52 protein-coding genes and 1 pseudogene (2 of these 53 cut by a window edge) are annotated in these 55,345 nt (G+C 74.1%); 23 read left to right on the forward strand and 30 right to left on the reverse strand.

Features of this window, described 5'->3' with window-relative positions; all coding sequences use genetic code 11:
• Window positions 1–169, reverse strand: partial view of an NADP-dependent oxidoreductase gene (locus AB0910_RS04725; protein ID WP_366743067.1) — the 5' portion only. 851 nt of this gene lie to the left of the window's left edge; 169 of the gene's 1,020 nt are visible here — the first part of the coding sequence; its start codon is at window positions 167–169; its stop codon lies beyond the left edge, outside the window.
• A gap of 116 nt (window positions 170–285) precedes the next feature.
• Here AB0910_RS04725 and AB0910_RS04730 point away from each other — a divergent pair, with 116 nt between their 5' ends.
• Window positions 286–717, forward strand: a complete 432-nt coding sequence (locus AB0910_RS04730; protein WP_366743068.1) for a MarR family transcriptional regulator — start codon at window positions 286–288, stop codon at window positions 715–717.
• 29 nt (window positions 718–746) lie between these two features.
• Here AB0910_RS04730 and AB0910_RS04735 read toward each other — a convergent pair whose 3' ends face one another.
• Entirely contained in the window at window positions 747–1,964 is a 1,218-nt protein-coding gene (locus AB0910_RS04735; protein WP_366743069.1) for a hypothetical protein, read from the reverse strand.
• 111 nt (window positions 1,965–2,075) lie between these two features.
• On the opposite strand from AB0910_RS04735, the gene AB0910_RS04740 reads away from it, so the two are divergent.
• From AB0910_RS04740 to AB0910_RS04750, 3 genes are all read left to right on the forward strand, one after another.
• Window positions 2,076–2,750 carry a hypothetical protein gene (locus tag AB0910_RS04740; protein WP_366743070.1) on the forward strand — a complete coding sequence of 225 codons (675 nt, stop codon included), beginning with the start codon at window positions 2,076–2,078 and terminating at the stop codon, window positions 2,748–2,750.
• A gap of 138 nt (window positions 2,751–2,888) precedes the next feature.
• On the forward strand, window positions 2,889–3,932 hold the full coding sequence (locus AB0910_RS04745; protein WP_366743071.1) for a rod shape-determining protein: 1,044 nt from the start codon (window positions 2,889–2,891) through the stop codon (window positions 3,930–3,932).
• Window positions 3,933–4,065: 133 nt separating this feature from the next.
• A complete protein-coding gene (locus AB0910_RS04750) occupies window positions 4,066–5,565 on the forward strand; it encodes a GAF domain-containing protein (RefSeq protein ID WP_366743072.1) in 1,500 nt (499 codons plus the stop codon).
• Between the two features lie 102 nt (window positions 5,566–5,667).
• Here the strand turns inward: AB0910_RS04750 and AB0910_RS04755 are convergent.
• The 3 genes and pseudogenes from AB0910_RS04755 to AB0910_RS04765 all read right to left on the reverse strand — a co-directional run.
• Window positions 5,668–6,870, reverse strand: a pseudogene (locus AB0910_RS04755) (ThuA domain-containing protein); the annotation flags it as partial.
• Window positions 6,867–9,332 (reverse strand): PQQ-dependent sugar dehydrogenase, encoded by a 2,466-nt coding sequence (locus AB0910_RS04760; protein WP_366743073.1) that lies wholly within the window; start codon window positions 9,330–9,332, stop codon window positions 6,867–6,869. The pseudogene AB0910_RS04755 and the gene AB0910_RS04760, both read right to left, overlap by 4 nt.
• 271 nt (window positions 9,333–9,603) lie before the next feature.
• The gene (locus tag AB0910_RS04765) at window positions 9,604–10,428 is read right to left on the reverse strand and encodes a hypothetical protein (protein ID WP_366743074.1); all 825 of its coding nucleotides are present in this window, start codon (window positions 10,426–10,428) and stop codon (window positions 9,604–9,606) included.
• A gap of 123 nt (window positions 10,429–10,551) precedes the next feature.
• Here AB0910_RS04765 and AB0910_RS04770 point away from each other — a divergent pair, with 123 nt between their 5' ends.
• Both AB0910_RS04770 and AB0910_RS04775 read left to right on the forward strand, forming a co-directional pair.
• On the forward strand, window positions 10,552–11,133 hold the full coding sequence (locus AB0910_RS04770; RefSeq protein WP_366743075.1) for a DUF1906 domain-containing protein: 582 nt from the start codon (window positions 10,552–10,554) through the stop codon (window positions 11,131–11,133).
• 249 nt (window positions 11,134–11,382) lie between these two features.
• The gene (locus AB0910_RS04775) at window positions 11,383–12,282 is read left to right on the forward strand and encodes a glycerophosphodiester phosphodiesterase family protein (RefSeq protein WP_366743076.1); all 900 of its coding nucleotides are present in this window, start codon (window positions 11,383–11,385) and stop codon (window positions 12,280–12,282) included.
• 22 nt (window positions 12,283–12,304) lie between these two features.
• Here AB0910_RS04775 and AB0910_RS04780 read toward each other — a convergent pair whose 3' ends face one another.
• The gene (locus AB0910_RS04780) at window positions 12,305–12,751 is read right to left on the reverse strand and encodes a MarR family transcriptional regulator (protein ID WP_366743077.1); all 447 of its coding nucleotides are present in this window, start codon (window positions 12,749–12,751) and stop codon (window positions 12,305–12,307) included.
• Between the two features lie 110 nt (window positions 12,752–12,861).
• On the opposite strand from AB0910_RS04780, the gene AB0910_RS04785 reads away from it, so the two are divergent.
• On the forward strand, window positions 12,862–13,836 hold the full coding sequence (locus tag AB0910_RS04785; RefSeq protein WP_366743078.1) for a zinc-binding alcohol dehydrogenase family protein: 975 nt from the start codon (window positions 12,862–12,864) through the stop codon (window positions 13,834–13,836).
• A 105-nt stretch (window positions 13,837–13,941) separates the two neighbouring features.
• On the opposite strand, the gene AB0910_RS04790 is transcribed toward AB0910_RS04785, so the two are convergent.
• From AB0910_RS04790 to AB0910_RS04820, 7 genes are all read right to left on the reverse strand, one after another.
• Window positions 13,942–16,743: a discoidin domain-containing protein gene (locus AB0910_RS04790; RefSeq protein WP_366743079.1), complete on the reverse strand. Its 2,802-nt coding sequence runs from the start codon at window positions 16,741–16,743 to the stop codon at window positions 13,942–13,944.
• A gap of 119 nt (window positions 16,744–16,862) precedes the next feature.
• Window positions 16,863–17,774, reverse strand: a complete 912-nt coding sequence (locus AB0910_RS04795; protein ID WP_366743080.1) for a carbohydrate ABC transporter permease — start codon at window positions 17,772–17,774, stop codon at window positions 16,863–16,865.
• Entirely contained in the window at window positions 17,771–18,706 is a 936-nt protein-coding gene (locus tag AB0910_RS04800; RefSeq protein WP_366743081.1) for a sugar ABC transporter permease, read from the reverse strand. The genes AB0910_RS04795 and AB0910_RS04800 overlap by 4 nt, the downstream gene beginning before the upstream one ends.
• Window positions 18,703–20,106, reverse strand: a complete 1,404-nt coding sequence (locus tag AB0910_RS04805; protein ID WP_366743082.1) for an ABC transporter substrate-binding protein — start codon at window positions 20,104–20,106, stop codon at window positions 18,703–18,705. The genes AB0910_RS04800 and AB0910_RS04805 overlap by 4 nt, the downstream gene beginning before the upstream one ends.
• Before the next feature lie 92 nt (window positions 20,107–20,198).
• A complete protein-coding gene (locus AB0910_RS04810) occupies window positions 20,199–21,296 on the reverse strand; it encodes an enolase C-terminal domain-like protein (RefSeq protein WP_366743083.1) in 1,098 nt (365 codons plus the stop codon).
• Between the two features lie 348 nt (window positions 21,297–21,644).
• Window positions 21,645–22,484 carry an FCD domain-containing protein gene (locus tag AB0910_RS04815; RefSeq protein ID WP_366743084.1) on the reverse strand — a complete coding sequence of 280 codons (840 nt, stop codon included), beginning with the start codon at window positions 22,482–22,484 and terminating at the stop codon, window positions 21,645–21,647.
• Between the two features lie 305 nt (window positions 22,485–22,789).
• Entirely contained in the window at window positions 22,790–24,637 is a 1,848-nt protein-coding gene (locus AB0910_RS04820) for a chloride channel protein (RefSeq protein ID WP_366743260.1), read from the reverse strand.
• A 159-nt stretch (window positions 24,638–24,796) separates the two neighbouring features.
• Here AB0910_RS04820 and AB0910_RS04825 point away from each other — a divergent pair, with 159 nt between their 5' ends.
• Window positions 24,797–25,306, forward strand: coding sequence for a MarR family transcriptional regulator (locus AB0910_RS04825; protein WP_366743085.1), 510 nt, complete (start codon window positions 24,797–24,799; stop codon window positions 25,304–25,306).
• 37 nt (window positions 25,307–25,343) lie between these two features.
• Here the strand turns inward: AB0910_RS04825 and AB0910_RS04830 are convergent, their stop codons facing one another.
• Complete coding sequence (locus AB0910_RS04830; RefSeq protein ID WP_366743086.1) at window positions 25,344–26,750, reverse strand: hypothetical protein; 1,407 nt, start codon at window positions 26,748–26,750, stop codon at window positions 25,344–25,346.
• Window positions 26,751–27,115: 365 nt separating this feature from the next.
• Between AB0910_RS04830 and AB0910_RS04835 the strand changes: the two genes are divergently transcribed.
• From AB0910_RS04835 to AB0910_RS04860, 6 genes are all read left to right on the forward strand, one after another.
• Complete coding sequence (locus AB0910_RS04835) at window positions 27,116–28,408, forward strand: molybdopterin-dependent oxidoreductase (protein ID WP_366743087.1); 1,293 nt, start codon at window positions 27,116–27,118, stop codon at window positions 28,406–28,408.
• On the forward strand, window positions 28,405–28,980 hold the full coding sequence (locus AB0910_RS04840; protein WP_366743088.1) for a hypothetical protein: 576 nt from the start codon (window positions 28,405–28,407) through the stop codon (window positions 28,978–28,980). Before AB0910_RS04835 ends, AB0910_RS04840 begins: the two co-directional genes overlap by 4 nt.
• Window position 28,981: 1 nt before the next feature.
• On the forward strand, window positions 28,982–30,049 hold the full coding sequence (locus tag AB0910_RS04845) for an NAD-dependent epimerase/dehydratase family protein (RefSeq protein WP_366743089.1): 1,068 nt from the start codon (window positions 28,982–28,984) through the stop codon (window positions 30,047–30,049).
• Between the two features lie 99 nt (window positions 30,050–30,148).
• Window positions 30,149–30,844 carry a glycosyltransferase family 2 protein gene (locus tag AB0910_RS04850; RefSeq protein ID WP_366743090.1) on the forward strand — a complete coding sequence of 232 codons (696 nt, stop codon included), beginning with the start codon at window positions 30,149–30,151 and terminating at the stop codon, window positions 30,842–30,844.
• Window positions 30,841–31,473, forward strand: a complete 633-nt coding sequence (locus tag AB0910_RS04855) for a DUF2064 domain-containing protein (protein ID WP_366743091.1) — start codon at window positions 30,841–30,843, stop codon at window positions 31,471–31,473. The genes AB0910_RS04850 and AB0910_RS04855 overlap by 4 nt, the downstream gene beginning before the upstream one ends.
• Window positions 31,470–32,213 (forward strand): class I SAM-dependent methyltransferase, encoded by a 744-nt coding sequence (locus AB0910_RS04860; protein WP_366743092.1) that lies wholly within the window; start codon window positions 31,470–31,472, stop codon window positions 32,211–32,213. Before AB0910_RS04855 ends, AB0910_RS04860 begins: the two co-directional genes overlap by 4 nt.
• A gap of 22 nt (window positions 32,214–32,235) precedes the next feature.
• Here the strand turns inward: AB0910_RS04860 and AB0910_RS04865 are convergent, their stop codons facing one another.
• Window positions 32,236–33,309, reverse strand: a complete 1,074-nt coding sequence (locus AB0910_RS04865) for an alkene reductase (RefSeq protein WP_366743093.1) — start codon at window positions 33,307–33,309, stop codon at window positions 32,236–32,238.
• 112 nt (window positions 33,310–33,421) lie between these two features.
• Between AB0910_RS04865 and AB0910_RS04870 the strand changes: the two genes are divergently transcribed.
• A complete protein-coding gene (locus AB0910_RS04870) occupies window positions 33,422–33,805 on the forward strand; it encodes a MerR family transcriptional regulator (RefSeq protein WP_366743094.1) in 384 nt (127 codons plus the stop codon).
• A 258-nt stretch (window positions 33,806–34,063) separates the two neighbouring features.
• Here the strand turns inward: AB0910_RS04870 and AB0910_RS04875 are convergent, their stop codons facing one another.
• Both AB0910_RS04875 and AB0910_RS04880 read right to left on the reverse strand, forming a co-directional pair.
• Complete coding sequence (locus tag AB0910_RS04875) at window positions 34,064–34,468, reverse strand: nitroreductase family deazaflavin-dependent oxidoreductase (protein ID WP_366743095.1); 405 nt, start codon at window positions 34,466–34,468, stop codon at window positions 34,064–34,066.
• Between the two features lie 70 nt (window positions 34,469–34,538).
• Window positions 34,539–35,027, reverse strand: a complete 489-nt coding sequence (locus tag AB0910_RS04880; protein WP_366743096.1) for a hypothetical protein — start codon at window positions 35,025–35,027, stop codon at window positions 34,539–34,541.
• A gap of 293 nt (window positions 35,028–35,320) precedes the next feature.
• Here AB0910_RS04880 and AB0910_RS04885 point away from each other — a divergent pair, with 293 nt between their 5' ends.
• Entirely contained in the window at window positions 35,321–35,956 is a 636-nt protein-coding gene (locus AB0910_RS04885) for a TetR/AcrR family transcriptional regulator (RefSeq protein ID WP_366743097.1), read from the forward strand.
• Between the two features lie 100 nt (window positions 35,957–36,056).
• Here AB0910_RS04885 and AB0910_RS04890 read toward each other — a convergent pair whose 3' ends face one another.
• Window positions 36,057–36,971: an alpha/beta hydrolase gene (locus AB0910_RS04890; RefSeq protein WP_366743098.1), complete on the reverse strand. Its 915-nt coding sequence runs from the start codon at window positions 36,969–36,971 to the stop codon at window positions 36,057–36,059.
• Window positions 36,972–37,120: 149 nt separating this feature from the next.
• Here AB0910_RS04890 and AB0910_RS04895 point away from each other — a divergent pair, with 149 nt between their 5' ends.
• Complete coding sequence (locus tag AB0910_RS04895; RefSeq protein WP_366743099.1) at window positions 37,121–37,768, forward strand: TetR/AcrR family transcriptional regulator; 648 nt, start codon at window positions 37,121–37,123, stop codon at window positions 37,766–37,768.
• Window positions 37,769–37,922: 154 nt separating this feature from the next.
• On the opposite strand, the gene AB0910_RS04900 is transcribed toward AB0910_RS04895, so the two are convergent.
• Window positions 37,923–39,734: a thiamine pyrophosphate-requiring protein gene (locus AB0910_RS04900; protein ID WP_366743261.1), complete on the reverse strand. Its 1,812-nt coding sequence runs from the start codon at window positions 39,732–39,734 to the stop codon at window positions 37,923–37,925.
• A gap of 273 nt (window positions 39,735–40,007) precedes the next feature.
• On the opposite strand from AB0910_RS04900, the gene AB0910_RS04905 reads away from it, so the two are divergent.
• Both AB0910_RS04905 and AB0910_RS04910 read left to right on the forward strand, forming a co-directional pair.
• Complete coding sequence (locus tag AB0910_RS04905; protein WP_366743100.1) at window positions 40,008–40,199, forward strand: hypothetical protein; 192 nt, start codon at window positions 40,008–40,010, stop codon at window positions 40,197–40,199.
• A gap of 100 nt (window positions 40,200–40,299) precedes the next feature.
• Window positions 40,300–41,181 carry an SDR family oxidoreductase gene (locus AB0910_RS04910; RefSeq protein WP_366743101.1) on the forward strand — a complete coding sequence of 294 codons (882 nt, stop codon included), beginning with the start codon at window positions 40,300–40,302 and terminating at the stop codon, window positions 41,179–41,181.
• 129 nt (window positions 41,182–41,310) lie between these two features.
• Here AB0910_RS04910 and AB0910_RS04915 read toward each other — a convergent pair whose 3' ends face one another.
• The 5 genes from AB0910_RS04915 to AB0910_RS04935 form a co-directional block, all read right to left on the reverse strand.
• The gene (locus AB0910_RS04915) at window positions 41,311–42,108 is read right to left on the reverse strand and encodes a SigB/SigF/SigG family RNA polymerase sigma factor (RefSeq protein WP_366743262.1); all 798 of its coding nucleotides are present in this window, start codon (window positions 42,106–42,108) and stop codon (window positions 41,311–41,313) included.
• Window positions 42,109–42,335: 227 nt separating this feature from the next.
• Window positions 42,336–43,571: a PP2C family protein-serine/threonine phosphatase gene (locus AB0910_RS04920; RefSeq protein ID WP_366743102.1), complete on the reverse strand. Its 1,236-nt coding sequence runs from the start codon at window positions 43,569–43,571 to the stop codon at window positions 42,336–42,338.
• A gap of 172 nt (window positions 43,572–43,743) precedes the next feature.
• Window positions 43,744–43,872, reverse strand: a complete 129-nt coding sequence (locus tag AB0910_RS04925; protein ID WP_366743103.1) for an LPFR motif small protein — start codon at window positions 43,870–43,872, stop codon at window positions 43,744–43,746.
• 119 nt (window positions 43,873–43,991) lie between these two features.
• Window positions 43,992–44,432 (reverse strand): DUF2267 domain-containing protein, encoded by a 441-nt coding sequence (locus AB0910_RS04930; protein WP_366743104.1) that lies wholly within the window; start codon window positions 44,430–44,432, stop codon window positions 43,992–43,994.
• Between the two features lie 181 nt (window positions 44,433–44,613).
• Entirely contained in the window at window positions 44,614–45,060 is a 447-nt protein-coding gene (locus AB0910_RS04935) for an Hsp20/alpha crystallin family protein (RefSeq protein WP_366743105.1), read from the reverse strand.
• Window positions 45,061–45,265: 205 nt separating this feature from the next.
• Between AB0910_RS04935 and AB0910_RS04940 the strand changes: the two genes are divergently transcribed.
• The gene (locus tag AB0910_RS04940; RefSeq protein WP_366743106.1) at window positions 45,266–45,958 is read left to right on the forward strand and encodes a type III effector protein; all 693 of its coding nucleotides are present in this window, start codon (window positions 45,266–45,268) and stop codon (window positions 45,956–45,958) included.
• A gap of 33 nt (window positions 45,959–45,991) precedes the next feature.
• Here the strand turns inward: AB0910_RS04940 and AB0910_RS04945 are convergent, their stop codons facing one another.
• From AB0910_RS04945 to AB0910_RS04970, 6 genes are all read right to left on the reverse strand, one after another.
• Complete coding sequence (locus AB0910_RS04945; RefSeq protein ID WP_366743107.1) at window positions 45,992–48,070, reverse strand: iron ABC transporter permease; 2,079 nt, start codon at window positions 48,068–48,070, stop codon at window positions 45,992–45,994.
• Between the two features lie 4 nt (window positions 48,071–48,074).
• Window positions 48,075–49,043 (reverse strand): iron-siderophore ABC transporter substrate-binding protein, encoded by a 969-nt coding sequence (locus AB0910_RS04950; RefSeq protein WP_366743108.1) that lies wholly within the window; start codon window positions 49,041–49,043, stop codon window positions 48,075–48,077.
• Window positions 49,040–49,912 (reverse strand): ABC transporter ATP-binding protein, encoded by an 873-nt coding sequence (locus AB0910_RS04955; RefSeq protein ID WP_366743109.1) that lies wholly within the window; start codon window positions 49,910–49,912, stop codon window positions 49,040–49,042. Before AB0910_RS04955 ends, AB0910_RS04950 begins: the two co-directional genes overlap by 4 nt.
• Before the next feature lie 65 nt (window positions 49,913–49,977).
• Window positions 49,978–50,535, reverse strand: coding sequence for a cysteine hydrolase (locus AB0910_RS04960; protein WP_366743110.1), 558 nt, complete (start codon window positions 50,533–50,535; stop codon window positions 49,978–49,980).
• A 102-nt stretch (window positions 50,536–50,637) separates the two neighbouring features.
• Complete coding sequence (locus tag AB0910_RS04965; RefSeq protein ID WP_366743111.1) at window positions 50,638–52,059, reverse strand: MFS transporter; 1,422 nt, start codon at window positions 52,057–52,059, stop codon at window positions 50,638–50,640.
• Window positions 52,052–52,498: a MarR family transcriptional regulator gene (locus AB0910_RS04970; RefSeq protein WP_366743112.1), complete on the reverse strand. Its 447-nt coding sequence runs from the start codon at window positions 52,496–52,498 to the stop codon at window positions 52,052–52,054. The genes AB0910_RS04965 and AB0910_RS04970 overlap by 8 nt, the downstream gene beginning before the upstream one ends.
• Before the next feature lie 306 nt (window positions 52,499–52,804).
• Between AB0910_RS04970 and AB0910_RS04975 the strand changes: the two genes are divergently transcribed.
• The 3 genes from AB0910_RS04975 to ectB all read left to right on the forward strand — a co-directional run.
• A complete protein-coding gene (locus tag AB0910_RS04975) occupies window positions 52,805–53,563 on the forward strand; it encodes a class I SAM-dependent methyltransferase (protein WP_366743113.1) in 759 nt (252 codons plus the stop codon).
• Window positions 53,564–53,907: 344 nt separating this feature from the next.
• Complete coding sequence (locus AB0910_RS04980) at window positions 53,908–54,627, forward strand: 7-cyano-7-deazaguanine synthase (protein ID WP_366743114.1); 720 nt, start codon at window positions 53,908–53,910, stop codon at window positions 54,625–54,627.
• Window position 54,628: 1 nt separating this feature from the next.
• On the forward strand, window positions 54,629–55,345 hold the 5' portion of the coding sequence (ectB, locus tag AB0910_RS04985) for a diaminobutyrate--2-oxoglutarate transaminase (protein WP_366743115.1). The gene runs 543 nt beyond the window's last position; the window shows 717 of its 1,260 coding nt (coding positions 1–717); it begins with the start codon at window positions 54,629–54,631; its stop codon lies off the right edge, out of view.

Consider the following 55,345-nt stretch of genomic DNA (forward strand, 5'->3'; position numbering starts at 1 on the left):
GGCCGCGCATGTACGGGTCGACCGAGAAGTACAGGTTCCGGACGAGGATGCGGCCCTTGCCCGGCTCTGCGACCGGGATCTCGCGCAGGGCGACGTCGTCCGGCACGGGCCAGCCGTGGGGGCGGGCGGTCAGATGCCAGGCGCGGCCCGACGTGGGAAGTGCGGCCATGGTCCGGATACCTCCGTGGAGCGTGGTGGGCTTGGATCGTGGCGAAAGCTTCACCACATGAAACAACAGTGCATCTGAATATTTCATGTTGTCAAGCAACCGGGTACCCTGTGTCCATGGCCACCTCGCGCACCGACCCGCTCACCCTCGAAGTCGTCGAGCTCATCGGCTCCGTCGTGGCGCGCTACTACGAGGAGTACGAGCAGGCGGCGGCCGAGCACTCACTCACCGGGGCGCAGGCCCGCGTCCTGCGTCTGCTGTCCCTCGAACCGCTGCCCATGCGCAGGATCGCCAGGAAGCTCAAGTGCGAGCCGTCCAATGTGACGGGGATCGTCGACCGGCTGGAGGCGCGCGGCCTGGTCGAGCGGACGCCCGACCCGTCCGACCGGCGGGTCAAGCTCGCCGCGCCCACCCGCAGCGGGCTCGCCACGGCGGCCAGGCTGCGGGACTCGCTCGACTTCGCGCGCGAGCCGCTGGCCGAGCTGTCTGCGCAGGAGCGCCGCACCCTGCGGGACCTGCTGCGCCGCATGGTGGGCGACGACGCCTGAGCGCGGCGCGGCGGCACGGGCCTCCCGCGTCAGGCGCACCACCACAGGATCGGGGTGCACTGGCTCTCGGTGGGGTCGGGGTCGGGCGAGGAGGGCTCGGCCGGCGAGGTGGCGGGCGGGTCGGCAGGCCCGGTCGGGTCGGCAGACGAGGGGGCGCCTTGGCCGGTCGCCGGGCCGGTGGGGGCGGCGGGCCCGGTGGCTCCCGGCGCGCTCGCCGCCGTGCCGGACGGCGTGCCGTGCGCGCTCTCGCCGCCCCCGGGGCTCGCGCTCGCGCCGTCGCCCGACGCGGCGGGGTCGGCGCCCTTCTCCGAGGCCCCGTCCGCGGACCCGTCCGCGCCGGGGTCCTCGCCCGGGGCGCCGGGCACCGCGGGCCTGCCGGAGGCCGAAGGGTCGCCGTCGTAGTCGAGGCCGGTGCCGTCGTCGCTGACCCGGCTGCCGGACCCGGTGCCGGTGCCGGTGCTGCGGGCCGGGTCGAGCGCCAGCTGCGCCAGGCTGAGGACGCCTGAGGCGAGGACGACGCCGAGCACGCCGACCACGATCCTGCGGCCCCGCTTGCTGCGCGCCCTGCGCGGGGCCTGCCTCGGCCTGCGCGCCGCGCGGTGGTGGCTGCGGCCGTGGCCGCCGCCGGGCACGGCGTCCGCGGTGTCCGCCGCCTCGTGGACGTCCGCCTGGTCGGCGGGGGCGGTCTGCTCTTGGCCTGTCGCCGGCTCCCGGCCGCCGGCCCGCGCGAGGCCGTCGGCCTCCGGGGCGCCGCCGGGCACGGATCCGGCCGGTGTCCGCGCGCCATCGGACCCGAACGGCGCCGGTGCCCTGCCGCCCCCGGGCCCGAACGGCGCCGGTGTCCCGCCGCCCTCGGGCTCGAACTGGGCCGGCACCCGTGCCCCCTCTGCCGGGGCCCCTGCCGGCTCCCCGGAGCCGTGCGGACCGGCGTGCGGGAAGGGCGCGGCGCCGTACGGCCCGTACGGCGCCCGCACCCCCGCGTCCTCAGGCGTGAAGGGCGCCGGTATTCGCCCGTCCTCCGGCTCGGGCTGCGCCGGGACCCGCGCCGCGTCGGCCGCGGCGCCGTACGGCGGGTACGGCGGGTATCCGCCCTGGCCCCCGCCCTGCCCGTACGGCCCCTGCGGCGGCGCGGCCGGCTGCTCGGGCGGGGCCTGCGCGTCCCACCGCGCGTCCTCGGCGGGCCTGCCGCATCCGGCGCAGGTCAGCGCGCCGTTGAGGTGGCGTCGGCAGTGGTCGCAGTAGTCCATGGCGCTCGCAGGGTATGCGGCGCGGCAACACCGTTGGCCGCCACGCGTGTGGAGATCCTGTGCAGGGCCGCGTGTCCCGCGCCATGTTGTCCGATTGGCGAAAATGGCGTCATGACCTCAGGCAGCGCACCGGGCGCGTTCGGCCCGCTCTCCTTCCAACTCGTCCTGCTGCGCAGGATGGCCGACCACCAGCCGGACCTCGCCGACGAGGCCAGGCGCGCGCTCGGCGCGTCGCGCGCCGACCTGCGGGAGGCGAACCGGCGCTGGCAGGCGATGGTGCGCTCGCCGCGCGGCAGGGGCGCGAGGGCCAGGTACCTGTCGGTGCTCGGCGAGCCGGAGCGCGCGCTGCGGCGGCAGGTCGGCGAGCTGGAGTGCGAGGCGCTCCAGTGGCCCGTGCCGCTCTGGCCCGACCTGCGCTTCGAGATCATGGTGGCGCCGGGCGGCGCGGTGTGGAACGAGTGGCTGGTACGGGCCGAGGGCGCGCCGGCACCGGTCCTCGCGACGGCGGCCGACCTGCGGCCGTGGGGCTGCACCGTCGACGAGCTGGCGCGCGCCTTCCCGCCCGCGCGACCGCTCGAAGGCACGGCGCCGACCCGCTTCGGCCTGGCGTTCCGCGCGCCCGCAGGCCCGGGGCCCGACGATCCCGAGCGGGACGGCGCCGAGCGGGACGGCTCGCACCCGGGCGGCGGGGACGGCGGCCGCGGCGGGGCGCCGGGCGCCGACGGCCGGTCCGCGTACGTCGCCGAGTTCACCTGGGGGCTGCTCCAGCGGTGGTCGGCCGCCTGAGCGGCGCCCGCACGGACCCGTACACCGACCGGCGCAGCCCAGCGCGCGCCGGGGCCAGGGGGGCCGCAGGATTTCCGTAACGACACCGACCGGCGCCCGCCCCGCCGGTGACCGTCCATGCCGCTCGGGAGATCCGCCGTGACCGTCAGCCTTGAGAACCTGCGCCGCTGCCACATCGCCGTCGACATGGGGGCCGCCAGGACGCGGGTCTTCGTGAAGGGGGCGGGCCTCGTCGTCGACGAGCCGAGCTGCGCCGCCATCAACTCGCGCACCGGATCGCTGATCGCGGTCGGCGCGCTCGCCGAGCAGATGACGGGCCGCACGCCCGACTACATCCGGGTCGTACGGCCCGTCACCGGCGGTACCGTCATCGACGTCGAGATGGCGCAGCGCATGCTGCGGCACCTGATCGGCGACAAGCTCAGGCGTCAGCTGCGGCGCAAGCCCCGGCTGCGGGCCGCGGCCTCCACCCCGCACGACAGCGATCCGCTGGCGCAGCGCGCCGCGGTCGAGACGCTGGTCGGTCTCAGTGCGAGCCGGGTGGAGCTGGTGGACACGGTGCTCGCCGCCGCGGTCGGCTGCGGGCTGCCCGTCGAGGAGGCCACCGCCACGATGATCATCATGTGCGGGGCCGCCACCACCCAGGTCGCGGTGATCTCGCTCGGCTCGATCGTGACGGCGCAGCGCATCCCCGTCGGCGGCAACGCCATCGACCAGGCCGTCATCCAGTACCTGCGCCACCACCACGAGCTGGTGCTGCCGAGCCAGTCCGTGCGGCCGCTGCAGCTGGCGCTGAGCGACAACGGGCTGACGGCGGAGGGCCCCACCTCGATGGAGATCAACGGGCGGGACGTGGCCACCGGCGTGGCGCGCTCCGTGAAGGTGGACACGGCGGCGGTGCGCGAGGCGATCTACACGCCGCTGACGGCCGTCAAGGACGGCATCGGGCGGGTCCTGCGCGAGTGCCCGCCCGACCTGGTGGCCGACCTGGCGGACACCGGCATCAGGATGGTCGGCGGCAGCGCGCTGCTGCCGGGGCTCGACACCATGCTGCGGGAGGCGACGGGCATGCCGGTGGCGATCGCGGAGCGGCCCGACCAGTGCACCATCCTCGGCATGGGCGCGATGATCGAGGGTCAGGTGCAGCCGGTGTCCATGGACCCGCTGGCCGACGCGCACTGACCGCTCCCCCACCGCCGTGCGAGCCGGAGAGGCCGGAGAGGCCGGAGAACCCGCAGAGCCCGGAGAGGCCGCAGAACACGGGGCGCCGGGAGAGGCCGGGGCAGCCGGACCCGGGAGTGCGGGCGCCGGGGTCGTGGGAGGCGGTTCCGAGGGGGGCGCCGCCTACGCCGACCGGCTGCCGGGGCTGCTCGAATCGGTCCTCGGCATCGGCACCGACCTCGAACTCGGTGTCACGCTCCAGCACATCGTGGACACCTCGCTCGTCCTGGTCGGCGCGCGCTACGGCGAACTCGCCGTCGTACAGCCGGAGAGCGCGCCGCTGACCGAGCTGTTCTCGGCGGGCCCCGACCCGGCCGACGCCCAGGGAGCGGACGGCGCCCCGGGCCAGGACGGCGGCGCCTCCGGCACGGACGCCGCACCGGATGCGGCAGACGCCGCCGAGGTGCCCGTGCGGGTCGGCGACGAGGTGTTCGGCAGCCTGCGCGTCACCGGCGGCACCTTCACCGCGCGCGACACCGTCCTGCTGCACACGCTCGCCGCCCAGGCGGGCATCGCCATCGGCAACGCCCGTACGTACGGCACGGCGCGCCAGCGCGAGCGGTGGATCCAGGGCGCGGCCGCGGTCACCACCGCGCTGCTGACGGGCGAGTCGGCCGAGGACGCCCTCAGCACGGTCGCCGAGTCGGCGCGGGTCCTCGCCGACGCGGACGCGGGCGCGGTGCTGCTGCCCACCGCGGACGGCGGCATGAGCATCGTCGCCGCGTCGGCCGCCGACCCCGCGGTCGCGAATGGCATGGTCGGCACGACGATCCTGCCCGGCTCCGCCGTGCTGGACCAACTCCTCGGCGGGGAGCCCGTGTTCCTCGACGACTCGGCGACCGACCCGCGGATGACGACGCCGGTGCGAGACCGGTTCGGACCCAGCATGATGCTGCCGCTCCAGCACGGCGGCCGGCTGATCGGCACGCTGACGGTGCCGAGGACGCGCGGCAGGCGCCCGTACACCGAGGCGGAGCGGCTGCTCGCCTCGCAGTTCGCCTCGCAGGCCGCGCTGGCGCTCGTGCTCGCCGACGTGCAGCACAACAGGGAGCGGCTCGCCGTCTACGAGGACCGCGACCGGATCGCCAGGGACCTCCACGACCTCGTGGTGCAGCGGCTGTTCGCCACGGAGATGATGCTGGAGTCGACGCGGCGCAGGGCCGGCGCCGGCCCGACGGGCGAGCTGCTCGACCGGGCCACCGACGAGCTGGACTCGATCATCCAGGAGGTGCGTACCGCGATCTTCGCGCTCCAGCAGCCGCCCGCGGAGGCCCCGACGAGCCTGCGCGGGCGCGTCCTGCGGGAGACCGACGGCGCGGCCGCGCTGCTCGGCTTCCGGCCCTCGGTGCGCTTCCTCGGCCCGGTGGAGTCCGCGGTGCGCGAACCGGTGGACGCGCAGCTGGTCTCCGCGCTGCGGGGCGCGCTCGCCGCCGCCCACCGCAGGGAGGGCGTGACGGCCGTGGACGTAACGGTGGACGCGCGCGCCCGACTGCCGGACGGGCGCACGGCAGTGCGGCTCACGGTGCGCGACGACGGGGTGCGCGACGACGGCGGCACCGGTACGACGGTGTCCTGGCAGGCCCCCGAGGGATGAACTGCTGCCCCCTCTCCGGCTGTTGACGGCACGGTCCCCGCCGCACGCTGGACGCGCGCGGCGGGGACCGCGGTGTGCTCCCCGGTCCTTCGCCCGCTACGCGAGCGAGAAGGTGTCGATGTCGAACAGCGCTCCCTGGCCTCCGGAGAAGGTGAGGAACAGCGGCCCGCTGCCGTCAGCCGTCAGGCCGGTGGACACCGTGGTGAAGGTGTCCCAGCTGCCGGTGGACGGCACGTCGACCGCGCCGAGCACGGGACCGGTGGGCGAGCCCGCCCTGATCCGCACGGTGCCGCCGGCGCCCGCCGACGCCACCCGCGCGGTGAACGCCGTGGCGCCCGAGGTGTCCACCGACGCGTAGCCCGCCCAGTCGCCGTCCTCGATGAAGCCGAGGGTGCGGCCGCCGCTCGCGCCGCCGTGGTCGGCCGCCTGCACGCCGGAGCCCGAGGTGTACGCCTCGCCCTCGACGGTCGCGGGCCCCGGGCCTCCCCCGCCGTCCGGGGTGCAGTCGGCAGGCGCCTCGCCCGCCGCGTAGGCGACGCCGCCCGCCAGCAGTCGCTGGAAGCCGGGGTCCGCGTACAGCTCGTTCTGGTGGCCGAGCCCGGTGTAGAACGACCGGCCGTCGCCCTGCGGGTGGCACCAGGTGATGGGGTGGTCGGCGCCCATCGTGCCGCCGGTGTAGGTGGATTCGTCCAGGGTCTGCAGGACGTGCACGTCCTGCCGCGGATCGGTGCGGTAGTTGTACAGCTCGTCGGTGACGGTCCAGGTGGGCCCGAACTGCCCGGTGGCCGGGTGGTCCGTGTCCTCGGTGCGCACGGTGGCCTGTTGGATCGCCGGGTGGCTCAGGAACCACGCGCCGACCAGCCGCTGGTAGGCCGGTGTGTCGTACTCGGCGTCGGCCGCCGCGTGGATGCCCATGAAGCCGCCGCCCCCGTCGACGTACGCGAACAGCGCGTCCTGCTGCTCGGTGGTGAGGAAGTCGCCGGTGGTGGAGACGAACACCACGGCGCGGTAACGGGCCAGGCTCTGGGCGCTGATGGCGGTGGCGTCCTCGGTCGCCGTGACCTGGAAGCCGTGTTCCTGCCCGAGCCGGGTGAGCTCGGCGACGGCGGTGGGGATGGAGTCGTGGCGGAACCCGGCGGTCTTGGAGAACACCAGCACCTGGTACGGGTCGGCCGCGTGCGTGCCCGCGGGGGCGGACACGGGGGCGGCGGCTGCGCCGGGGGCGGCGAGGCACGCCGTGCCCAGGGCGAGCGCGGCGGCGGCGAGTGCGAGCCGCCGTGCGGCGGGGCGGGTACGTCCGGTCATCGGGCGCCTCCGGTGGTGAAGGTGAAGGCGTCCAGGTCGAACAGGTTGCCCTGCCCCGTGGCGCCCTTGAAGACGAGGAACAGCTGCGAGCCGGCGCCCGGGCCTGCCGTGAGGCCGGCCGTCACGTCGGTGAAGGTGTCCCAACTCCCGGTGGGCCTGACGGCGACGGTGCCGAGCAGAGTGCCGGTGGCCGAGTCCGCGCGCACTTCGAGGGTGCCGCCGGGTCCCGCGGACGCGACGCGCGCGCTGACCCCGGTGACGTCGTGCAGGTCGTAGGGCGCGAAGGAGATCCAGTCGCCGTCATCGGTGAAGCCGACCGTGGTGCCGCCCTCGGCGCCGCCGTGCCCTGCGGTCTCGATGCCGTTCTGCGCGGTGAAGTGCTCGGCCTGGCGGTGCTTCGGCTGGAGCTTGCTCACACTGTGCGAGGTGAGGCCGCCCTTGTCGGTGTACGAGGCGTCGAATACGCCGAACAGGTTGGCGGCCGCGTCGTGTTCGCCGTCCGTGGGCACGGTGATCTGCCCGCTGCACCCCTTGGCCGAGGTGATCTGGTGCTGGTGGCTGTCGTGGCCGAGGAAGTAGGTGACGGTGACCCGGGAGCAGTCGAGCGGCCCGTCCTCCGGGTCGCTGCCGGTGACGGTGAAGGGCACGGTGTCGCCGAAGGAGAACAGCTGCCCGTCGCCGGGCATGCCGAGCTTCACGGTGGGCGCGGTGTTCCCCACGGTCACCACCAGGCTCGCGGTGCCGGTCAGGCCCTCCGGGTCCTTGACGGTGAGCGTCGGGGAGAAGGTCCCCGTCCTGGTGTACGTATGGGTCGGGTCGGCGGCCGTCGAGGTCGTGCCGTCGCCGAAGTCCCAGGAGTAGGTGAGCGATCCGCCCTCCGGGTCGGAGCTGCCCGCCGAGGAGAAGGAGGCGGTGAGCGGCGCCGGGCCCGAGGTCCTGTCGACGGCTGCGCGGGCGATCGGGCTGCGGTTGCTGCCGCCGAGGTACTCGATGCGGTAGAGGGCCTGGTTGTCGGCGCCGGTGCCGTAGTCGAGCACGTAGAGCGCGCCGTCCGGTCCGAAGGCCATGTCCATCACCTGGGTGCCGGTCCAGGGGAAGTCCTCGATGGCGCCCGGGCTCCCGTCCGCGCCCACGGTGATGGCCTTGATCCACTGGCGGCCGTACTCGCCTGCGAAGAACTTCCCGTCGAGGGACCTGGGGAACTTCACCGCGGAGTCGAGGCCTTCGTCGTAGCGGTAGACGGGCCCGCCCATCGGGGACTCGGAGCCGCCGCCGAACTCGGGCGGGGAGCCGGCGTCGCCGCCGTACCTGATCCAGGCGGCCTTGGGCGCGGGCAGCCTGGCGAGTCCCGTGTTGTGCGGAGAGTCGTTGGTGGGGCCGCCGGCACAGTCGTACGGGGCGCCGGAGGGGCCGCCCGGGAAGGTGTAGTCGTTGTACGACTCGGTGGGCGTGTTGGTGCCGGTGCAGTACGGCCAGCCGTAGTTGCCCGGTGCCGTGATGCGGTTGAACTCGACCTGTCCGCCGGGGCCCCTGTTCGGGTCGGTGACTCCCGCGTCGGGGCCGTAGTCGCCCATGTAGACGGTGCCGGTCGCCTTGTCGACGGAGAGCCTGAAGGGGTTGCGGAAGCCCATCGCGTATATCTCGGGGCGGGTCCTCGCGGTGCCCGGCGCGAAGAGGTTGCCGCCGGGGACGGTGTACGTGCCGTCGGGCTCGGGGTGGATGCGCAGGATCTTGCCGCGCAGGTCGTTGGTGTTGCCCGCGGAGCGCTGGGCGTCGAACTGCGGGTTGCGGCCCGCGGATTCGTCGAGCGGCGCGTAGCCCTGGGACTCGAAGGGGTTGGTGTCGTCGCCCGTCGAGAGGTAGAGGTTGCCCTGCGCGTCGAAGTCGAGGTCGCCGCCGACGTGGCAGCACTGGCCGCGGTCGTTGTCGACCTCGAGCAGGACCTTCTCGCTCGCGGTGTCGAGGGTGCCGTCCGCCTTCAGCGTGAAGCGCGAGAGGTTGAGGTGGCCCTTGAAGCGGTCGAAGTCGGCCTGGCTGCCGTTGACCGGGGCGTCGCCGTCCGGCGTGCCCAGGCGGGGCGAGTAGTAGAGGTACAGGTAGTGGTTGGCGGCGAAGCCCGGGTCGGCCGCGACGCCCTGGAGGCCCTCCTCGTCGTGGGTGTAGACGTCGAGCTTGGCGGCGACCCTGGTGTTGCCCGCGGGGTCGGTGTAGCGGAGTGTGCCGTCGCGTGCGGTGTGCACCACCGCCCGGTCGGGCAGCACGGCCAGCGACATGGCCTCGCCCAGCTCTGCTGCACCTGAGGCGAGTTCTACCTGCTGGTAGTCGGAGGCCGGTATGTCGGCGGGTGCCGCGGCGACGCGCGGCGCGGGGGCGGCGGCAGCGGCCGTGGCCGCGGTGGCGCCGCCGAGCGCGAGCACGAGCGCGGCCCCGAGTCCTGACCACGCGGGTGGACGGAGTGGCATCTGGGTCCTTTCCTGACGTGCGATGGGGGTCTGTCAGGCAAGGCGCGCGCCGTCGCGCTTTGCTGGCCGCGCCCGGCAGGGCCGCGGCGGGGGCGCGGGGACCGGTGGGCGCGGTGGAGCGTTTTTGCATGCTGGCAACGCGAATTTAATTTGTCAATGCTCTGTCAAAAAGCTCGACTGCCTCCAGTCGGCGAGGAGTTGGGGTGGATCATCGCCCGTACGGGAGCGGGGTGCGGGAGAGCGGGGCCACTTGATTACCTGACTGAACAAATCAGCGGCGGGCGGCGGCGCGCAGCGAGGCGGCGAGCCGGGCGGCGAACGCCTCGCGCACGGACGCGGGCACGCGGTCGAGGGAGAGATAGGGGTTGAGGTCCTCCAACTCGACCAGCAGCAGCCGCCCGTCGGGCGCGCGGCAGGCGTCGACCCGCTGGACGCCGTGGCCGAGCGCGTTCCAGTCGACGAACCGGAGCGCGAACGCGGCGTCCGCGGCGTCCGGCGGGTACGGCACGAGCTCCCAGCGGCGCTCGGGGTCGGGGGCGTACAGCGCGTACTGGAGGTCCCGGTCGACGAAGTAGAACGAGACCTCGTAGCGGAACGGGATCCGCGGCTGTACGAGCATCCCCCCGCCCTCCACCGCCGCCTCCGCGAGGTCGGCGCGTGCGACGAAGCGCAGACCGAGGGAGTCGGCGCCGTCGACGGGCTTGACCGCGTACTCCTCGGCGTCCGGCAGCAGGGCGAGCGCGGCGGCGCTGTCGGCGGTCGGGATGACGGGAAGGCCGGCGCGCGTCAGGTCGGCCAGGTAGCGCTTTCCCGCCATGTCCCCGCGCCCCGTCAGCGGGTTGACCACCCGCACCCCTGCGGCGAGCGCCTCGGCGCGGAACTCCTCGTACGCCTCGCGGTAGTAGAGGACGGGGCCGCTGTTGCGCACGAGGACGAGGTCGAAGTCCCCCATCAGGCCCGCGGCGTCGCGGGGGTGGCACAGCGCGGCGGTGAAGCCGTGCCGGCGCAGCCGCCCGGACAGCCAGATGTCCTCGTCGCAGTAGCGGCGGCCCGCCGCCTCGTAGCCGAGGTCGGTGACGTACAGGATGCGAAGCACCGCAGCACACTACGGCACGTGCGCCAAGGCGCCCCCTGGCCGTGTGTTCGGCCGCGCCCGCACCGGGCAGACGACCATCAGTAGCAGATCCAGCACGAAGAGTGAAGGACGGAGGTACCGGCCATGCCGGACACTGCGGGAGTCGACTATGCGTGGGGCCGTCCAGGCGGGGCCGCACTCAAGGCGGCGGGCAAGAAGTTCGCCTGCCGCTACCTGAGCGGGGACGAGGGCAAGAACCTCACGGCGGAGGAGGCGCGCGAGCTGGCCGCGCACGGCGTCTCCTGCGTGGTGGTGTGGGAGAGCAGCGCGCAGCGCGCGCTGTCGGGCAAGAAGGGCGGCGAGGAGGACGCGCGGAAGGCCGAGACGCTCGCCGCGCACGCGGGCATGCCGGGAGACCGGCCGATCTACTTCGCGGTCGACTTCGACGCCACACCCGGCCAGCAGGACGACATCAACGCCTATCTGGACGGCGCCGCCGGGGTGGTGGGGCGTGAGCGCGTCGGCGTCTACGGCGGCTACTACCCGCTCAAGCGGGCCCTCGACGCGAAGAAGGCGGCCTGGGGGTGGCAGACGCCCGCCTGGTCGGGCGGCCAGTGGGACAAGCGCGCCCACATCCGCCAGGGAGCGCAGCAGACCATCGGCGGCACGGCCTGCGACCTGAACACGGCGAAGGCCGAAGACTACGGCCAGTGGACCCCCCACTGAGCGGCGTCCGCCCCCGCCACTGACCGGCGTCCGCCCCGCCGCGCGGGTTCACCCGGCCGCCTCGGCCGTGGCGCACGCGGCGGAGGCGGGCCGCGCCGCTAGCGTGGCGCGCACGCGGGGCGAACCAGGATTTCTCCGCCGATGTACGCGTTTTCCGTGAGGCGGCGCGCCCCCCGGGAAACCCGGTGGGAGCCAGGGCACGCGAGGGGCGCGAGGACGCCGGAGGGATCCGGGGAAGGCAGGGATGGCGTGGGAGTACGCCGCAGATCGGGCCCCGCCCTGGGCGCGGCGGTCCGCGCCGCCGCGGTCGCCGCCGTGGTGGCCGGCACCGGGGCGTGGACGCTCGACGCCGGGCAGGGCGGCATGGGGCAGCCCGGCACCGGGCAGGGCGAGGGCCCCGCGCGGGCGGCTGCGCACCAGGCGGCCCCGGCGCCCGTCTCTTTCGCCGCGCTGCCGCGGCGCGTGCTCGACGCGCACCGGGGCGGCGGCGGCGAGCCGGGCATCAGGGAGAACAGCGTCTCCGGCGCCCAGAAGTCCCTCGCCTCCGGCCGGGTGCAGGTGCTGGACATCGACACCCGCCGCCTCAAGGACGGCACGCCCGTCCTGATGCACGACGCGACCGTCGATCGGACCACCGACCACACGGGGCCGGTGTCCGCCTACACGCCGGCCACCTGGAAGCAGGTCAGGCTCGACACCGGCGGCGGCGCCCCAGAACCCGCGCCGACGCTCGACCAGTACCTCGACGCGCTCGGCGGCCGGGCCGTCGTCACCGTCGAGGCCAAGGACGCGAGCGAGGTGCCGACGCTGGCCTCGATGATCAAGGCGCGCGGCCTGACGTCGTCGGTGCTCGTCAACACCAACGACCCGGCCGTCGCCCGGCGCATCCACGCCGCGGGCCTCCTCACCCACCTGTGGCGCAGCGCCGCGCAGCTGGCGCACGACGACCCCCGCGCGTGGACGGGCTTCGTCGACCTGCTGGACATCGACCACCGGGCCACCGACGCGCAGGTGAGGGCCGCCGTCCACAGCGGCATCCCCCGGGTCTGGGCGCACACCCTCACCACGGCGGCGCAGCGGGACCGGATGCTCGCGCTCGGCGTGCAGGGCATCATCACGGACTACCCGCTCAGCCTCGACCGGCGCTGACGCGCCGTCGGCTCCCCCGCGCTCAGAGCCCGGTGTGCCCGTCCACGAGCTCGCTCGCGACGGACGAGAGCAGGGCGCGCCGCGCGTCGGTCAGGTGCGCGGCGAGCGCGCCGACGCGCCGTCCGGCGTCCTCGGTGAGGCGGCGGGCCACCTCGCGCCCTTCGTCGGTCAGCGACACCCGCACGGAGCGCCCGTCGTGCGGGGCGCGGGTGCGGCGGACCAGGCCGCGGCGCTCGGCGCGGTCCACGAGCCCGGTCATGCTCGACTTGTCGAGGCCCAGATGGCGGGCGAGCTCCTGCATGCCGGGCTCGCGGTCGCGCAGCACGCCGAGCAGCCGCAGCTGGATGACGGAGAGCCCCTGTTCGGCCGCGACCTTGCCCAGCTCCGCCTGCACAAGGAACGACAGCTGGGCGAGGCTGTCCACGATGCCCAGGTCGGCGGGGGCGCGCCGCACGGTGTCTTCGGTCATGCGGCCATCCTAGGGTTGACGTAGTACGTGACACAAACTAATTTGATTCGCGTCACGTACTAATCCTGCGCGGTGGCCGCCGAGGCACCGCGCGCCCTGGAGGTGCCGCCATGCTCGCCGCCGTCGTCCGCTCCTTCGACCGCCCGCCCCGCTACGAGGAGTTCCCCACGCCCGGCCCTGCCGGGGACCGTGTCCTGGTGGACGTGCTCGCCGCGGGACTCCACCCGAGGGTCCGCTCCGGCGCGGACGGAACCCACTACACGAGTAAGGGGCGCCTCCCGATGGTCCCTGGCGTCGACGCCGTGGGCCGCCTGCCCGACGGCCGCCGGGTGTACTTCGTCGCCGACGACGGCGCCCCCGGCACCTTCGCCGGGCAGGCGCTCCTCGACCCGCGCCGCGCCGTCGCGCTGCCCGAAGGCGCCGACCCGGTGGTCGTCGCCGCGGCGATGAACCCCGCCATCTCGTCCTGGGTGGCGCTGCGCCGCAGGATCGACTTCCGGCCGGGGCAGAGCGTCCTCGTGCTCGGCGCGACCGGCAACGCCGGGCAGATGGCCGTGCAGATCGCCCGCCACCTCGGCGCCGGCCGGATCGTCGCCGCGGGCCGCGATCCCGGGCGGCTCGGCCTGCTCACCGGCCTCGGCGCCACCGACGTGGTCTCCCTCGCCGAGGAGCCGGGCAGCCCCGTGAGCGCCGCAGCGGCGGACGAGCGCCTCGGCGCGGCGGCGGCCGACGTCGACGTGGTGATCGACTACACCTGGGGCGCGCCCGCCCAGCGGGCGATCCCCGCGATCGTCACCCGCCGCACCGACCGGGCGAAGCCGCTGCACTGGATCCAGATCGGCTCCACCGCCGGGCCCGAGGTCGCGCTGCCGTCCGCGGTGCTGCGCGCGGCGGACCTGCGGGTGATCGGCAGCGGCCAGGGCTCGGTGACCACCGCCGGCATCGTCGCGGAACTCCCCTCACTGATTGAGCAGTTGACGGCGGAGACGCTCACCGCCGACGCCCGGCCCCGCCCGCTGGCCGAGGTCGAGAAGGCCTGGAACGAGCCGGTGGAGCCGGGCAGCAGGACGGTGTTCGTGCCGTGACCCGTACGGGGCGCGCGACGGTGCGGGGGGCCGTGCGCGGTGGTGCGCGGTGGCCGTGCGCGGTGGCGCGGGGCCGGGGCCCGCACCACCGCGCGCATCCGACCGTCAGCGTCCGGTCAGGCCGTAGACGCCCACCTCACCGACGGCCATCTGACCGCCGGTCTGGCCGCCGCTGTTGGGACGGTCGGCCGTGACGCGGACGTACCGCGCCGCCACCGGGCGGTCGAGCTGCACGCCGGTCACACCGGCCGCGGTGTCGGTGTGCCGCGCCACCGTGTACCAGGTCGCGCCGTCCGCCGAGACGTCCACGTGGAAGTCCGTGGCGAACTTCCCGTCCGGCTGCTGGAGCGTGACGAGGTCGACCGGGCGCGAGCGGCCCAGGTCGACCTGCTGCGCCCAGCGGTACTCCCCGGTCGCCTGCGAGAAGGTCCCCGGGTCGCCGTCGGTCGCGTACGAGGGCAGTGAGTCGGGCTGCATCGCGGCCCGGGTGCCGTCGACGAACAGCGCCTGGGTGGGTGCGTGCAGCGCGAGGTCGGCCGTGCCGCGCCCGGGCGCGTAGGCGCCGATCTCGCTGATCGCCATCTGGTCGCCCCGCTGGCCGGAGTCGTCGGGCTTGTCGGCGACGACCCGCAGGTAGCGCGCGGTCACCGGCGAGGAGAACAGCACCGGGGTGGTGCCCCAGCCACTGGCGTGGGCGGTGCCGGCCGGCCGCCAGTCGGTGCCGTCGGCGGACGCGTCGACATGGAAGTCCGTGGCAAAGTGCTGCCGCGGCATGCCGACGGTCACCGCGCCGAGGCGCTGCGCCTTCTTCAGGTCGACGACGAGCTGCCAGCGGAACCTGCCGCTCGCCTGCACCCAGGTGCCCTGGTCGCCGTCGGTGGCACTGGCCGTGCGGTCGCCCGGCTGGAGGTCGGCGGGGGTGCCGTCCACGTACTGCGCCTGCGCGGGCGCGCCCAGCGCGAGGTTGTGCGGCGCGGTGCCCGCAGGGGCCTGCGTCAGGTGCGCGTACGCGGGTTCGAGCCCGGCGTTCGCGAGGAGCGACGCCGGCACGCCCGAACCGTCCGCGCCCACCTTGGTGTTGTCGAGGGTGAGGTCCTCGGGGTCGCCGCAGGGCCAGTCGGGCGTGGTGTTCTCGACGTAGTTGCCGGTGAAGGAGAAGTGCCCGTAGGCGAGCTGTTCCTCCTTGCAACCGCCCATGGAGAACACGCCGTTGGCGAACATGGCGTTGCCCGTCATGGTGACGTCGGTGCTGCCGCCGTCGGTGTAGACGGCGTGGCCGCCGTCCGCCGAGTTGCCGTTGCGTACGACGTTCCCGCTGATCAGCAGGCCGTCCGCGAGCGAGTCGCCCTCCTGGCCGAGGACGTAGATGCCGCCGCCGTCCGAGCGCAGCTGCATGTGGTCGAAGACCAGGTTGTCGAGGATCCTGTTGCCGCTGGTCGCCGTGTCGGTGTGCCCCCAGCCCCAGTTGGAGCTGATGCCGCTGTACGGCACGTCGTTGACCTGGTTGTGCTCGATGGTGTCGTCGCGGCTGTAGCCCTGGAAGATGCCGACGCCGCCGGTGTACTCCACCGCGATGTGGTGCACCCAGTTGTCCGCGACGGTGTTGTGCGCGGGGAGCACCGAGAGGTCGGCGGGCACCGCGTCGGCGCCGTTGCCGATCTCCAGGCCGTTGCCCGAGATGTCGGTGAAGACGTTGCCCTTGACCGTGGATCCGTGGACGGCGCGGCCGAGTTGCAGCCCGGCGCCGCCGAGGTGCTGGAAGGTGCCGCCGGTGACGCTCAGCCCCTCGGTGTGGTCGAAGACGACGTTGCCCGGCGTCATCGTCCAGTTGCCGTACGGGCAGCTGCCCGGGTCGGTGCTGGAGTAGCGGTCGCAGGAGCCCTGCTTCTCCCAGCCGTCCGGCTCGGTCAGGCGCATGTTGGCCTGCACCTCGGAGAAGCCCGCCGGGCCGTCGGACTCCGTCCAGCCGCCGTACTCGAAGGAGACGCCGCTGAAGGCGAGTCCTGCCAGCGGGTGCGCCGCGGTGCCGGTGCCGGAGACCAGGGTCTGCAGCCGCGGGATCTCCACGTCCGCGTGCGGCAGGTCCTGGCCCGCGCGGGGCTTGTAGTAGAGCGTGTGCGCGTGCTTGTCGAGGTACCACTCGCCGGGGTCGTCGAGCAGTTCCCCGGCGTTCTCGACGCGGTCGGGCCGGTCGGCGTTGACGCCGTACGGCTTCCGCGTCGAGTTGTCGAAGCACGGCTGGTCCATGGTGACCGTGGTGCCCGAGACGGAGGACACGCCGCAGTACATCTCGGTCCAGCCCACGTCGTACACGAACTGGACGTCGGAGATGTTCTTCCAGCCGTCCAGGGCGGTGTCGGAGGTGGTGTAGCCGGTCGCGGTGCGGGTGAACCCGGTGGGCGCCGCGCCCCTCGCGCGGATGCCGCGCACCCCGTCGACGTACAGCTGGCGGGTGTCCGTGCCCGCGGGGACCCGCGCCGACCAGACGCCGTCGGCGCCCTTGTGCCAGCCCTGGACGCGTTCGCCGCCGCTGAGCACGGGATGCGCGCCGGGCGCGGCCTGGTAGGTCACGGTGTGGCCGTGCTGCCCGCCGTCGCCTTTGGCCGCGTCGAGGGCGAAGGTGCCATCGAGCCGGTAGGTGCCGTCCGTGAGGACGACGCGCAGGTCGAAGCGGTGGGACGCGGTGGCGGCGCGCACCTTGTGCTGCGCGGTGGTGAGCGCGCAGGGGCGGCCGGGTGAGCAGGCGTCGCCGTGCCCGTCGGGCGCCACCGTGTACGTGACCTGGGCGGGCGCGGTGTGCGCGGGCGCCGCGGCCGCGGGGCCCGCGGTGAGCAGGCCGGAAAGCAGCGCGACCGCCGTGCCGAGGCTCGCGCGGGCGCCGCGCCGCCATGGTCGGTGTGGAGACATGAGTGAGTCACTCCCGAGACGTCGTTGATGCGAGGTGGTGTGCGGGGACTGCGCGTACCGGGGCGGGCGTGGGGGCATGGCCCGGCCCGGAGTGCGGGTGCAGGGCGGCCCGCGGGGGACTACTCCTTGGTGGCGCCCGCGAGCATGCCGGAGACGAGGGTGCGCTGGGAGAAGAGGAAGAGGACCAGGACGGGCAGGATCGCGACGATGATCGCGAGGGCGAGCTCCGGGATGGTGATGTCGAGCCCGGCGCCGGCGACGGGGTTGAACGACGGTGTGGAGGTGAGCAGTTGGTTCAGGCCCACCTGGAGCGGGAACTCGTCGCTGTTGGGCAGCACCAGGTACGGCAGGAAGAAGTTGTTCCAGTTGCCGACGAAGCTGAAGAACGCGACCAGGCCGATCACCGGTTTGGCGAGCGGGAGCGCGATGCGGCTGAACAGCTGCCACTCGTTGCAGCCGTCCATGCGGGCGGCGGAGAGCAGGTCGCGCGGCAGGCTGGTGGCGAAGTAGATGTACACCAGGTACACGCCGAACGGGTAGAAGGAGAACGGCAGGATCACCGACCACACCGTGCCGATCAGGTGGAACCTGTTCAGTTCGAGGAAGACCGGCAGCACGAGGGTCGCCGACGGCATGATCATGGTGACGAGGGTGATCATCAGCAGGGTCTTCCGGCCGCGGAAGCGCGTCAGCGCCAGGGCGTAACCGGCAGGGACGCTGGTGGCCAGCGTGAGGACGAGCGAACCGCCCGCGTAGATGGCGGAGTTGCGCAGCCAGGTCAGCATGGCGCCGTCCTGGAAGGAGAACAGGTGCCGCCAGGCCGCGCCGATCTGCCCGAACGAGCCGAAGGATAGCGGCGCGTCGTGGACGATCTGCCCGGCCGTCTTCGACGGCGCGAGCAGCACCCAGACCACCGGGAGCACGAAGAACACCAGGAGGACGGCGAGCAGGACGCCGACCACCAGGGCGGAGACGGCGCGGCCGGGTGGGCGGCCGGTTCTGGGCCGTCGCGCGGCCACGTGGACTGTCATTTCTCATCCAACCTGAACATGCTGGAGCGCGAGACGAGGAGGCCGGCGGCGATCAGGCCGACGGCCAGGAGGAACACCGAGATGGCGGCGGCGCCGTTGAAGTCGCCCTGCTGGAAGGCGAAGACGTACGCGAGCTGGTTGGGCGACCAGGTGGGGCTGACGCGGCCGAGGCTGGCCGTCTGGAGGAGCTGCGGCTCGACGAACAGCTGCGTGCCCGAGGCGAACGCCAGGATTGCCATGTAGACGATCCACTGCCGGACCATCGGGATCTGCACGGACCAGGCGGTGCGCCACGGTCCCGCGCCGTCCACCCGCGCGGCCTCGATGACCTCGTCGGGGATGTTGTTGAGCGCGCCGTACATCACCACGATCCAGCCGCCCGCGCCGGTCCAGAACGCGATCAGCATGAAGATCACCGGCAGGTTCCCCGGCGAGAGGACCGCGGCGAAGCTGTCCAGGTGCAGCGCGGTCAGCAGCCAGGACACCGGGCTGACGTCCGGGTCCAGCATGAACAGCCACACCAGCACGCTCGCCACGCCCGCGAGGGCACCGGGGATGTAGTAGAGGAAGCGCAGCACGGCCGAGGTGCGCGGCCCGACGCGGCTGCGCAGCAGCACGGCGGAGAGGACCGTGAGCACGACGAGCACCACGAGCCAGAGCACCAGGTAGGCCAGGATGTGCCCGAAGGCGGGCAGGAAGCGGTAGTCCCGGGCGACCTTGATGAACTGGTTGAGGCCGGTGAACTGGCCCAGGTTGTTGGTGAAGGCCAGGTAGAAGGCGTACACCGTGGGGAACACACCGAAGGCCAGCAGGAACAGGGTGTAGCCGGCGACGAAGAGGTAGCCCGCGCGGCCCCCCGCCGCCCGCCGCCGCGGCGCGCTGCCGCTGCGGCGGGCGGGTGTGGTGACCTGCCGGGCCTCCAGCAGTGTCATTTGCCGACCACCTGGTAGCCGTTGGCCTTGGCCTCGTCGCTGATGGCGCTCTGCCAGGCGGGCAGCGTGGAGGTGAGGGTGTGGCCCGCGGTGAGGGCGGGCAGGACCACGCTCGACCAGGCGGTGGCGTCGGAGAACCTGGTGGTGGCCCAGCCGGTCCACACCGACTGCGCGGCCTGCTCGAACGGCTTGCTCACGTCGTCGGCGAAGTAGTCGCTGTTGGCCGGGTTGTCGAGCCACGCCTTCGCCGCGGGGGCGTACGCCGGGTAGGTCGGCGCGGCCGCCTGGTTCTCGTCCGACGTGGTCAGCCAGGTGGCGAGGCCTGCGGACGCCTTGAGGTCGGCGCTGTGCGCGGAGACCATCCACACACCGCCGCCGACGTTGCCGGTGGCGGGCGCGGTGTCACCTGGCCAGGTCAGCGGGGCGGCGGCCGCCAGCTGCTTGGCCGGGGTCTTGAAGGCGGTCTTGAAGAGGTACTGCCCGTACCAGGAGGGGCCGACCGCCATCAGGACCTTGCTTCCGCTGCTCTTGGCGAAGCCCTGGCTGAAGAAGCCCTGCGTGCTGACGGCCTTGGCGGAGATCAGGCCGTCGAGGAGCGAGGACATCCGGGTGCAGTGCGGGTCCTTCAGGGCGACGCGCAGGGTGCCGGGCTCCGTCTGCTGGAAGGCGGGGCACTGGCTCGACCAGAAGTACGACTCCTGGGAGTTGGTGTCCCCCACGGAGCCCACCAGGTAGCCGGGGTGTTCCTTGGCGACCTTCTTGCCGAGCGCCTCGTACTGCGGCCAGGTGGTGGGGACCGCGTAACCCCACTTGTCCATCAGTGTCTTGTTGTACCAGAGCACGACCTGGGCGATGTCGTTGCGCAGGCAGTAGGTGTGCCCGTTGTACTGGCAGGGGGTGAGGGAGCCCTTGGCGAAGCCGTCGAGGGTGGCCTTGGGGACGAGGTTGTCCTCGTCCACGGGCGCGGCGAACGGTACGGCGCCCGGCTTGGTCGGCCGGGAGGCCCAGGTGGTGTCGTTCGGGGTGCCGAAGACGACGTCGGGCCAGCCCTTGCCGACCCGGTCGAACAGCTGGACCTTGGTCTGGAGGTATGTCGAGCCGTCGGCGCCGCCGTCGTACGTGACGACGTTCATCTTCACGTCGGGGTGGGCCTTCTGGTACTTCTGCACCGAGGGGAGCCGGGTGGAGTCCGTCCAGACGGTGATCTCGGAGCCGGCTTTCTGCGGCACGGGCTCGAACGCCGCCGCCCGGGTGCCGGACGCCGTGGCCGAGCCGCCGGCGGCCGGGGTGGCGCTGGAACAGCCCGCCAGTACGGCCGTGACGGCGCACAGGGCCAGTGCCCCGAGCGTGGTCGTGCGCCGTCGGTGGTGTCCGGTGCGCGGAGATCCGGAAGACCTCATCGTCTTGCCTTTCTGCTGCGTGGTGTGCGTGGGGTGCGCCGGGGACGGGCGCGCGGTGCGGCCTGGCTGCGGGTGCGCCGTCACGGCGGTCCTCAGCCGGCCTGCTCGACGAAGCGCTGGAGTTCGCTGCCGTAGCCGAAGTCCAGCGGCAGGGCGATCCCCGGTCCGGTGGGGGCGCGGACCAGTCCCTGGTCGTCGACGTGGCGTTCGCGTACGACGCGCACCGACGTGACCAGGGACTCGTAGTAGGTGGTGTTGGAGATGGCCATGCACAGGTGGTGGTTGGGGATGTCGGAGCCGTGCACCTCGGCGCGGACCCGGAACGCGTCGGCCAGGTGCGCGGTGCGCATGGCACCGGTGATCCCGCCGCGCAGTGTGGTGCCGGCGCGCACGCCGAAGGTGGCGGCGCCCGCCTTGATGAAGTCGGCCGAGTTCATGTGCGCGCCGTCCGAGGTCTCGGCGACCAGCAGCGGCACGGACACCGACTCGGCGAGCCGCTGGTAGGCGCTGACGCTGAACTCGCGCATCGGCTCCTCGTACCAGAGGTAGTCGGCCTCGGCGAGCGCCTTGCCGAGCAGGATGGCGTCGGGCAGGTCGAAGCCGGCCGAGCCGTCGTACATCAGCGGTACGCCGGGGCCGACATGGGCGCGCAGCGCCTGGCAGAGCTCGGCGTCGCGGCGCGCGTCGCCCCAGGCGTGCAGCTTGATGCCCCGGTAGCCGAGGGCGAGGCACTGGTCGGCCACATCGAGGAACTCCTCGGTGGTGGCGAAGGTGGAGGTCGAGGCGTACGCGGGTATCGCCTCGCGGAAGCCGCCGAGGAGGCGCCACACCGGCTCGCCGTGGACGCGGCCCGCCAGGTCCCACAGCGCGACGTCGATCAATCCCAGGGTCGGCAGCGGGAGTTCGTGGATGCGGTCGAGCTCCCACACCCGGTGCCATAGCCACTCGCGCCTGAACGGGTCGGCGCCGACGAGCTCGTCGCGGAAGACCCGGTCCACCAGGTCATCGAGGGTGGCGGCGGCGCCGGGCCTGGCGAACACCGCCACTCCCTCCGCGCCCTCGTCGGTGCCGATGCGCAGGACGGCGCCGTCGCCGGTGGGCGCGCTGCCGCTCAGGCCCTGGCGCCAGGAGAACGGCGGGTCCGCCGGGGGGACGTCGATCCGGTGGACTTCGACATGCGTGATCTTCATCCGTGCTTTCTGTTCTGTGAGCGGGTGTGCCGGAGGCGGCGCCCGGCGGGGAGGCCGGGGGTCCGGAGGCCCGGGTTCGGCGGCGGCGTCGGTCCTGTTGGCCCGTGGGGGCGGGCGCGGCGGACGGCGGCGGGACCGTGCGGCGCACGGCTCGTGCGGAGGGAGGCCGAGGAGCGGCGGCACGCGCCCGGGGAAACCGTTCTTCGGGCGGGTGTGCGCGGGCCGCGGCGCACCGGGCGGGTCGGTGCGCCGCGCCGCCGGGGGCGGGCGCGGTGCCGGGAGGCGTCCCGTACGTTCACACCGGGGCGGCGCTGCGCCGTCCTGCCGGTGGCTGTGCGGTGTGCGTACCTACGAGGCTGACACCTCCGGCGGCTGCTCCTGCGGACCGGCGGCGGGCCCGCGGGCCCTGCGGGGCGCCGCGGACTGCGCGGGGAGGTTGAAGATCCGGTCGCGGATCCGGCGTTCCACCTGGTGACGCGTGGTGTCGATGTGGGCCTGCATCAGCTCGGCCGCCCTCTCGGCGTCACCGGAGGCGACGGCCTCGGCGACGGCGACGTGCTGGTGGCCCGCGGCTTCGAGGGACCCGGGCACGTCGCCGTGGAAGAGGAGGATGTCGGTCTGCGACATCAGCCGGCGGATCGTGGTGATGCTCGACCTGAGGAAGACGTTGTGCGCGGCGATCCCCACCGCGTCGTGGAACTGCTCGTCGGTGGCGGCGAAGTCCCGTACGTCGCCGGCCTGTCCGGCGGCAAGCGACCGCTCGGCGCTCTCGCCGATGGCGCGCACCTCGATCGGGGTGGCGAGCGTGGCCGCCTTGCGCGCGGTGTCCGACTCGATGAGGTGCCGGTAGTCGATCAGCATCATGACGTGTTCCATGCTGGTCGGCTGGAAGTGCGCGAGCCGGTCGTCGTGCGGTGTGCCGGGCGGGGCAGCGACGAAGATGCCGGCCCCCCTGCGCACGCTGAGCCTGCCGATGGCCGCGAGCACCTTGATCGCCTCGCGGGTCACATTGCGCGTGGCCCCCAGGATCTCCGCGAGCCCCTGCTCGGTCGGCAGCCGGTCGCCCGGCAAGAGGTCCTGCTGGGCGATGTACGTGAGGAGTCGCTCCGCGACCAGCTCGTACCCCGGCCGGTAGGCGGTGGCCCGCTGCGCGGGCCCCTCGGACGGGACGACACCTTCGCCGGACACGGACGACCCCCTGGACTCGGATGAGTTCGATCGACTCGGATGAGTTCGATTCATTTCGCCGTCACTATGGCACCGACGCCGCGCCAGGGGAAGACTCGTACCCGAAACATTTCCGCACGGCGGACGAGACCCGGCTCACGCGCGGTGCCGCCCAGGGACCCTGTGGAGGTCCCGGACGGCGGGCGGCCCGCCGAGGCCGGGGCCACTCCCCCGGCGGGACGGACCCACCGGGCCGGATGACGCCGATCGATGGCGCCGAGTGCGGGGAAATGAATCTGCTTCATCGGACAGTGGGGTGGGCTGGATCATCCCGGGATGCCGTCCGGAGGCCCATCGGCCGCCGCCCGGCGGGGAGTTGACGGCAGGTCGGCGGCGGGCGCGCCGTCCGCCGCGGCCGGTTCGCCGCGCGGTGGCGCGGGCAGCCGGCCGCGCAGCGCGTCGAGCACCGTCTGGTGGGTCATCCAGCCGACGAGCCGGGTGCGCGTGGCGTCGAGTACGGGCAGCCCCGCGCCCTCCGCTGCGACCAGCCAGTGGAGGGCGTCCGGCAGGGCGGCGTCGGCGGTGAGGGGTACCGGCAGGTGGACGACCGCGGCCACGGTGAGGTCCTCGGCGTCCTCCTCCTCCGCGAGCGTTTCGGCGGCCGAGCGCGCGGTGGCGGTGCCGAGGTAGGCGCCGTCGGCGCCGAGCACGGGCAGCACGCCGTGCGGGGAGCGCGCCAGCGCCTCGACCGCGCTCGCCAACGGCGCGGCACCGTCGAGCGGACGCGGCACCGGCTCCATCACGGCGCCCGCGGTGAGTCCGGCGAGTGGCGACGCGGCCGCCGCCTCGCCGATGTCGATGCCCCTGCGCCGGAGTTTGAGGGTGTAGACGGTGTCGGTCGACAGGGCCCTGCTGATGCCGGTCGCCACGGCGATGGCGGCCATCAGCGGCAGGATGACGGAGTACTCGCCGGTCAGCTCGAACATGATGATGACAGCGGTGATCGGGGCGCGGGCCGCCCCGGCGAACACCGCGCCCATGCCGATCAGGCCGTACGCCCCGACCGGGCCCGCGCTGCCCGGCAGCACCTCGTGCACGACGGCGCCGTAGCCCGCGCCCAGCATCGCCCCCATGAAGAGGGAGGGCGCGAAGACGCCGCCCGAGCCGCCGATGCCGATGGTCAGGCTGGTGGCGGCGACCTTGCCGAGCAGGAGGAGCACCAGCAGCCCCACGGCGTACTTGCCCGCGACGGCGCTCCCCAGCACGGGGTATCCGACGCCGTACATCTGCGGCAGGAACAGCAGCAGCACGCCAAGCAGCAGGCCGCCGACGGCGGGACGCGCCCACTCGGGGCCGCGCCAGGCGAGGTCGCAGAGGTCCTCGACCCAGTACAGGACGCGGGTGAAGCCGACGCCCACGGCCCCCGCGACCACCCCGAGCAGGAGGAACAGCAGGTACTCGGAGAGGTGGTGGACGGTGAAGACCGGCAGGCGCAGGAACGGGTCGTCGCCGAGGGCCGCCCTGCCGATGACGGACGCCGTGACCGACGCGAGGACGACCATGCCGAAGGACTCGGCGGTGAAGTCCCGCAGGATCAGCTCCATCGCGAAGAAGACCCCGGCGAGGGGCGCGTTGAACGTCGCGGCGATGCCGCCCGCCGCACCGCAGGCGACGAGGACGCGCATGCGGTCCTCCGCGACCCGCACGAGGCGGCCGAGCCCCGAGCCGAGAGCCGAGCCGATCTGCACGATCGGCCCCTCCCGCCCGACCGAGCCGCCCGAGCCGATGCACAGCGCGGACGCCAGCGCCTTCACCAGCGCCACCTGCGGGGCGATCCGGCCGCCGCGGCGCGCCACGGCGAGCATCACCTCGGGCACGCCGTGGCCGCGCGCCTCCTTGGCGAAGCGCTGCACGAGCGGCCCGTAGAGCAGGCCGGCGACCGCCGGCGCCAGCAGGACGAACCACCGCCCGAGCCACGGCACATGGGGGTTGACCGCGTGTCCTGCGGCCGCGTAGTCCGCGTGGCCGGAGAAGAGGAGGGTGAAGGCCTCGATCAGCCGGCGGAAGACGATGGCGCCGAGGCCCGCGCCCGCCCCGACGAGCAGGGCGAGCGCCAGGAGGCCGCTCTTGGCCTCGCGGACGGCGGCGAGCAGCCGGGAGGGCAGGTCCGGCATGCGGAGGCTGCGGCGGTCTGCGGTCGGGGGCGCGGGCGTGCGAGGTCCGGTCGACATCTTTGCATTATGCAATAGACACCATTGCCCTGTGCAATGCTTCTCACGGGCTGGGACGCCCGGGCTTACCCCCGCCCCGCCGGGAACCGGTAGAAAGGGGGCATGCCCGAGGAAGCGACGCACCCCAGCCCCCGCGCCCGCCACGACGAGGCCGCGGACGAGGTGGTCGACGCGGTGCTGACCGCGTCCCGTCTGCTGGTGGCGGTGTCGGCGCGCTCGCTCGCGTCCGTCGGGGAGACGCTGACGCTGCCCCAGTTCAGGATGCTGGTCGTGCTGTCGGGCAGGGGCCCGATGAACATCTCCCGGCTCGGGGCCCATCTCGACGTCATCCCGTCCACGGCCCTGCGCATGGTGGAGCGGCTGGTGGCCGCGCGCATGCTCGCGAAGGAGTCGAATCCGCTGAACCGGCGGGAGATTCTGATCAGCCTGACCCCGGAGGGCCGCCAGGTGGTCGAGGAGGCCACCGAGCGCAGGCGGGCCGAGATCGCCCGGATCGTCGGGGCGATGCCGGGCGATCAGCGCACCGCGCTGATCGCCGCGCTGCACGCGTTCAACGAGGCGGGGGACGAGCCCCCGGCGGGCGTACGCGCCGCCGCCGACACCCTCTGGTGACGTACGGCAGCCCCGGAGCCCGTACCGGCCGCCGCCGTCACCAGCCTGTCAGGAGCAGGTGGTTGAGCAGGAGCGCGACGACCGCCTGCGCCGCGAGCCAGCCGCGCACGTCGCGCCGCGGCAGCAGCACCGCGGTGGCGGGCAGCCAGAGCGTGAACGGCAGCCAGATCCGCTCGGTCTCCGCCTTGCTCATGCCCGACAGGTCGGCGGCCGCGATCGCCAACAGGAAGGCCCAGCCGAGCAGAACCACCGCGCGGTGCTCACCGCACGGCCTCCGCACCAGCCGCGCGGCACCGGCAACCGAGGCGAGCCCGGCTGCCGCCACCACGGTGGCCGGATCGCCGAACAGCCAGTAGGAGTACGGGCGTACGCCGCCGACCCCCTGGTAGTACCGCTCGACGAGCAGCGGGTACGCGCTCCACCAGCGGAAGCCGCAGGCGACGAAGAGAGCCGTCACCGCGCCCGCCGCGCCCAGTACGTACGGCAGCGGGCGGGCGGTCCGCGCGCACACCAGCACCGCGAGCGCGGGCAGCGCGATCAGGGTGAGCCCGTACGAGAGGTGCACGGCGAGGCCGAACAGCAGGCCGCTGCCGATGGCGGCGGCGGCCGGGCCCCACCCACGGCGGGTGGCGGCGAGGGCGAGCAGCGCGAGGGCCCAGGCGGCCACGCCCGCGAAGTACCCGTCGCCGGAGGCGCCCACCCAGACAGCCGCGGGCGTGAGCACGAGGAAGGGCGCGGCGCGCCGCGCGGTGCGCTCGGTGCCGAGGGCGCGCAGGCAGACCAGCGCGGCGGCGGCCACGGAACTGCCCGTGACCACGCAGAACATCCCGGCCCAGCCGCCGCCCCCGAGACCCACGCGGTCCAGCAGGACGAAGGTCAGCACGGCGCCCGGTGGGTGGCCCGCCACATGGGCGGGCCAGTAGCCGGGGCGGCCGCCGACGATGTGCTGGGTGAACGTGTGCAGGGCCGGGAGGAGTTGGTGGAAGCGGGGCACGGCGGGCACGTACTCGTGCCGGGTCGTCAGCCGGCCGGCGATGCCTCGCTGCCAGCCGTCGACCAGGGCGAGCGAGCAGGTCCACGCGGCGGCCGCCGCCCAGGCGGAGCCCAACAGCAGCCGCCAGGACAGCAGTTCGGCGACGGTGGGCCCGTAGCCGACGACCAGGGCGGCGACCGCGAGGGCCGCGGGCGTCCCGGGGCCGACGTGCGGCATCCAGGTGGCGAGCAGCGGCGGCCAGGACACGTGGAGGGTGCCGTCCGCGCGCTGCACCGCGGCGCCCACGGCCGCGACGGCGGCGAAGAAGACGACCGCGGCGCCCGCCGCCAGCAGATCGCGGCGCCCGCCCGCCGCCCGCTTTCCCGGCCCCGTATTTCCCGGCCCCGTACCGGAATTCCCCGAAATGACGGAGGGGGAGCCGCCGAGGCGGCGGAAGAAGGAAACGCTCATGCACCCACCCTAGAGCGCGCTCGGAATTCCGCTGCGCCAGTCATCGGCATGAGGCGCGAAGAACGGCAGAGCCGTTTCTTCCGTGTACCCCCTTGCATGCACCGCATGCGCGCACCGCGGCGGGACATCATACTTTCGTAAGCACCGGGCATGAGGCGGGTCACCGGCCCGGGCGTCACCGTTCCGTAAGGAATTGCCTCGGAGCCGACCGGTGCGGGGCGCGGTTTCCTTCCGGAAGGCCGCCGCGAGCTGCACCTTGACGGAAAACAGTGCGTCACCGCCCGGGCACCGCACCGACGGAGGTCATTCTTCCGTCATCACTCGACGGGATTCTGTTGCCTTCGCGTGGTCTACAGTCCAGCACCATGAAAGTCCCCCGCCACCTTTCACAGAACCCGTGGCGCAGTCCGCTGCGTGGGCCCTGGCTCACGTCCGTGTTCGGCGCCGTCCTGCTCGTCGGCATTCCGGTGCTTTTCGTCACCGGGCTGCTCTCGTACGCCGCGTACAATCCGGACCTCTCCGCGGCGAATGACAGGACTCCGGGAAAGGGGCTGCTGGGCTTCTACCTGTTCGCGTGGCCGACGCACCCGTACTGGCTCTACCGGCTCACGCAGGGCGTCCATGTGACGCTCGGGATCGTCCTCGTGCCCGTGCTGCTCGCGAAGCTCTGGTCGGTGGTGCCGAAGCTGTTCACCGTGCCGCCCGTGCGGTCGGCGGGGCACGCGCTGGAGCGGCTCTCGCTGCTGCTGCTGGTGGGCGGCGGGCTGTTCGAGTTCCTCACCGGTGTGCTCAACGTCCAGTTGGACTACCTCTTCCCCGGCTCGTTCTACCCGCTGCACTTCTACGGCGCGTGGGTGTTCACCGGTGCCGTCGCCGCCCATGTCGCCCTGCGCCTGCCGCGCACCGTACGGGCCCTGCGCAGCCGGGACTTCAGGGCCGAGCTGCGCACCGGTACGGCCCGCACCCGGCCGGAGCCGCAGGACGGGAGCGGTCTCGTCGCCGCCCGCCCGTCCGCGCCGACCATGTCGCGGCGGGGCGCGCTCGGCATGGTGGGGCTCGGCTCGCTCACGCTGTTCGTGGTGACGGCGGGGCAGAGCATCGGCGGGCCGCTGCGCCGCACCGCGCTGCTCGCCCCGCACGGCAGGCCGGTCGGCGACGGACCCAACGGCTTCCCCGTGAACAAGAGTTACACCGCTGCGCGGATCCACGCACCGGATGTGGACGCCGAGGTGTGGCGCCTCGCGGTGCGCGGGCGCGGCGGTCCGGTGTCCCTGACGCTCGACGAGGTGCGCCGGCTCGCCGTGCACCGCTCAGCCCTGCCCATCGCCTGCGTGGAGGGCTGGTCGACGGAGAACCAGCACTGGGAGGGCGTACGCCTCGCCGCACTGGCGGAGCTGGTCGGCCACGAGGCACACGAAGCGCCCGGTGTGTTCGTCGAATCGGCCCAGCCGACGGGGTCGTTCCGGGCCGTCGCACTGCGCGGCAACCAGGTGCGCGACCCGCGGTCGCTGCTCGCCCTGCGGGTCAACGGCGCCGATCTCTCCCCCGACCACGGTTACCCGGCGCGGATCATCGTGCCGGACGCGCCGGGCGTGATGAACACCAAGTGGGTGCGCAGGCTCACCTTCGGCGCGACCGGTCCCGGGGCGGGCGCGTGAGCGGCAGCGGGCAGGACCCGCGCCCCGGGCGCGTGGGCGGCAGCGGCGGGCAGGACCCCGCACCTGCACCGGCGCAAGGGCCGAGACATCGCCTCCGCGCGCGTTTCCGGCGGATCTACGGCGAGTCCCCACTCCATCTCGCCCTGCTGGCGGCCTCGTTCGCGGTCTGCGGCTATGCGGCGCTGCGCTGGCTCCCGTACGACTGGTTCTCCATCGGGGTCTGGTTCGTCGGCGCGGCCGTGCTGCACGACCTGGTCCTCGTGCCGCTGTACGCCGGGGTGGACTGGGCGCTGCACCGCGCGTTCGGCACCGCCGCGGACAGCGCGCCGCGGGGGGCGGTCAACCACGTGCGCGTGCCCGCCTTCGTCTCCCTGCTGCTGCTCCTCGTCTACTGGCCGCTGATCCTGCGCGACTCCCCCCACTACACGGTGTCGACCCGCCTGAGCGACACCGTCTTCCTCGGCCGCTGGCTGCTGATCACCGCGGCGCTGTTCACGGCGTCCGCCCTCTGGTACGCGGCGGGCCTCTGGCGCGCCCATCGCCGCGCGCACACCTCCGGAAAGGAGCGCTGACATGCGCGTACTGCTCACCGGCGGAGCCGGGTTCATCGGGTCGCACATCGCCGAGGCCCTGCTCGCGTCGGGCCACGAGGTCGTCGTCCTCGACGCGCTCCTGCCGGCCGCCCACCCGGTGCCGCCTGCGCCGCTCCCCGGCACCGAGCACCTGCGCGGGGACGTGCGCGATCCCGAGGCGGTGGCACGCGCCCTGCGCGGGGTGGACGCGGTGTGCCACCAGGCGGCGATGGTGGGGCTCGGCAAGGACTTCGCCGACGCCCCCGCCTACGTCGGCTGCAACGACCTGGGCACCGCTGTCCTGCTCGCGGCCGCGGCCGAGAGCCCCGTGCGGTCGGTGGTGCTCGCCGGGTCGATGGTGGTCTACGGCGAGGGCCGCTACGACTGCGCGCGGCACGGCCGGGTCGTGCCGGGCCCGCGCGCCGAGGCGGACCTGGCCGAGGGCAGGTTCGAACCGCGCTGCCCCGCGTGCGGCGACAGCCTCGTGCCGGGCGAGGTGGGCGAGGACGCGGCGCCCGACCCGCGCAACGTGTACGCGGCGAGCAAGCTCGCCCAGGAGCACCTGGCCGGCGCCTGGGCGCGCGCCGTCGGCGGCACCGCGATCGCGCTGCGCTACCACAACGTCTACGGCCCCGGGATGCCGCGCGACACCCCCTACGCGGGCGTCGCCTCGTTCTTCCGCTCGTCCCTCGCCAGGGGCGAGGCGCCGCGGGTCTTCGAAGACGGCGGCCAGCGGCGCGACTTCGTGCACGTACGGGACATCGCGGCGGCCAACGTCCTCGCTGTTGAGGCGCTCTCCTCCCGTCCGCGCGGCGCGCTGCGCGTGTACAACGCGGGCAGTGGCACCCCGCACACCGTGGGCGACCTGGCCGGCGCGCTCGCCGCGGCGCACGGCGGGCCCGCCCCGGTGACCACCGGCGCGTACCGGCTCGGCGACGTGCGCCACATCACCGCGTCCTCGGCGCGGCTGCGCACCGAACTCGGCTGGCGTCCCGAGGTCACGTTCGAGGCGGGCGTGCGCGAGTTCGCCCGCGCCCCGCAGCGCGCGACGGCCGCCCCGGCCGGCTGACTCGGCGGCTCCGCGCGCCCCTTGCCCCCCTCCGGCTCCCCGCACCGATCCCCCGTCCGTTTTTCCGTATCCGCTTCGGTATCCGAACACCCCTTGGACGTGACTGCTTTGACCGCCACGACGGCAGACGTCGTACTCCCCTGCCTCGACGAGGCCCGCGCCCTGCCCTGGGTGCTGTCGCGCGTGCCGAGAGGCTGGCGGGCCATCGTCGTCGACAACGGCTCGGCCGACGGTTCCGCCGGCGTCGCCGCGGCGCTCGGCGCCACGGTCGTGCACGAGCCCAGGCGCGGCTTCGGGGCCGCCTGCCACGCCGGACTGCGCGCCGCCGAGGCCGAGTTCGTCTGCTTCTGCGACTGCGACGCCTCCCTCGACCCCGGGCTGCTCACCGGCTTCGTCGACCGGGTCGCCGCGGGCCGTGCCGACCTCGTGCTCGGCCGGCGCAGGCCGGAGCGGCGCGGGGTGTGGCCCGCGCACGCCAGAGCGGGCAACCTCGCCCTCGCCCGCATGATCCGGGCGAGGACAGGGCTCGGCCTGCACGACCTCGGGCCGCTGCGCGCGGCGCGCCGCTCCGCGCTGCTCGGCCTCGGGCTCACCGACCGGCGCAGCGGCTACCCCCTGGAGATGGTGGTGAAGGCCGCCGACGCGGGATGGCGGGTCGAGGAGCGCGACGTGCCGTATCTGCCGCGGGAGGGCAGGTCGAAGGTGACGGGCACCTGGCGCGGCACCTGGCACGCCGTGCGCGACATGCGCGCGGTCCTCGCCGCCCCGGCCGCCGAGGGGGCCGGCCCCCGATGACCACGCTCCTCGTGATCGCGAAGGAACCCGTGCCCGGGCGCGTCAAGACCCGGCTCACCCCGCCCTGCACGCCGCGGCAGGCGGCCCGGCTCGCCGAGGCCGCGCTCGCCGACACCCTGCACACCGCGCTGGCGTCCGCGGCCGACCGGTGCGTCCTCGTGCTCGACGGCGCCCCGGGGCCCTGGCTGCCCACCGGGGTCGAGGTGGTGCCCCAGGAGACCGGCGGGCTCGACCGGCGCATCGCGGGGGCGTTCGCCCGGTGCGCGGGCCCTGCCCTGCTGATCGGGATGGACACCCCGCAGATCACGCCCGGGCTGCTCGAACCCGCGCTCGACCCTGGGGCGTACGGCCCGGGCAGCGCCTGGTTCGGCCCCGCGGCGGACGGCGGCTTCTGGGCGCTCGGCCTCTGCGACCCCGATCCCGCCCTGCTGCTCGGTGTGCCGATGTCGACGCCGACGACGGGCGCCGTGCAGCGGTCCCGGCTGACCGCTGCGGGGCTCGCCGTGCGGGACCTGCCCGTGCTGCGCGACGTGGACACCGCGCGGGACGCCTCGCTCGCCGCGGCCGAGGCGCCCGGCGGCCAATTCGCCTTCGCGGTACGCGAGCTGGCCACCGCGGGTGTCCTGTGAGCCGCGCGAGGACCGCCGCGGGAGAGAGCCCGGCGGGCCGGGCGGCGACGGCTCAGGACGGGGCGGGGTGGTGCGCCGACCCGTACACCGCAGCCATGCGCGCCGGGCGCGGGCCGCTCTACCTGCGCGGCAGGCAGGGCGAGCGGCTCGCGCTCGGCGTGGAGCGCTGGTGCGGGGCGCCGGACGCCGCGGACCGCACCGTCATCGACCGCTGCGAGGGCGCCGTGCTGGACATCGGCTGCGGGCCGGGCAGGTTCGTGGCCGCGCTGGCCCTTGCCGGGCACCGGGCCCTGGGCATCGACGTGAGCCGGGCCGCCGTGCGGCGCACCCTGCGCGGCGGCGGGCCCGCGCTCGTGCGGTCGGTGTTCGACCCGGTGCCCCGCGAGGGCCGGTGGGACACCGCGCTGCTGGTCGACGGGAACATCGGCATCGGCGGCGCCCCCGAGGCGCTGCTCGCGCGCGCCGCCGAACTCCTTGCTCCCGGCGGCCTGCTGGTGGCCGAGGTGGCGCCCGCCGATGTCGACGAGCGGCTCGACGTGCGCTTCGACGACGGCGGGACGCACGCCGACGGCGGGACCCGCACCACCGGTGAGACCGGCGCCGACGGCGGGTTCTTCCCGTGGGCCAGGGTCGGCGCCCGCGCGCTCCTCGCCCACGCGGACCGCGCCGGCGGCTGGGCGGCCCGCGCGGCCTGGCGCAGGGACGGCCGCTGCTTCGTCGCCCTGCGCGGCCGCCCCTGACGGGTGCGGTGGCCCGCCGGGGTCAGGCCGCGTGCCGGTAGGCCGGGTAGGTGAGATAGCCGGTGTCGCCGCCCTGGTAGTACGTGGCCTCGTCGACGGGGGCCAACGGCAGTCCTGAGCGCAGGCGTTCCACCAGGTCGGGGTTGGCGATGAAGGCGCGGCCGAAGCTGATGAGCTCGGCGCCGAGGGCGAGCCAGTGGTCGGCGGCCGCCAGGTCGGCCTGCTTCGGGCCCATGGGGAGGACCGGGTTGACGATCAGGGTGCCGGGCCAGGCGCGGCGCAGGGCGGTGAGCACCTCCTCGGGGGCGGTCGCCTCCAGGTGCACGTAGGCGAGGCCGAGCCGGGCGAGTTCGGCGAGGAGCGCGGTGTTGAGGGCGACCGCGTCGTCCTCCCGTACGCCCCAGAAGACGCCGCCGGGAGAGAGGCGGATGCCTGTCCTGTCGGCGCCCACGGCATCGGCGGTGGCCTCTACTGCCTCCACCGCGAAGCGGATGCGCCCGGCGACCGTGCCGCCGTAGCGGTCGGTGCGCAGGTTGGCGTTGGAGGAGAGGAACTGGGAGATCAAGTACCCGTTGGCGCCGTGCAGTTCGACGCCGTCGAAGCCCGCGTCGACGGCCCGCCGCGCGGCCTGTGCGTACGCCTGCGCGTGCACCGGCACTTCGGCGGTCGCCAACGCGCGGGGAACGGGCGCGGGTTGCGGCCCCTTCGGTGTGAAGACGTCCCCCGTGGCGGCGACCGCGGAGGGGCCGACGGGCGTGTGCCCGGTGGTGTCCGGGTGCGAGACCCGGCCGCCGTGCATGATCTGTGCGTAGATCCGGCCGCCGTTGACGTGCACGGCGTCGGTGACGGCACGCCAGGACGCGGCCTGTTCCGCGGTGTGCAGGCCCGGCGTGCCGGGGTTGGACTGGCCGACCAGGCTGGGCTGCACCCCCTCGGACACGATGAGCCCCGCCGTCGCGCGCTGCGCGTAGTACGCGGCCATCGAGGGGGTGGCGAGGCCGCCCGCCGCCGCCCTCACCCGGCTCATGGGGGCCATCACGGCCCGGTTCGGCAGGGTCAGGCCGCCGAGCCGGCAGCTGCTGAACAACGTGGTCATGTCGGGTTCCTCCGCGCCTCGTGTCACCCGGTTCCGGGTTCGCGGTTACGGTAGAACCTGACGTCGATGTCAGGGGCAAGCGGTGTGACGCACCGCACACAAGGAGGTCGTCGTGCGCATCGGGGAACTCGCGGCACGCACCGGGGCCAGCGTCCGGTCGCTGCGGTACTACGAGGAGCAGGGCCTGCTCCACAGCACCCGCAGCTCCGGCGGGCAGCGGCACTACGCGGACGAGCAGGTCGAACGGGTGCGCTTCGTCCAGCGGCTGTACGCGGCGGGCCTGTCGAGCCGCACCATCGTCGAGCTGCTGCCCTGCGTGGACGCGCCGAGCGCGCACAACTCCGACGCGGCCCTCGAACGGATGGCCCGGGAGCGCGACCGTCTCTCCGCCCACATCGAGGACCTCGTACGCACCAGGGATGCGCTCGACGGTCTGATGGCCACGGCGAGGGCACACCGCGACGGCCTGCCGGAAGCGGCCGCCGCCTGCGTCTGACGGCGGCCGCTGCGGGCAGCGGCGGCAGGTCCGCCGCCTCGGCGGGTACGGGACCGGTTCGGTGGTGTGCTGTGGAGGTTGCGCACCGGCAGTGGTCGGTGTGGCGTCCGGGAGGGCTACGGGTCGTGGTCCGTGAATCGGCAGGCCTGGTGGTCGCCGGGGCGGCCCTGGACGCACTCGAACAGGCCCGGCGGTGGAGCCGCCCCCGGGGCGTGGCGCGGGGCGCCGGAACCGGGGGCGGTGTGAGTCGAAGGGCTGTCAGGTGCGATCCAGAACCACGACCGGGATCACGCGGTCGGTCATGGCCTGGTACTCGGCGTAGGTGGGGAAGGTCTCCACCATCAGGGGCCACAGCCGGTCGCGTTCCGCGCCGACGGCCGTGCGGGCGCGGACGCGCAGGTGGTCGGGGCCGACCTGGATCCCGACCTCGGGATGGGCCAGCAGGTTGAGGTACCAGTTGGGGTGCCGGTCGTGGCCGCCGCGGGAGGCGACGACGACGAAGGAGTCCTCCACCGCCCGGTAGATCACGGCGAACTTGCGCGGCAGCCCGCTGCTCCGGCCGACCGTGTGCAGGATCAGCGTGAACAGGCCGGGCTGCCATTCGTGCCCGATCGCGCCCGCGGTCTCCTCGTACGCCTTGATGTGGGTTTCCTGGAACAGCACAGTCGCTCATTTCCTCGTGGTGGGACGGTTCTTCGGGGCCCGGGGCGCGCGGGCGCGGCCGGGGCGGTGGTCAGGGGCGGTTGGTCAGCAGGACGGTGCCGGTCCGGCCGGGGCGCTGCGCGTGCGCGAGCGCCGCGGGGTACTCGGCGAGGTCGTAGCGGCCGGCGATCTCCGCGAGGTCGGGGCGCGTGGCCACCAGGTCGAGTGCGCAGGCGGCGTCGTCCGCGCGGGTGGCATCGTCGAGCCGAGCCCACTGCTCGATGCTGACGCCGGCCGCCATCCGCTGACGCCGCACCAGGTCGAACGGTTCGACGCCCGAGGGCCTCGGGTCGAGTCGACCGCAGGAGAGCAGCGTGCCGCCCTCACTGAGCCGGTCGAACATCGCCCGGCTCACCGGTCCGCCGACCGGGTCGAGCGCCACCCGCACGGGCCGGCCGCCGATCGCCTCGTCCAACCGCTCGGTCCAGCCGTCGCCCGAGGTGGTGACGACGGGGACCTGCGGCCACCGCCGCGGACCCGGCGGCGGCGTGCAAGACCGGTCCGTCCGCCCCGGCGCCATGGCGATCGACGGCCCGCATCAGCATGCGCGTGGTGAACGGGTTGACCAGCGCGAGCGCGGCCACGTCGTCGGGCAGCGCGTCGGCGAGGGTGAGGACGTCTGCCGGGTCGCCCGGCCTGGTATGGACGATGCCGCGCATCGCTCCTCCTGAGGTGCTGGGGTTGCCGGTGCCGCCGCCTGTCTCCTCCGAGCGCAAATGATTCTTGGTCGATCAGTCAAAAACCTTGGGGGCGCCTCACGTCTCCCGCGCCCCGGGTTCCTGGTCAGGCGGCCAGGAACGGTACGCTGAGGGCATGGCGCGGCCACGCAAGTTTGCCGAGGACGACGTCCTGCGGGACGTGCGGGAGCAGTTCTGGCGCACCGGGTACGACGGGACGAGCATGCAGGACCTGTGCGCCGCCACGGGCCTGGGCTCGCAGAGCCTGTACGGGGCGTTCGGCGGCAAGCACGAGCTGTTCGTCCGGGCCCTGGGCACCTACTGCGACGCGCAGGTCGAGGGACTCGGGAGCGGCCTTGCCCGGCACGAGGACCCCTGGGACGCCCTGATGGCGGCGGTGGTCTTCGACGCGAGCGACGGCCGGCTCCCACTGGGCCCCGACGGCTGCTTCCTGGCGTCGTCCGTCGCCGCCCTGGCCCGGCGCGACGACTCGGTCAGGACGCTGTCCGAGCGCACCTACCGGGCGATCACCGGCCTGCTGCGCGCGGAGCTCGCCCGCGCCGGCCGGACCGGACGCCTCAAGGCCGGCGTGGACCTGGACGAGGCCGCACTCGCGCTGCTCACAGCGATGCAGGGGATCGAGTTCCTGAGCAAGAGCGGCTTGGAGGCGCGCACCCTCGCCGCCGCGCGCGCCTCCACCGTGGCCATGCTCACCGCCGCGTACGCGGTGCCGGCGGCCGGGCAGGAACCCGCGGCCGTCCCGGCCGCGTGAACGGACCGGCCTGCCCGGTTACGGCGTCCGGAGCGCACCGGCCGCGCAAGGGGTGCCTCGCACCCGCCTCGCCCACCGTATCGGTGGACGCGGCGCCACCTCAGGAGGCGGGGACGCCGAGCTTCTCGCGCAGCCACGCGGCCATCACGCCGACCGCCTCGTCGATCTCGGGGACCTTTCCCGCGCCGAACAGGAAGTTGTGCTGCCCGCCCGGGATCACCTCCAGGCGCACGTGCACACCGGCGGCCCGGGCCCGGACGGCGAACCGCTCGCTGTCGTCGGTGAGGATCTCCTGGTCGCCGTAGAGGACGAAGGTCGGCGGCAGGCCGGCCAGGTCCGCGTGCTGGAGGTTGATCCGGGGATCGGTCTTCGCCACGCCGGTGCCCTCCAGCATCAGATCGCCGAAGGCGGTGAGCTGGGTGCGGCTGAGCATCTTGTCGAGCTCCGCCTTGCCGTCGATCGAGGGGTTGTCGAGCGCGATGTCGAACCACGGCGACATCGACAGCACCGCGCCGGGCAGCGGCAGGCCCTCGCGCCGGGCGACGAGTGCCAGGTTCACCGCGTAGTTCCCGCCGATGGAGTGCCCGACGGTGGCGATCTTCGCGGCCTCGTACCCCTGGTCGAGCAGCCACCGGTAGGCGTCCCGGACGTCGTCGGTCTGGGCCGGGAACGCGTGTTCGGGCGCCAGCCGGAAATCGACCAGCAGGGCCGGGACTCCGGTGGCCCGGGCCAGGTGGCCGACCGCCTTGCGGTCCATCCACGGGGAGGCGACCACCGAGCCGCCCGAGTGGCTGTGCAGCAGCACGTGCTCGCTGGAACTGCCGGCCGGGACCGCCCAGAGCGCGGGCACGCCGCCGGCGTCGACCTCCCGATAGGTGACGCCCTCCGGCTCGCTCGCGAGCAGGTGCAGGGACTCGGAGATGTCGCGCCAGACGCCGATGTTGTCGGTGAGGAGGAACTTGGCGGCCATGTCCTCGTAGAACGCGGCCATGTGCTGGAGTTCGGGGCTGCCCATGATGATCGCTCTCCCGGTGCGCGGGTGGGGTCGGCGGCTGGTCCCGCCGGCGGGACAGCCGTTTCTGGTTTCTGGTCGATCGACCAATAACGGTTCCGACCCTACCCCGTTTCTGGTCGATCGACCAGAAACGGGTTTACTGTCATGGCATGGCACGGCCCAGGAAATTCGACGAGCGCGCGGTCCTGCTTGCCGCGCGCGGACGGTTCCGGCGCTACGGCTACGCGGCGACCAGCATGCAGGACCTGTGCGAGGCCGCAGGAGTGGCGTCGCAGAGCCTCTACGGCGCCTTCGGCAGCAAGCACGGGCTGTACGTGCGGACGCTGGAGGACTACTGCGCCGAGCAGCTCGCCGGCCTGCGCGCGGGCCGGGAGCGGGCGCGGTCGCCCTGGGCGTGGCTGCTCGCGGCGGTCACCTACGACGACGGGGGGACGATCGGCCTCAGCGACGACGGCTGCTACCTGTCCGGGTCGGCCTCGGCGCTGTCCCGGCTCGACAGCACGGTGAACGCCATCGCCGAGCGAACCTACGCCCGCACGCTTGAACTGCTCACCGCCACGGTCCGCGAGGCGCAGGCCGCCGGGGAGATCAGGACCGACGTCAGCGCCGACGACATCGGGGCCGCCCTGCTCACCGCCATGCAGGGCATCGAGTTCCTGCTCAAGTCGGGACTCGGCGAGGAGGCGTGCGCGCACGCGAGGAGGAGCGTCGTCGAGGGGCTGCGGCGCGCGTACGCCCGGCCGACGCCCGCGCCTTCGGGGTGCGGGGCGCAGGAGGGCCCACCGGAGCCCCCGTGAAAAAGCTCCAGGGCCCCCCGGCGACCGCCAGGCCTGCGATTCGTGAGGGGCAGCGGACCTGACGCCGCCACCGGCAGCGGCCGCCGCCCCCGTACGGTGCGGGCCCGCGCGGGCGGTCCTGTCCGCGGCGCGCCAGGACGGCCGGGGGCCCGGGTCAGTCCTCGGCGCCGGGGCGGTCGCCGCGCTGCCGGTGGCCCGGCAGCATCTCCTGCACCTTGGACTTGATGCCCTGCCTGACCATGCCGGCCCGGTCGGGGTCGCCGTGCAGCACGGACGAGGCGGCCGCCTCGATCTGGTCGAGCGAGGCGTGCGGCGGGATCGGCGGCACGGCCGGGTCGGTGCGGAAGTCGATGACGAACGGCCGGTCGGCGGCGAGCGCGCGCTGCCAGGCCCCGACCACCTCGTCGGGCTTCTCGACGCGCACGCCGTCGAGACCGATGGACCGGGCGAAGTCCGCGTAGCGCACGTCCGGCAGACCCTGTGACGGCAGGAACTGCGGGGCGCCCTGCATGGCGCGCATCTCCCAGGTCACCTGGTTGAGGTCCTCGTTGTTCAGGACGGCCACGACGAGCCGCGGATCGGACCAGTCCTGCCAGTACTTGGCGGCCGTGACCAGTTCCGCCATGTTGTTCATCTGCATGGCGCCGTCGCCGACCAGGGCGATGCCGGGCCGCTCGGGGTGGCAGAACTTGGCGCCGATCACATACGGCACGGCGGGCCCCATCGTGGCCAGCGTGCCGGACAGCGAGCCGCGCATGCTGCCGCGCAACCGCAGGTGCCGCGCGTACCAGTTGGCGGACGAGCCGGAGTCGGCGGCGATCACCGCGTCGTCGGGGAGCAGGTCGTCGAGCGCGTGCACGACGTACTCCGGGTTGACCGGTTCCGCGTCGACGGCCGCCCTGCGCTGCATGACCTCCCACCACCGCGCGGTGTCCTTCTCGATCTTCTTCCGCCATGCGCCGTGTTTCTTGCGCTCCAGGTGCGGCAGCAGCGCGGTGAGCGTCGCGCGGGCGTCCCCGACGAGGTTGACCTCGAACGGGTAGCGCAGGCCGACCATGAAGGGGTCGATGTCGATCTGCACGGCCCGCGCCTGGTCGTACGGGGGCAGGAACTGCGCGTAGGGGAAGCTCGATCCGATCATCAGCAGGGTGTCGCAGTCCCGCATCATCTCGTACGAGGGGCGGGTGCCGAGCAGCCCGATGGAGCCGGTGACGTACGGCAGTTCGTCGGAGAGCACGTCCTTGCCGAGCAGCGCCTTGGCCACGCCCGCGCCGAGCAGGTCGGCGTACTGCTCCACCTCGGCGCGCGCTCCCCGCGCACCCTGCCCGACCAGGACCGCCACCTTCTCGCCCGCGTTGAGCACCTCGGCGGCCCGCCGCAGGTCGGCCTCGTCGGGCACCGGCGCGTACCGCCCGACGCCGAGGCTCGACGGCACCATCTTGAAGGCGTGCGCAGGCGGCGAGTAGTCCAGCTCCTGCACGTCGGCGGGGATGATCACGGCGGTGACGGTGCGCCGCGCGTACGCGGTGCGCAGCGCGCGGTCGAGCACGTTGGGCAGTTGCTCGGGGACGGTGACCATCTCGCAGAAGTCCGCCGCCACGTCCTTGTAGAGGCTCAGCAGGTCGACCTCCTGCTGGTACGAGCCGCCCATGGCGCTGCGGTTGGTCTGGCCGACGAGCGCGACCACGGGCACGTGGTCGAGCTTGGCGTCGTAGAGGCCGTTGAGCAGGTGGATCGCGCCGGGCCCCGAAGTCGCCGCGCACACACCGACCTTGCCGGAGAACTTGGCGTAGCCCACCGCCTCGAAGGCGGCCATCTCCTCGTGCCGCGCCTGGACGAACCTGGGCTTGTTGTCGGCCCGGCCCCACGCGGCGAGCAGCCCGTTGATCCCGTCCCCCGGGTAGCCGAAGACATGGTCGACGCCCCACTCGCGCAGGCGCCCGAGCACCTGGTCGGAAACCTTCATCGACACGGTCTGTCCTCTCGTTGCGGCGGTTCGTTGCGGCGGTCGGCCGGGGTGCGGGCCCCGCGGGGGCGGCCCCGCTGCGCCCGGCCGCCGGGTACCCGCGAATCCCCCGCGCACGCGTGGCCTCCGCGGCCGCCGCCGTGACATGAGGCGCCCGCAGGTGGGGCACCCGGCACCTGGCCCCGGGGCAGCGCCCTGGGGCGGCAGGCGACTCCCGGGGCGCGAGGCCCCCGGAGTCCGGCACGGAGAGTTCGCACACCGAGGAGGCGCCCCATGGCGGACCCCGCACCCGACAAGGACCCACGGCAGGCGGCCGAGGAGCTCGATGAGGAGAGCGAGCGGCAGGGCCGGCGGATCGGTGAGGCCGAGGAGCCGGCCTTCACCACCCGGCGCGAGCGCCTGCACGAGAAGGAGGACCCGGAGGCCGAGCACGAGGGCAAGAGGACCAGCCAGGACTACGCGTAGCGGCGGCACGGGTCCGGGTCGGCCGACGCGGACGCCTCCCCGCGGGGGCGGGCCGCCCCCGCGCCCCGGCCCGGTCCGACGCCGCCGGCAGGAGGCAGCCATGACCGAAGAACCGCGCGACCCGGTGGAGCGGCATCCGCGGCCGGAGTTTCCCCAGCAGGACCAGGAGCATCCCGGCTGGACCGGCCCGATGGACCCGCCCCCGGACCACGGCGAGGAAAGCTACGAGGGGCACGGCCTGCTCACGGGCCGCAAGGCCCTCCTCACGGGAGGTGACTCGGGCATCGGGCGTGCCGTGTCGCTCGCGTACGCGCGCGAGGGCGCGGACGTCCTGTTCACCCACCTCCCCGCAGAACGGGAGGAGGCAGGGGAGACGGTACGGCTGGTCGAGGAGGCCGGGCGCAAGGCGGTGGCCGTGCCGTGCGACATCCGCGACGAGGAGGAGTGCGGGACACTCGTCGGCACGGCCGTCTCGGCGCTGGGGCACATCGACATCCTGGTCAACAACGCCGCCTACCAGATGTCCCAGCCCGACGGCATCGGCGCGATCTCCACCGAGCAGTTCGACCGGGTCGTGCACACCAACCTGTACGGCATGTTCTGGCTGTCGAAGATGGTGCTCCCGCATCTGCGGGCCGGTGGTTGCATCATCAACTCGGCGTCCGTGCAGGCGTACAAGCCCAGCCCGCACCTGCTGGACTACGCCATGACGAAGGGCGCGATCGTCACCTTCACCCAGGGGCTCGCGCAGCAGCTCGCACCGGAGGGCATTCGCGTCAACGCGGTGGCACCCGGCCCCGTGTGGACGCCGCTGATCCCGGCGACGCTGCCGGACACCACCTCCTTCGGCAAGCAGGCGCCGATCGGGCGCCCCGCGCAGCCCGCGGAGATGGCACCCGCCTATGTCTTCCTGGCCTCGCCCGCGGCGAGTTACATCACCGCGGAGATCGTCAACGCGACCGGCGGCACGCCGCTGCCGTGACGGGAGCGGGCAGCGGCTCCCGGTCGGCGTGGAGACGACCTGCCGGGGGACGCCGCCTCCACCACGGGGTGCCCGCGGCGCGGGCACCCCGTGGTGTCCCAGAGCGTCTCCGTGGTGTCCCAGAGCGTCTCAGGCCGCGGAGCGGGCCAGGGCCTGGCTGCGCAGCCGGGCGCAGGTCCTGGTGATCAGCCGCGAGACGTGCATCTGCGAGACGCCGAGCTCCTCGGCGATGCTGCTCTGCGTCATGTCCCTGAAGTAGCGCAGGTAGAGGATGCGCCGTTCCCTGTCGGGCAGTTCGCGCAGGCAGGGGCGCACGGCCTCGCGCTCCTCCACCAGGCCGTAGGCGGGGTCGTCCGTGCCGAGCAGCTCCTGGAGCGCGGACCCCTCGCCGTCCTGGCCGAGGGAGGGCGCGTCGAGCGACAGGGCGGAGAAGCTGCCCTGGGCGCCCATCCCGCGCCGCACCTCTTGCTCGGTCAGCCCGCAGTGCTCGGCGATCCTGGCGGGGCTCGGCGTCTGGCCGTCCGGCTGCTGGGCCAGTTCCTGACGGGCGCGCCTGACCTCGTTGCGCAGCTCCTGCACCCGGCGCGGCACATGCACGGACCACATGAAGTCGCGGAAGTGGCGGCGCAGTTCGCCCCGCACAGTGGGGATCGCATAGGTCGCGAAGGCCTTGCCGAGCGTCGGGTCGTAGCGGTTGATCGCCTTGGTCAGCCCGAGCGCGGCGACCTGCTGGAGGTCTTCGAGCGACTCGCCGCGGTTGCGGTAGCCGCGGGCGATGCGGTGGGCCATGGGCAGCCAGGCGGCGGCGATCTCCTGGCGGAGCCGCTCGGCCTGCGGGCCTTCCGGCGTGTCCTTGAGGCGGCGGAACGCCTCGGCGGTGTCAGGGGCGTCGTCGTGGATGCGCGGCGTTCCTGCGGGCGGGATCATGCTGATCACCAACTCACGAGCGGTAAGGAATGCTGCCGTGAGGTCGGCGTCCCGCGCATGCGCGTACACGTCCGGGCGGGATCGGGACCTCACGGACGTGCCTCACATCCGAAGCACGAGTGTGCGCCTGCCCGCCGCGAGCGGCGGCAAACGCCCTTCTCTCCCGCCATGCTCGCGCAGATCGGGACCTGCGGCCAGTCGGCGCCGCGGCCTGCGGCGGCGTGCCTCTACGGCACGGACCAGGACACGTCGGGGCCGTGCCATTCCAGGATCAGGACGGTGGCGTCGTCGTCGAGCCTGCCGCTGTGGTGGTCGAGCACGGCGTGGATGAGCCGGCGCAGGGTCTCCGCGACGGGCAGGTGCGCGGCGTGCTGGCGTACGAGGTGGTCGATGAAGCGCTCGGTCCCGAACTGCTCCCCCGCGCTGTCCCGCGCCTCGGTGATGCCGTCGGTGTAGAGCACCACGCGGTCGCCCGGCTCCAACTGCTCCTGGCAGACCGTGACGGGCAGGCCGAGCCCCGTGCCCATGGGGTGGGACGGCGGGCATTCGAGGGTGGCGGCCCAGCGCCCGCCGCGGATCAGGACCGGCGCCAGGTGACCGCGGTTGACCCAGGTCAACATCCCGGTGTTCAGGTCGAGTTCGCCGAGCACGCCGGTCGCGTAGTGCTCCTGCCCGAACTGCTCGGTCAGCGCGTCCTCGATGGCCTCGCCGACCTCGGTGACCGCGGCGTCCCTGCGGCGCTGGTTGCGGCAGGCCGCCATGGCGAGACTCGCGGTGAGCCCGGCCGCCGTGTCGTGGCCCATCGCGTCGAAGATCGCCAGATGGACGGTGTCGCCGGAGACGGCGTAGTCGAAGGCGTCCCCCGCGATCCGGTAGGCGGGCTCCATCACCGCGCTGATCTTGACGCGCTCGTCGGCGCAGAAACGCGGGGGCATCAGCGTCCACTGCATCTCGGCGACGACGCTCATCAGCCGGACCCGGGTCAGCCGGGAGTGGGAGTCGCTGCTCGCCCGCTTCGACGCCACCAGCAGCCCCACGGCGGAGGCCAGGGCCCGCATCGCCTCTGTGGTGTGTCCGTCGTCAGCTTCTGTGGCTCCTGGCGCCGCGGTGCCGAAGGGGTCCGTGTCGAAGCCGAGGACCCCGAGCCGCTCGGTGCCGTCCAGCACGGGCAGCCAGCGCCTGCGCAGGTCGGGCGAGACGACCTCCTCCATGTTCTGGTAGGCACGGCCCGCCAGCGTGCCGTCGATGCGCAGGCTGCTGCCGCCTGCGCCCGCGTCCTGGCCGACGCCCGTGACCTCCCGCAGGACGTCTTCCTGGAGGTCGGCGAGGAAGATCCTGGCCCGGCCCACGCCCGCCGCGGCCGCATAGCGGCTCACGAGGGTGGGCAACCCCTCGAAGTTCGTCATGTGGCTGTCGCGCAGCAGGCCGGTGAGCATCGCGCCGATGTCGTCGGATGTCGTCATGCCGCACCCCTCGGATGGAGGCCGCTTCCGGCCGTTCCGCGGCCGCCGTCCCGGCAGGGGCGGCGGCGTGCGGGACCGCTCCCTTGGGGAGTACCCGGCTGAGCGCGCCCCATCGCGGCGGCCGCCCGGCCGAGTACCGGGCGGCCACCGCGCGTATGCGCTCGCCGTGTGCCTAGTGGTGGCCGTGCGCGCTGTCCGACGCGCCGCCGAAGAGGCGCGCCACCAGGCGGAAGGGGAGCGTGACGACCGTGGCGATCGCACCTCCGATCGCCCTGAACGCGTCCGCGATGGCCGAGAGCATGGTGACGTCACCTCCGTGGGGGAGACCGATTACGGTCACGGGCCCTGGTGGCCCGACGCGCACCCAGTACCCGCCGAGCGGGCACCCAGGCACGATCCCGCGGAATCCGCCGCCCCGGGTCAGGCCGCCTGTATGAGCTCGGCCTTGCCGAAGAGGAGTGCGTAGCCCCCGGGGAGGCTCTCCAGGATGCGGGCGAGGAGGTCGGGGCCCGCGAGGGGGGCCACCACGGTCAGGACGGAGCCGACGTCCCAGCGCGTCGTGGCGAGGGGGGCTTCGGCGCGGGTCGCCAGGTCCTTGACGAAGCCCCAGCCGGTGAGGGGCGCGGCCCCCGCCCCGGGCCGCTCGGCGAGCAGCATCCCGGCGGCCTCGCCGGGCAGCCTGGCGGCCAGCTCCCGGCGCTCCGCCTCGCCCAACTGCCGCCCGAGGCCGGTGAGGACGAGCCGGACCGACCGCTCGGCCCGCTCCGTGGTGGGGTAGACACCCGCGTACCGGATGCGCTCCAGCATCTGCTCGTAGGTGACCATCGGAACCAGCCGGGTCACGGACGCGTCGTGTGGCATCGCTGCTGCGTTCGCCTTTCTGCTGCACTGCGGACGCCCGCCCGTGCGGCCCCGGGCGTGCGGGGCCGTCGGCGCTCACGGGCTTCGTCGGCCGTGCGGTGAGGGCGGGGCGGAAGGACGGGTCCCCGGGGGGACAGGGGGCGCTCCCCCGGGGACAACGGAGAGCTGCGGGGCGTACTGCTCAGCCCGTGAGCTGCTGGGGCGCCGGCCTGTCGCCGCTGCTGACGGCGACCTTGCGCGGCTTCGCACGCTCGGCGACCGGGACGCGGAGCGTCAGCACGCCGTTGTCGTACGAGGCGGTGATGCGCTCCGTGTCCAGGGTGTCGGCGAGGAAGACCTGCCGGGAGAAGACCCCGAGAGGCCGCTCCGAGAGGTCCATGCGCACGGAGTCGTCCTTGGCCGCGGGCCTGCGCTCCGCCCTGACCGTCAGCGTGGTGCGGTCGATGTCGATGTCGATCGCGTCGGGCGTGACACCGGGCAGGTCGAACGCCATCACGTAGTCGTCGCCCTCGCGGTACGCGTCCATCGGCAGGGTGGCAGGGCGGGACCAGGTCCCCGTGCCCATCAGCTGCTGGGCGAGGCGGTCGAGCTCGCGGAACTCACGGAAAGGGTCAGTGCGCATCAACATGGGTGAACACCTCCACGCTTCAGTCGTCTTGTGCCAATGCGCTGTCGCTGCACTCTGTTGTAGCATGTCGTCCGATGGATGACAACTCACGGCGTCATCCAAACGACGACAGGATCAGTCGGTGGTCGATGGCCGATGGCCGAAGGCCGATGGCCGATGAAGAGAGGTCGACACGGACAGAGGTCGACACGCACAGGGAGAGCCCATGCCGAAAGCCCACGAGCCGACACCCGAGGAACCGCAGGCCTCTGCCCGTGCGGGCGTGATCCCCGCGTCCCCGCACGCGGCGATCACGGCGCTGCGGGCCATCGACCGGGCGATCTCGGGGGCGGCGCCCCCGGCGGGCGCTCCGGGCGCTCCGGGCGCCTCGGGCGCCGAGGAGGCGCTCGCCTCCCTGCTGCTGCTCAGGGAGGTCAGGGAGCGGCTCGCGGGGTGGGAGACGGGGCTGATCGAGACGGCGCGGAGCACCGGGGCGAGCTGGGCCGAGCTCGCCGGGCCGCTGGGGGTGGCGAGCCGTCAGGCGGCGGAGCGCCGCTATCTGCGCGGCCGCCCGGGCGACGGCAGCACTACGGGCGAGGAGCGGGTGCGGGCGGCGCGCGACCGCCGCGCCGCCGACCGCTCGGTCACCGCCTGGGCCAGGGAGAACGCCGCGTCCCTGCGGGGGCTCGCGGGCCAGATCACCGCGCTCCAGGACCTGCCGGCGGCGTCCCGCACCTCGATCGACCGCCTCGGTGAGGCGCTCGGGGACAGCGACCCGGCGAGCCTCATCGGCCCGCTGGCCGACGCCCGCCCCCATCTCGGCGGCGCCCACCCCGACCTGGTGGCCCGCGTCGACTCCGTCACGGGGCACACCGACAGGCTCAGGCAGGACAGCGACCAGCAGCGGCACGGCACCTGAGCGCACCGCCCGGAGCGCACCGCAGCGCCCGCGCTAGCGCCGTCCCCGTACCAGCAGGCGTACGAAGTACGGCGTGCCCACCATCGCCGTCATCAGGCCGGCGCCGAGCTGGGCGGGGGCGATGACGGTACGGCCGAGCAGGTCGGCCGCCGCGACCAGCGCGGCGCCGAGCAGCATCGCCACGGGCAGGACCCGCGCGTGCCTGCGGCCCGCCAGGCTCCGTGCGGCGTGCGGCGCGACGAGGCCGACGAAGCCGATGGTCCCGGCGGCGGCGACGGCGGCCGCCGTCAGCAGCACGCAGACCACGAGGAACAGCAGCCGCTGCCTGCCGAGCCGCAGCCCCAGCAGGCGCGGGGTGTCCTCGTCCAGGGAGACCAGGTCGAGCTCCCTGCGCCCGGCGACCGCGATCGCCGCGCCGACCGCGAGGACCACCGCCACGGGCACGACGTCGGGGAACGTGCGCCCGTAGGTCGAGCCGGAGAGCCAGATCAGCGCCTTGGTCGCGCTGAACGGATCGGTGAGCGCGATGAGCAGCCCGATCAGTGCGGTGGTCGCGGCGGAGACGCCGATGCCGAGCAGCACCAGCCGGTGCTGCCGGAAGCCGCCGCGCGCCGCGAGCCCGAAGACCAGCAGCGCCGCGGCGGCCGCGCCCGCCGCCGAAGCGCCCGCGAGGCCCCAGGAGCCCGCGGCGGGCACGGTGGTGGTGAGCAGCACGGCGCCGAGCGCGCCGCCGCCCGACACGCCGAGCACCCCGGGCTCGGCCAGCGGGTTGCGGGTCACGGCCTGCACCAGCGTTCCCGCCAGGGCGAGCGCCGCGCCCGCGAGCAGGGCGGCGCACACGCGCGGGACCCGGGTGTCGAGGACGAAGGAGACCGCGCGGCCGGCCCGCCCGGTGAGCCAGTGGCCGACGTCGCCGAGGAGCAGCACGCTGTCGCCGAGCAGCACCGCCGCGATCGCCACGCCCGCGAGGACGGCGCAGAGCACGGCGACGGTCGGCGCGTAGGTGCCGCGGCGCGGCAGCCGCAGCCGGTCGGCGGCGGCGCCGTCCCCGGTGTCCGGGGCGCGCAGCGCCATCACGATCAGGAAGACCGCGCCGACCAGGCTGGTGACCACGCCGGTCGGCACGGCGACGGAGGCGTCGGCGCCGACCGCGGCGCGCAGCAGCACGTCGGCGCCGAGCACCAGCGCGGCGCCGAGCAGGCCGGTGGCGGGGATGCGGGCGCGTGCCCTGGTGAAGCCGCGCAGGCGCCGGGCGAGCGGGCGCATCAGGGCGGGCGCGCACAGGCCGACGAAGCCGACGGGCCCGGCGAGCGACACCGAGGCCGCCGCGAGCAGCGAGGCGAGCACGACGGCCGCGATGCGGGTGCCGCGCACCGGCACCCCGACCCCGCGCGCCGCGTCGTCCCCGAGCGCGAGGGCGTCCACCCGCCGCGCCAGGACGCACAGCCCGGCGAGGCCGAGGGCGACGACGGGCGCCATCTGCGCGACCCCGTCGAAGCCGTTCTGCCCGATGCCGCCCTGGCCCCACTGGTAGAGGCCCTCGGTGCGCTGCGGGAACAGCAGGATGAGCGCCTCGGTGACGGAGCCGAGGCCGAGCGCGAGCGCGCTGCCCGCGAGGATCAGCCGGACCGTGCCCGTACCGAGTCCGGAGAGCGCGAGCACGGCCGCCGCCGCCGCGAGCCCGCCGGCGAAGGCGGCGAGGGACGCCGCGAGGAACGGCACCGTGAGGCCGGTGACGGTGAGGACGACGAGGGCCAGGTAGGCGCCCGCGTTGACGGCGAGGGTGTCGGGGGCCGCCAGCACGTTGCGGCTGACGGCCTGGAGCACGGAGCCCGCCATGCCGAGCGCGGCGCCCACCAGCAGGCCCGCCGCCATCCGCGGCAGCCTGGACGCCACCAGGACGGCCGCGTCGTCGGAGCCCGCGCGGCCGGTGACGGCGTGCCAGACGTCGGCGGGGGCGAGGTGGGCGGTGCCCTGGGTGATGTCGGCGACGGCCAGGGCCACGACGAGCACCGCCAGGGCGGCCGCCGCGCCGGCGGCGCCCGCGCGGGCGGCCCCGGCGGGCGCGGGCGGCAGGCCGCCGGCCCTGGGCGGCGGGAGCGTCGTGGTCACGGCGTCACTTCGCCAGGGCGCCGACGAGGGCGTCGACGTACTGGGTCATGGAGCCGTAGCCGCCGAAGGTCCAGATGCCGCTCTTTACGGTGACCAGGTGGTGCCGGGTGACGAACGGCAGCGACGTCCACACGGCGTTCTTCTTGAGCGCGCCGTCGAACGGGTTGCCCGCGCCCGAGCCGTAGACGAAACGGGTGTCCTTGCCGAGCTTGGTGAGGCCCTCGACGTCGGTGGTGGCGAGGCCGTAGTCCTTGTCGCCCTTGACGGTCCAGGCGTTCTTCAGGCCGAGCTGCTCGTTGACGGTGCCGACGAGCGAGCCCGCGGTGTACGGGCGCACGGAGACCTGGTGGGAGGCGACATAGCCGTCGGCGAAGGCGACCTCGGCGCCGTCGAGCCCGGCGGCGGCGAGCTTCCCGCGGCCCGCGGCGAGCTTGGCGTCGAACTTCTTCTCCAGCGCCGCGGCCTGCGCGGTGCGGCCGGTGGCGCGGGCTATCAGGTCGAGGTTCTGCTTCATCCGGCCCATCTGGTCGGTGGCGTCACCCGGCCGCAGCTCCAGGACAGGGGCGACCTTCTTCAGCTGCTTCAGCGCCGAGGCCGAGAGGTCGGTGGTGGCGATGATCAGGTCGGGCGCGAGTGCGGCGACGGTGTCCATGCTGGGCTCGCCGCGGGTGCCGATGTCCTCGGGCGTGTTGGGCAGCGGGACCGCGGCGTCGTACTGCCGGTAGCCCTTGACGTCGGCGGCGCCCGCCTGCTTGACGCCGAGGGAGGCGAGGTCCTCGGTGACGACCCACTCGGTGGAGACGACCTTCTTCGCCGGTCCTTCGAGAGTGATCTTCGCGCCGGTGGCGTCGGTCAGGGTGATCTTCTGCGCGGCGGGCTTCGACGCGGTGGCCGCGGGCTCGGTGGAGCCGCAGGCGGCCAGGGTGAGCGCCGCGGCCGTAGCGGCGACCGCGGTGGACAGGAGACGTCTCATGACGAGGGGTCGTGCCTTTCGTTGCGTGAGTGGTGGCGGCCGATCGCGCGGGTGCGCAGGTGGCCGGTGAGCGGGTCGGTGGCGACGTCGACGCGGATGCCGTACGCGGCGGTGAGGCGCCGCGGGGTGAGGACCTCGGCGGGAGTGCCGTCCGCCTGGACGCGCCCCTCGGCGAGCAGGACCATCCGGTCGGCGACCGCGGCCGCCTGGTCGAGGTCGTGCAGGACGACGCCGACGGCGATGCCGTGGTCGTCGGCGAGATCCCGGATCAGGTCGAGGAGTTCGACCTGGTAGCGGAGGTCCAGATAGGTCGTGGGCTCGTCGAGGAGCAGGACGCCGGTCTCCTGCGCGAGGCAGCTCGCCAGCCAGACGCGCTGGAGCTGCCCGCCGGAGAGCTGGTCGACGCCGCGGTCGGCGAGCGCGGTGGCGCCGGTCAGGGCGAGCGCGCGGTCCACGGCCGCGGTGGCGCCGGGGTCGGTGCGGCCGAAGCGCCCCTGGTACGGGTAGCGGCCGAACTCCACCACGTCGCGCACGGTCAGCCCGCCGGGCGTGGGGCGGCCCTGGGTCAGCAGGGCGACATGGCGGGCGAACTCCCGCGCGCCCAGCGCGAATCCGTCGGTGGTGCGGCCGGTGTCCGCGTCGAGGGCCAGCGCGCCGCTCCTGGCCTGCTGGAGCCTGGCCACGGTGCGCAGCAGGGTCGACTTGCCGCTGCCGTTGGGCCCGACGAGCACGGTGACCTCGCCGGGCCGCAGCCGCAGGTCCGCTCCGTGCAGGACGTCGCCCTCGTCGTACGCGACGGTGACGCCGACCGCCGAGAGGTGGTGCCCGCGCCGCGCCGGGACGTCCCGTGCCGTTTCAGCCGCTTTCACGACATGAAGGTTAGCCTAACCTAATACGATCTCCCCAGGGGGTGTCCCACCTGGTGCGGAGGCTGTCAGCCCGCGGCGGCGAGGGACCCCGCCCACTCGTCCACGGTGGCCACCTCGCCGCGCCGGGAGAGGACTTCGGCGACGAGGGCCGCGTGCAGGTCGGGCTTCGGGTCGACGCAGGCGTCGGACAGCGTGGTGATCCGGTAGTCGAGGTCCGCGGCCTGGAGCGCGGTCGACAGCACGACCCCGCCGGTCGAGATGCCCGCGAGGACGAGGTGGCCGATGTCCTGGGCGGCCAGGATCTGCTGGAGGTTGTTGCCCGCGAAGGCGCTGACCCGGTTCTTGTGGACGACGAGCTCGCCCGCGGCGGGCGCGACGTCGGGGTGGATCGCGGCGTCCGGGTCGTCGGCGGTGAAGAGGTGCCCCGGCAGGCCGCCGAACACCTTGTTGCGCGGGTGCGCGTCGGTGTGGCCCGCGCGCATCCGCAGCGCGATGTGGAGGACGGGGACGCCGGAGGACCTGGCCGCGCCGAGGGCGGCCACGGCGCGCGGCAGGTAGTCGTCGGGGACCCGGGCGATGTGGGCGGCCTGGAGGTCCATGAGCAGCAGTGCGGTACGGGACATGGGGGTGCCTTTCCGATCGGTCGGCGGGTTCTGGGCTGCGGCCGCCCCGAGGGTGCGCGGCACCGGCTCCCGGCGGCCGCACGGGGGGTGGCGCGCGGTGCGCTACTCCCCCTTCGCACCGGCGGCCGTGGCGCGGCCGAGCGTGCGGTCGAAGACGGTCAGCAGCAGGTAGAGGACGCCCGCGCCGAGCATCACCCAGGCGAGCCGGTGGACGCCCGCGGTGTCGGCGCGCGTGCCGAAGGACGCGGCGGTCGCGGAGGACGCGACCATCGAGCCCACGTAGGCGAAGGTGCGCAGCAGCCCGGCGGAGGACGCGGTGCGCTCGGGGTCGGCCTGGAAGTACACGGAGTTCTGCAGCGCCAGGTTGTTCAGCCCCTGCGGGACGCCGAAGACCAGGGCGACGAGCAGGAGCACCCACAGCGGGCTGCCGCCTGCGAGCGTGAGGATCACCAGGCAGGCGGCGATCTGCCCGACCGCGCCCACCAGCAGCTTCCCCCGCACGCCAGGGCGCCGCCCGGAGAGGATCGAGACGCCGATCGCCATCAGGAACATGGGTATCTGCACAAGGCCCGCGTGGAACGGCGTCAGCCCGTACCCCTCCTCGGTCCACTGACTGAAGCCGTAGAGGAAGGCGTACGAGACGACGTACGCGACGAGCGCGCGGCCGTAGGTGGCGACGAACGGGGTGTTGCCGCCGAGGACCCGCAGGTCGATGAAGGGGGCGGCGGCCCGCAGCTCGCGCAGCGCGAACGCGGCGCCCGCGGCGGCGGCGACCCCCAGCAGATACCCGTCACGCAGGTGCAGGTTCATCAGGAACAGGAGCAGCGAGGTGAGCATCGCGGCGAACAGCGCCATGCCCGGCAGGTCGAGCTGCGCCGCGACCCGTCCGCGCTCCGGCGCCTCGCCCGTACCCGCCGAGCGGGGCAGCCGCCACAGCCCCAGCGAGACGGCGGCGACGGCGAGCGGCACGTTCAGCGCGAAGGTGGCGCGCCAGCCGCCCACGGCGATCAGCAGGCCGCCGAGCAGCGGGCCGACGACGGCGATGGTCTGGTTGGCGACCGCGAGCGCGGTCAGCACGCCGCCGGGGCTGTCGCGCCCGGTGCGCCGCGCCTCGCTGCGCAGCAGCGCCATCGCCGCCGGATAGCCCGCGCAGGTGCCGAAGCCGAGCAGGACGCGCGCGGCGATCAGCACGCCGAGGCCGGGCGCCAGCGTGCCGACGACCCCCGCGACGCCGACGAGGCCGGTGCTGAGCAGAAAGAGCCTGCGCGGTCCGAAGATGTCGATGAGCCGGCCCACCACGGGCTGTCCGAGCGAGGTGGCGAGGTAGAGGGCGGAGACCAGCCACGCGGTCTGGGAGACCGGCGCGCCGAGCGCCCTGCCGATGGGGACGAGCGCGACGGAGATGATCGTCGAGTTGATGGGGTTCAGGACGGAGCCCAGCATCATCGGCGGCAGCAGCCGCCGGTCGAAGCCCGCGCCGCCCCGCGCCTTCGTGCCGTCCGCGCCGGTCCTCGCCTCAGTCATGGGTGAGCCGCTCCAGCACGGCCATGGCGGTGATCACGGTCCTGATCTCCTCCTCGGTGCACCTGTCCTGCAGCCGGCCGGCGAGCCACTCCTTCCTGGCCTGCCGCCCCTCCCGCACACGCCGCAGCCCCTCGGGGGTCGGCGCGATCAGCAGGCGCCGCCCGTCGTCGGGGTCAGGGCTGCGCAGGACGAGCCCCTTGGCGGCGAGGGCGGCGACCGTGGCCGTCATCGACTGGTGCCGCACCCCCTCGACCGCGGCGAGTTCGCTCGCGGTGACGCCGCCCCGGTCGGCGAGCCGGGCCAGGACGGACGCCTGCACCAAGGTCATGTCCTCGGCTTCCGAGGCGTTCAGAATGCGGCGGCGCAGTCGGCTGATGACCGCGCGGATCTCCCGCGACGCCTCCACGGCGGAGGGCGAGAGCTTCGGATTCCCACTCACCCGGCCCACCGTAATACCTACAGGCTTACTTGTACAGTTTTGACTGTACATTCCGCCGGGCCGACCGTGAGGCCCGCCCGGCGCGCACCGGGGCGCCCGGCCCGCCCCAGTGCCCCACGGCCGCGCCGCGCGGCGTCCGAGCGCACCGTCCGTGCGGGCAGCAGCCATGGCCGGTCGCGCATCACGCGCGGGCACTGCGGTCGTCCGGCCGGGCGCGCAGGGCCGGACCACAGGCCCTTCAGCACCGCGCGGGCCCCGGGAAGCATGGTCCGATCCGGATGTGGACGGTTGAGCGAAGGGCGGACCATGACGCAGCAGCAGGGGTTCTACTCCAAGGTCGCGGAGAAGTTCGGCGGCTACTCGAGCGGAGCGCAGCGCACCACCTCCTTCCCGCAGGGCGACCCGGAGGAGCGGTTCGACGCGCTGGTGCGCGAACTGGCCTCGCCCACCGGAAGGCTGCTCGACGTGGGGTGCGCGGACGGCCGCAACCTGCTGGCCGTCGCCGGCGCGTTCGGCCGGGTGGACGCGCTCGACCTGTCACCGGAGATGCTGGCGTCGGCCGAGCGCCACCGCGCCGCTTCGGGACTCGACCACGTCACGTTCGCCCTGGGCGACGCCTCGGCCACCGGCTTCCCCGACGGGGCGTTCGACGTGGTGACCTCGCGGCGCGGCCCGCTGTTCCCCGAGGAGTTCGGCCGGGTGCTGCGGCCTGGCGGCTCCGTGGTCCACCTGGGCATCGCCGAGCGGGACGTCCAGGAGCTGAAGGAGGTCTTCGGCAGGGGCCAGCTGTACGGGCGCTGGTCCGGGACCCCGGTGCTGCGCGAGGAGCGCGAAAGGCTGGAGCGCGCGGGCTTCACCGTCGACCACGCAGGCGAGTTCACCTACGACGAGTACTTCCACACGCCCGCGGACCTGGACAGGTTCCTGCAGATGGTGCCGATCTTCGAGGACTACGACTCCGCCGCGGACCGCGGCGCCTTCGAGCGCTACGCCGCGCGCGCCACCACGTCCGAGGGCATCCACCTGGCCCGCCACTGGTTCGTGCTGCGGGCCCACCGGGACTGATCCGCGCCGCAGGCCGTCAGAGGCCCGGGTCCCGCGACGCCGCGGGGTCCGGGCCTCTGCCGTGCCCGGCACCCGCCGGGTCGCCATGCCCGCACGACGGGGACGCGACTGTGCCCGCAACGGCGTCCGCCCGGTCGTACGGACCCGGTCCGCGACACCGTCCGCCCGGCCACACAGGCCTGTCCTTCCAGCACCCCCACTGCACGGGAGGACGGGCGGCGCGGCGCTGCTCGCCCGTACCGCAGGACATGTTCCGCACCCCCTGCCACGCCGCAGCATTGCTGACAGAGCCGAGACCGAGCGGCCGGCCGGCCCCCGGCGAACTCACGAAGCGAGGACGACGAATGTCGAAGATCATTGCGGTGGTGTCCGGTGGGATCGACTCCGTCACCATGGCGTACCACCTGCGGGCGCAGGGCCACCGGCTGCACATGCTCGGCATCGACTACGGGCAGCGGCACCGCCGCGAGCTCGCCTGCGCCCGGCTCGCGGCCGAGCGGCTCGGCGCGCCGTACGAGGAGGCCGACCTCGGCGGCGCACGCGGCGTGCTGCGCGGGTCCTCCCTGACGGACCCGGCCGTCGACGTCCCGGACGAGGGGCACCCCGGCGGCGCGGCCGCCGGCAGCGGCATCGCCGTACCCGGGCGCCCCAACATCGTCCCCAACCGCAACGCCCTGCTGCTGTCCGCGGCGTTTGCGCTGGCGGTCGTGGAGCGGGCCGAGGCCGTCGCCTTCGGGATCATGGCAGAGGACATCGGCCCCTCGGACACCTCGCTCGAATTCCTCGACGCCTTCCTCAGCATGGAGCGCATCGCGACGCGCGGCCACGCCCACCCGGACCTGGACCTCGTCGCGCCGCTCTCGCGGCTGCTCAAGCGCGAGGTCATCGCCCTCGGCGACCGGCTCTCCGTGCCGTTCGCCGACACCTGGACCTGCTTCCGCGGCGGGGAGCTGCACTGCGGGCGGTGCGCGTCCTGCGTCGAGCGCCGCGAGGCGTTCGTCGCGGCGGGCGTCCACGACCCCACCGTCTACGCCTCCCCCGCGGTGGCCGCGCGGGAGGCGTGAGATGAGCGTGTTCGAGGAGATGGAGTCCGAGGTCCGCAGCTACAGCAGAGCCTGGCCCGTGGTCTTCGACCTGGCCAGGGGCAGTTGGCTGCACGACGAGGACGGCCGCCGCTACCTGGACTTCTTCTCCGGCGCCGGGGCGCTGAACTACGGGCACAACCCACCCGTACTGAAGCGTGCGCTGATGGACTACCTGAGCCGGGACGGGGTCGCGCACTCCCTGGACATGTTCACCGTCGCCAGGCGCCACTTCCTCACAGCGCTGCGGGAGACCGTACTCGCGCCCAGGTCCCTCGACTACCGCGTCGTCTTCCCGGGGCCCGGGGGCGCCAACGCGGTGGAGGCGGCGCTGAAGCTGGCCCGCCGCGTGACCGGCCGCACCACCGTGGTCGGCTTCACCAACTCCTTCCACGGCATGACGCTCGGCGCCCTCGCCGTCAGCGGCAACGCCGCCAAGCGCGCCGCCGCCGGCGTCCCGCTCGCCCACACCGTCTCGCTGCCCTACGACGGGTACGGGGACGGGTCACCCGAGCTCCTCGACCGCATGATCGCCGACCCCGGGAGCGGACTCGACACACCCGCCGCCGTGATCGTCGAGACCGTGCAGGGAGAGGGCGGGGTGCGGGCGGCCGGGGACGGCTGGCTGCGTGCGCTCGCCGAGGTCTGCCGCCGGCACGCGGTGCTGCTGATCGTGGACGACGTGCAGATGGGGTGCGGC

This window comes from Streptomyces sp. NPDC047002 (assembly GCF_040704505.1).
GTDB lineage: Bacteria > Actinomycetota > Actinomycetes > Streptomycetales > Streptomycetaceae > Streptomyces.

Bases quoted from the DNA above. Each gene is read 5' to 3' on its own strand.
- AB0910_RS04730 (WP_366743068.1), top strand. From the start codon at position 286: ATGGCCACCTCGCGCACCGACCCGCTCACCCTCGAAGTCGTCGAGCTC.
- AB0910_RS04735 (WP_366743069.1), bottom strand. From the start codon at position 1,964: ATGGACTACTGCGACCACTGCCGACGCCACCTCAACGGCGCGCTGACC.
- AB0910_RS04740 (WP_366743070.1), top strand. From the start codon at position 2,076: ATGACCTCAGGCAGCGCACCGGGCGCGTTCGGCCCGCTCTCCTTCCAA.
- AB0910_RS04760 (WP_366743073.1), bottom strand. From the start codon at position 9,332: ATGCCACTCCGTCCACCCGCGTGGTCAGGACTCGGGGCCGCGCTCGTG.
- AB0910_RS04770 (WP_366743075.1), top strand. From the start codon at position 10,552: ATGCCGGACACTGCGGGAGTCGACTATGCGTGGGGCCGTCCAGGCGGG.
- AB0910_RS04780 (WP_366743077.1), bottom strand. From the start codon at position 12,751: ATGACCGAAGACACCGTGCGGCGCGCCCCCGCCGACCTGGGCATCGTG.
- AB0910_RS04785 (WP_366743078.1), top strand. From the start codon at position 12,862: ATGCTCGCCGCCGTCGTCCGCTCCTTCGACCGCCCGCCCCGCTACGAG.
- AB0910_RS04790 (WP_366743079.1), bottom strand. From the start codon at position 16,743: ATGTCTCCACACCGACCATGGCGGCGCGGCGCCCGCGCGAGCCTCGGC.
- AB0910_RS04795 (WP_366743080.1), bottom strand. From the start codon at position 17,774: ATGACAGTCCACGTGGCCGCGCGACGGCCCAGAACCGGCCGCCCACCC.
- AB0910_RS04800 (WP_366743081.1), bottom strand. From the start codon at position 18,706: ATGACACTGCTGGAGGCCCGGCAGGTCACCACACCCGCCCGCCGCAGC.
- AB0910_RS04805 (WP_366743082.1), bottom strand. From the start codon at position 20,106: ATGAGGTCTTCCGGATCTCCGCGCACCGGACACCACCGACGGCGCACG.
- AB0910_RS04810 (WP_366743083.1), bottom strand. From the start codon at position 21,296: ATGAAGATCACGCATGTCGAAGTCCACCGGATCGACGTCCCCCCGGCG.
- AB0910_RS04820 (WP_366743260.1), bottom strand. From the start codon at position 24,637: ATGCCGGACCTGCCCTCCCGGCTGCTCGCCGCCGTCCGCGAGGCCAAG.
- AB0910_RS04825 (WP_366743085.1), top strand. From the start codon at position 24,797: ATGCCCGAGGAAGCGACGCACCCCAGCCCCCGCGCCCGCCACGACGAG.
- AB0910_RS04830 (WP_366743086.1), bottom strand. From the start codon at position 26,750: ATGAGCGTTTCCTTCTTCCGCCGCCTCGGCGGCTCCCCCTCCGTCATT.
- AB0910_RS04835 (WP_366743087.1), top strand. From the start codon at position 27,116: ATGAAAGTCCCCCGCCACCTTTCACAGAACCCGTGGCGCAGTCCGCTG.
- AB0910_RS04845 (WP_366743089.1), top strand. From the start codon at position 28,982: ATGCGCGTACTGCTCACCGGCGGAGCCGGGTTCATCGGGTCGCACATC.
- AB0910_RS04855 (WP_366743091.1), top strand. From the start codon at position 30,841: ATGACCACGCTCCTCGTGATCGCGAAGGAACCCGTGCCCGGGCGCGTC.
- AB0910_RS04865 (WP_366743093.1), bottom strand. From the start codon at position 33,309: ATGACCACGTTGTTCAGCAGCTGCCGGCTCGGCGGCCTGACCCTGCCG.
- AB0910_RS04880 (WP_366743096.1), bottom strand. From the start codon at position 35,027: ATGGCGCCGGGGCGGACGGACCGGTCTTGCACGCCGCCGCCGGGTCCG.
- AB0910_RS04885 (WP_366743097.1), top strand. From the start codon at position 35,321: ATGGCGCGGCCACGCAAGTTTGCCGAGGACGACGTCCTGCGGGACGTG.
- AB0910_RS04890 (WP_366743098.1), bottom strand. From the start codon at position 36,971: ATGGGCAGCCCCGAACTCCAGCACATGGCCGCGTTCTACGAGGACATG.
- AB0910_RS04895 (WP_366743099.1), top strand. From the start codon at position 37,121: ATGGCACGGCCCAGGAAATTCGACGAGCGCGCGGTCCTGCTTGCCGCG.
- AB0910_RS04900 (WP_366743261.1), bottom strand. From the start codon at position 39,734: ATGAAGGTTTCCGACCAGGTGCTCGGGCGCCTGCGCGAGTGGGGCGTC.
- AB0910_RS04905 (WP_366743100.1), top strand. From the start codon at position 40,008: ATGGCGGACCCCGCACCCGACAAGGACCCACGGCAGGCGGCCGAGGAG.
- AB0910_RS04910 (WP_366743101.1), top strand. From the start codon at position 40,300: ATGACCGAAGAACCGCGCGACCCGGTGGAGCGGCATCCGCGGCCGGAG.
- AB0910_RS04915 (WP_366743262.1), bottom strand. From the start codon at position 42,108: ATGATCCCGCCCGCAGGAACGCCGCGCATCCACGACGACGCCCCTGAC.
- AB0910_RS04920 (WP_366743102.1), bottom strand. From the start codon at position 43,571: ATGACGACATCCGACGACATCGGCGCGATGCTCACCGGCCTGCTGCGC.
- AB0910_RS04925 (WP_366743103.1), bottom strand. From the start codon at position 43,872: ATGCTCTCGGCCATCGCGGACGCGTTCAGGGCGATCGGAGGTGCGATC.
- AB0910_RS04930 (WP_366743104.1), bottom strand. From the start codon at position 44,432: ATGCCACACGACGCGTCCGTGACCCGGCTGGTTCCGATGGTCACCTAC.
- AB0910_RS04935 (WP_366743105.1), bottom strand. From the start codon at position 45,060: ATGTTGATGCGCACTGACCCTTTCCGTGAGTTCCGCGAGCTCGACCGC.
- AB0910_RS04940 (WP_366743106.1), top strand. From the start codon at position 45,266: ATGCCGAAAGCCCACGAGCCGACACCCGAGGAACCGCAGGCCTCTGCC.
- AB0910_RS04950 (WP_366743108.1), bottom strand. From the start codon at position 49,043: ATGAGACGTCTCCTGTCCACCGCGGTCGCCGCTACGGCCGCGGCGCTC.
- AB0910_RS04960 (WP_366743110.1), bottom strand. From the start codon at position 50,535: ATGTCCCGTACCGCACTGCTGCTCATGGACCTCCAGGCCGCCCACATC.
- AB0910_RS04965 (WP_366743111.1), bottom strand. From the start codon at position 52,059: ATGACTGAGGCGAGGACCGGCGCGGACGGCACGAAGGCGCGGGGCGGC.
- AB0910_RS04975 (WP_366743113.1), top strand. From the start codon at position 52,805: ATGACGCAGCAGCAGGGGTTCTACTCCAAGGTCGCGGAGAAGTTCGGC.
- AB0910_RS04980 (WP_366743114.1), top strand. From the start codon at position 53,908: ATGTCGAAGATCATTGCGGTGGTGTCCGGTGGGATCGACTCCGTCACC.